At 71.7% G+C, this 44,494-nt stretch carries 23 protein-coding genes; 11 read left to right on the top strand and 12 right to left on the bottom strand.

Annotated elements, in window-relative coordinates:
* The 4 genes from JOL79_RS34730 to JOL79_RS32530 all read right to left on the bottom strand — a co-directional run.
* On the bottom strand, positions 1 to 14,053 hold a 14,053-nt coding region (locus tag JOL79_RS34730; protein ID WP_307848856.1), incomplete at its 3' end, for a type I polyketide synthase.
* 196 nt (positions 14,054 to 14,249) lie between these two features.
* Positions 14,250 to 15,704 (bottom strand): HNH endonuclease signature motif containing protein, encoded by a 1,455-nt coding sequence (locus JOL79_RS32540; RefSeq protein WP_210159781.1) that lies wholly within the window; start codon positions 15,702 to 15,704, stop codon positions 14,250 to 14,252.
* A 968-nt stretch (positions 15,705 to 16,672) separates the two neighbouring features.
* Entirely contained in the window at positions 16,673 to 18,250 is a 1,578-nt protein-coding gene (locus JOL79_RS32535; RefSeq protein ID WP_210159780.1) for a PH domain-containing protein, read from the bottom strand.
* Entirely contained in the window at positions 18,247 to 18,747 is a 501-nt protein-coding gene (locus JOL79_RS32530; RefSeq protein ID WP_210159779.1) for a PH domain-containing protein, read from the bottom strand. Before JOL79_RS32530 ends, JOL79_RS32535 begins: the two co-directional genes overlap by 4 nt.
* Before the next feature lie 154 nt (positions 18,748 to 18,901).
* Here JOL79_RS32530 and JOL79_RS32525 point away from each other — a divergent pair, with 154 nt between their 5' ends.
* From JOL79_RS32525 to JOL79_RS32505, 5 genes are all read left to right on the top strand, one after another.
* A complete protein-coding gene (locus JOL79_RS32525; RefSeq protein WP_210159778.1) occupies positions 18,902 to 19,729 on the top strand; it encodes a carbon-nitrogen hydrolase family protein in 828 nt (275 codons plus the stop codon).
* A complete protein-coding gene (locus JOL79_RS32520; RefSeq protein WP_210159777.1) occupies positions 19,726 to 21,390 on the top strand; it encodes a flavin monoamine oxidase family protein in 1,665 nt (554 codons plus the stop codon). Before JOL79_RS32525 ends, JOL79_RS32520 begins: the two co-directional genes overlap by 4 nt.
* Before the next feature lie 252 nt (positions 21,391 to 21,642).
* Complete coding sequence (locus JOL79_RS32515; RefSeq protein WP_210159776.1) at positions 21,643 to 21,969, top strand: SCP2 sterol-binding domain-containing protein; 327 nt, start codon at positions 21,643 to 21,645, stop codon at positions 21,967 to 21,969.
* Positions 21,970 to 22,058: 89 nt separating this feature from the next.
* Positions 22,059 to 23,786: an NAD(P)/FAD-dependent oxidoreductase gene (locus JOL79_RS32510; protein ID WP_210159775.1), complete on the top strand. Its 1,728-nt coding sequence runs from the start codon at positions 22,059 to 22,061 to the stop codon at positions 23,784 to 23,786.
* 9 nt (positions 23,787 to 23,795) lie between these two features.
* Positions 23,796 to 25,040 carry a cation:proton antiporter gene (locus JOL79_RS32505; RefSeq protein ID WP_210159774.1) on the top strand — a complete coding sequence of 415 codons (1,245 nt, stop codon included), beginning with the start codon at positions 23,796 to 23,798 and terminating at the stop codon, positions 25,038 to 25,040.
* A 44-nt stretch (positions 25,041 to 25,084) separates the two neighbouring features.
* Here the strand turns inward: JOL79_RS32505 and JOL79_RS32500 are convergent, their stop codons facing one another.
* Genes JOL79_RS32500 through JOL79_RS32485 form a run of 4 tightly spaced genes read right to left on the bottom strand, consistent with a single transcriptional unit; the run spans position 25,085 to position 28,576 of the window.
* Positions 25,085 to 25,708 carry a response regulator gene (locus tag JOL79_RS32500; RefSeq protein WP_307848855.1) on the bottom strand — a complete coding sequence of 208 codons (624 nt, stop codon included), beginning with the start codon at positions 25,706 to 25,708 and terminating at the stop codon, positions 25,085 to 25,087.
* Complete coding sequence (locus tag JOL79_RS32495; RefSeq protein WP_210159773.1) at positions 25,705 to 26,877, bottom strand: sensor histidine kinase; 1,173 nt, start codon at positions 26,875 to 26,877, stop codon at positions 25,705 to 25,707. Before JOL79_RS32495 ends, JOL79_RS32500 begins: the two co-directional genes overlap by 4 nt.
* On the bottom strand, positions 26,874 to 27,734 hold the full coding sequence (locus tag JOL79_RS32490) for an ABC transporter permease (protein WP_210159772.1): 861 nt from the start codon (positions 27,732 to 27,734) through the stop codon (positions 26,874 to 26,876). Before JOL79_RS32490 ends, JOL79_RS32495 begins: the two co-directional genes overlap by 4 nt.
* Positions 27,731 to 28,576, bottom strand: a complete 846-nt coding sequence (locus tag JOL79_RS32485; RefSeq protein ID WP_210159771.1) for an ABC transporter ATP-binding protein — start codon at positions 28,574 to 28,576, stop codon at positions 27,731 to 27,733. The genes JOL79_RS32490 and JOL79_RS32485 overlap by 4 nt, the downstream gene beginning before the upstream one ends.
* Before the next feature lie 172 nt (positions 28,577 to 28,748).
* On the opposite strand from JOL79_RS32485, the gene JOL79_RS32480 reads away from it, so the two are divergent.
* Positions 28,749 to 29,576: a metallophosphoesterase family protein gene (locus JOL79_RS32480; RefSeq protein ID WP_210159770.1), complete on the top strand. Its 828-nt coding sequence runs from the start codon at positions 28,749 to 28,751 to the stop codon at positions 29,574 to 29,576.
* A 30-nt stretch (positions 29,577 to 29,606) separates the two neighbouring features.
* Here JOL79_RS32480 and JOL79_RS32475 read toward each other — a convergent pair whose 3' ends face one another.
* Entirely contained in the window at positions 29,607 to 32,390 is a 2,784-nt protein-coding gene (locus tag JOL79_RS32475; RefSeq protein ID WP_210159769.1) for a helix-turn-helix transcriptional regulator, read from the bottom strand.
* Between the two features lie 552 nt (positions 32,391 to 32,942).
* Between JOL79_RS32475 and JOL79_RS32470 the strand changes: the two genes are divergently transcribed.
* The 4 genes from JOL79_RS32470 to xynA all read left to right on the top strand — a co-directional run bounded on the left by JOL79_RS32470 (position 32,943) and on the right by xynA (position 37,896).
* The gene (locus JOL79_RS32470; protein ID WP_307848854.1) at positions 32,943 to 34,061 is read left to right on the top strand and encodes an agmatinase family protein; all 1,119 of its coding nucleotides are present in this window, start codon (positions 32,943 to 32,945) and stop codon (positions 34,059 to 34,061) included.
* 41 nt (positions 34,062 to 34,102) lie between these two features.
* The gene (locus JOL79_RS32465; RefSeq protein ID WP_210159768.1) at positions 34,103 to 35,596 is read left to right on the top strand and encodes a class I adenylate-forming enzyme family protein; all 1,494 of its coding nucleotides are present in this window, start codon (positions 34,103 to 34,105) and stop codon (positions 35,594 to 35,596) included.
* Positions 35,593 to 36,519 (top strand): ACP S-malonyltransferase, encoded by a 927-nt coding sequence (locus JOL79_RS32460; RefSeq protein ID WP_210159767.1) that lies wholly within the window; start codon positions 35,593 to 35,595, stop codon positions 36,517 to 36,519. The genes JOL79_RS32465 and JOL79_RS32460 overlap by 4 nt, the downstream gene beginning before the upstream one ends.
* 294 nt (positions 36,520 to 36,813) lie before the next feature.
* Positions 36,814 to 37,896 carry an endo-1,4-beta-xylanase XynA gene (gene xynA, locus JOL79_RS32455; protein WP_210159766.1) on the top strand — a complete coding sequence of 361 codons (1,083 nt, stop codon included), beginning with the start codon at positions 36,814 to 36,816 and terminating at the stop codon, positions 37,894 to 37,896.
* A gap of 142 nt (positions 37,897 to 38,038) precedes the next feature.
* Here xynA and JOL79_RS34725 read toward each other — a convergent pair whose 3' ends face one another.
* The 3 genes from JOL79_RS34725 to JOL79_RS32440 all read right to left on the bottom strand — a co-directional run bounded on the left by JOL79_RS34725 (position 38,039) and on the right by JOL79_RS32440 (position 42,303).
* Positions 38,039 to 39,520 carry an arabinofuranosidase catalytic domain-containing protein gene (locus JOL79_RS34725; RefSeq protein ID WP_230985915.1) on the bottom strand — a complete coding sequence of 494 codons (1,482 nt, stop codon included), beginning with the start codon at positions 39,518 to 39,520 and terminating at the stop codon, positions 38,039 to 38,041.
* 442 nt (positions 39,521 to 39,962) lie between these two features.
* A complete protein-coding gene (locus JOL79_RS32445; RefSeq protein ID WP_210159765.1) occupies positions 39,963 to 41,279 on the bottom strand; it encodes an ammonium transporter in 1,317 nt (438 codons plus the stop codon).
* A 220-nt stretch (positions 41,280 to 41,499) separates the two neighbouring features.
* Complete coding sequence (locus tag JOL79_RS32440) at positions 41,500 to 42,303, bottom strand: SAM-dependent methyltransferase (protein WP_210159764.1); 804 nt, start codon at positions 42,301 to 42,303, stop codon at positions 41,500 to 41,502.
* A gap of 915 nt (positions 42,304 to 43,218) precedes the next feature.
* Between JOL79_RS32440 and JOL79_RS34720 the strand changes: the two genes are divergently transcribed.
* The coding region (locus JOL79_RS34720; protein WP_230985914.1) for an arabinofuranosidase catalytic domain-containing protein at positions 43,219 to 44,494 on the top strand (1,276 nt) is incomplete at its 3' end.

The raw sequence follows: 44,494 nt of genomic DNA, 5'->3' as shown, positions 1-44,494 counted from the left end.
CGAACACGCCGACCGGCTCACCCCGCAACCCCAGCGGGTTGACCCCCGCCCGCTCGAACGCCTCCCACGACGTCTCCAGCAGCAACCGCTGCTGCGGATCCATCGCCAACGCCTCACGCGGACTGATGCCGAACAACCCCGCGTCGAAATCACCCGCCCCATACAGGAACCCACCCTCACGGGCATAAAACGTCCCCGCATGATCCGGATCCGGGTGATAAAGCCCCTCCAGATCCCAGCCACGATCCGCCGGGAACGCCCCAATCCCATCCCCGCCGGCGGCGACCAGATCCCAGAACTGCTCAGGCGTCTCCACACCACCGGGCAGCCGCAGACCCATACCCACGATCACGATCGGATCGTCGCTGGCGGGCGCGATCACGTCGGCGACGGTCGAGTCGGACACCAGCGTGCTCGGCGTGAGGCGTCCGAGCGCGAAGGTGGTGAGTCGTTCGGCGGTCGGGTAGTCGAACACCAGCGTCGCGGGAAGGACGAGCCCGGTCGCCGCCTGCAACCGGTTCCGCAGTTCCACCGCGGTCAGCGAATCGAACCCCAGCCCCTTGAACGCCCGATCCGGCTCGATCGCCGCCGTGGAAGCATGTCCCAGGACAGCGGCGACCTCGGTCCGCACCAGGTCAAGCACCGCGCGGTGCCGTTCCGCCGAGGACAGCGACGCGAGCCGACCGGCGAGACCGGTCTCGGCCTGCGGAGCGTCGGTCGCGGCGGCGGCCAGCCGCGCGAACAGCGGCCGCTCGCGGGAAGCGGTGAACAGCGGCAGAAACTCCGCCCAGCGCACGTCGGCGACCGTCACGGCCGCCTCATCCGACCCGACGGCGAACGCCAGCGCGGTCAGCGCGCGGGCGGGGTCCATCGGAGTGAGTCCACGGCGGCGCAACTGGGCGGCCACGTCCTCGTCGGCGGCCATGCCGACCTGGGCCCAGGGACCCCAGGAAACCGCCGTCCCCGGCCGGCCGTTCGCACGACGTCGGGCGACCAGCGCGTCCAGGGCCGCGTTGGCGGCGCCGTACGCCGTCTGCTCCGCGCTGCCCCAGATCCCCGAGATCGAGGAGAAGACCACGAACGCGTCGACGTCACCGACCAGCGCGTCCAGATGCAACGCCCCGTCGACCTTGCCCCTGATCACCCGATCCAGATGCGCCTCATCCGCGTCGACCAGAGCGACATCCTCACCGACACCGGCCGCGTGCACCACCGCGTCGACCCGGCCGACCACGGCCAGCAACTCCTCCACCGCCGACCGATCCGCAAGATCACACGCATACGCCTGCGCGTTCGGCAGCCCGGCCAGCAACCCCGCCGCCCCCGGCGCGTCAGCGCCACGCCGCGACACCAGCACCAACCGCTCGGCGCCATTCGCCGCCGCCCACCGCGCCACCTGAGCGCCCAGACCACCCGTACCGCCGGTGATCAGCACCGTGCCGGTCGGCCGCCATTCCCCCGCGTCGGACGCGGGCGCCGACGCCAGCCGCCGCACCAGGACACCGCCGGCACGGACCGCGATCTGGTCTTCCGCGCCGAGCGCACCGGCCAGTACGGCCCCGATCCGCTTCGCCGCCCGTGAATCGATTGTCTGCGGCAGGTCCAGCAGGCCGCCCCACAACTCCGGGTGTTCCAGTGCGACCGCGCGGCCCATGCCCCACAGCGCCGCCTGATCGACCTCCACCGCGCCGTCGGCCCGGCCCGTGGCCACCGCGTTGCGGGTCACCCACCACAACGGGGCACGACACCCCGCCTCCACCAACGCCTGGACCAACCTAAGCGCATCCGCGAGGGACGCGGGGGTGGCGATGAGGCCGGCGAGGTCGAGGCCCGCGAATTGCTCGGCTCCGGTCACCCGCAGCACCGAGGCACCCAGCTGCGCCAGCACCTCACCGAGTCCGTAGACGTCCTCACCGGCGACCGCCCACACTCCGGAGAGCAGGGCCTGGGCCGGAACGGTCATCGGCTCCCAGTCGATCCGGTACCGCCAGCCGTCGACGAGCGACCGTTCCCGGCCCCGCGCCCGCCAGGACGCCAGCGCGGGGACCACGCCTTCGAGCGCAGTGGTCGCCACTCCGAGCTGCTGGGCCAGGGCCGGCAGGTCACCGCGTTCGACGGTGGTCCAGAAGCCGGCGTCATCCCGTCCCGGCTCCTCGGCCCGACCGGCGGGCGCCTCGTCGGGCCAGTACCGCTCCCGTTGGAAGGCGTACGTCGGGAGTTCCGCCGGCTGGACGCCCTCGTGCAGTGCGCTCCAGTCGACCGGAACACCGTTGACATGCAGCGTCGCAAGCGCGGTGAGCGCGGTGGTGAGCTCGTCACGGTCCCGGCGGAGCAACGGCACCGCCACGGTCTCCGGCTGCGAAGCCACCCGCTGGGCCAACGCGGTCAGCACCCCGTCCGGGCCCAGCTCCACCAACCTGCCCACCCCATCCAAGGCAGTGAGCGCCTCAGCGAACCGGACCGGCTTGCGAACCTGCTCCACCCAGTACTGAGGGTCCGACCACTGCCCCGGCTCCACCGGCCGGCCCGTCACCGTCGAAACCACCGCAACCGACGGCTCCCCGAACGCCAACCCCCGAACCACCCGCCCGAACTCCGCCAGCATCGGCTCCATCAACCGCGAATGGAACGCATGACTCGTCCGAAGCTTGTTTGTCTTCCACCCGCGTTCGGCGGCGAGGCCGGCGACCCGGTCGATATCGGCCGCCGCCCCGGACACCACCACCGCGTCCGGGCCGTTCACCGCCGCGACATCGACGTCGGGGAACGCCTCCAGCACGTCTGCTTCGGACGCGCCGACCGCGAGCATCGCCCCACCCGCAGGCAGCGCCTGCATCAACCGGCCCCGCGCGGTCACCAGCGTCGCCGCGTCGGACAGCGACAGCACTCCTGCAACGTGTGCTGCGGCGATCTCCCCGACCGAATGCCCCACCAGCACATCCGCCGCCACACCCCACGACGCCACCAGGGCGTGCAGCGCCACCTCCACCGCGAACAACGCCGGCTGCGCATACCCCGTCTGATCAATCAACGCCTCATCGGCCAGCACCTCCGCCAGCGGCCGATCCAGATACGCGTCCACATGCAACGCCACCTGATCAAAGGCATCCGCGAACACCGGGAACGCCCCATACAACCCCCGGCCCATCCCAACCCGCTGCGCACCCTGACCCGTGAACAAGAACCCAACCCGCCCCGGACCGGCCGTCCCCCGCACGGCACCGGCACCCGCCGCGACCGCACCAAGACCGGACGCCAACTCCTCTGCGTCGCCCGCGAGCACCACCGCCCGATGCGCCAGAGCGGCCCGCCGGATCGACGTGGCGCCCACCCCGGCCAGGTCCGTACTTTCGGTGCCGTCGGTCACGGCCCGCAGGACACGCTCGGCCTGCGCCCGCAGCGCCGCCTCCGTGTGCCCGGACACCAGCACCGGCACCAGAGGCAGATGTACGGTCGGCCCCGCGGCGGCGACAGGCTCCGCGGCCGGAGGCTCCTCCAGGATCACGTGGGCGTTCGTGCCACTCATCCCGAACGACGAGACGCCCGCCCGCCGCGGCCGATCCCCCGCCTGCCACGGCTGTGCCGAGGTGAGCAGTTCGATCGTGCCCGTGGTCCAGTCGACATGCGGCGACGGCTCGTCCACGTGCAAGGTCTCGGGCAGCAGGTCGTGCCGCATGGCCTGAACCATCTTGATGATCCCGGCGATACCGGCGGCGGCCTGGGTGTGACCGATGTTCGACTTGATCGATCCCAGCCACAACGGTCGCTCCCGATCCCGGCCGTAGGTGGCCAGCAGCGCCTGCGCCTCGATCGGGTCGCCCAGCGTGGTGCCGGTGCCGTGCGCCTCCACCGCGTCCACGTCCTGCGAAGACAGGCCCGCAGAGGCGAGAGCGGCCCGGATCACCCGCTGCTGCGACGGGCCGTTCGGCGCGGTCAGGCCGTTCGACGCGCCGTCCTGATTGACCGCCGTCCCCCGCACCACCGCCAGGATCGGGTGCCCCAGCCGCCGGGCGTCCGACAACCGCTCGACCAGCAGCATGCCCGCGCCCTCAGACCACCCGGTGCCGTCCGCCGCCGCCGCGAACGGCTTGCACCGCCCGTCGGCGGACAGCCCTCGCTGCCGGGAGAACTGTACGAAGGTCTCTGGCCCCGCCATCACGGCCACGCCGCCGACCAGCGCCATCGAGCACTCACCCGAGCGCAGCGCCTGCACCGCCAGATGCAACGCCACCAACGACGACGAACACGCCGTGTCAACCGTCATCGCCGGGCCTTCGAGCCCGAACGTGTAGGAGATCCGCCCGGAGACGACACTGGCGGCGGTTCCGGTCAGCAGATGCCCTTCCAGCCCCTCCGGCAGCACGTCGGCCCTGCTGGCGTAGTCGAGGCTGTTCGCGCCGGCGAACACGCCGACCTGTTCGCCCCGCAACGACAGGGGATCGATCCCGGCCCGTTCGAACGCCTCCCAGGAGGTCTCCAGCAGCAGCCGCTGCTGCGGGTCCATCGCCAGCGCCTCACGCGGGCTGATCCCGAACAACCCCGCGTCGAAATCCGCCGCCTCGTACAGGAACCCACCATGCCGCGTGTACGACGTCCCCGCATGATCCGGATCCGGATGATAAAGCCCCTCCAGATCCCACCCACGATCAGCCGGAAAACCACCGATCGCGTCAGAACCCGAGGCCACCAACTCCCACAACGCCTCAGGAGTATCCGCCCCACCCGGGAACCGGCACCCCATCCCCACGATCACAACCGGATCGTCGTCACCGGCGACGGCGGCCACCGGCGCGGTGACGGCCTCCACGGAACCGCTGAGTTCTCCGAGAAGATACGCGGTCAGCCTCTCGGCGCTGGGATAGTCGAACGCCAGCGTCGCGGCCAGCGTCAGCCCGGTCGCGGCCCGCAGCCGGTTGCGCAACTCCACCGCCGTGAGCGAGTCGAAGCCCAGCTCCTTGAACGCCCGGCCCGGCGCCACCGCCTCACCCGACGTGTGGCCCAGCACCGCGGCCACGTGCGTGCGTACCAGATCGGCGACCAGCCGCTCCCGTTCACCGGCGGGCAGGCCGGCCAGCCGCTGGCCGAACGTGGAGAAGACCGTCCCGGCGACCGTGGGCGTCCGCGCCTCGGGCAGCTCGTCGAAGAGCGGACGCGTCCGGGCGGCGGCGAACACCGGCACGAACTCGTCCCAGCGGACGTCTGCGATCGTCAGCGCACCCTCGTCGCCGCCCACCGCATCGGCCAGGGCGGCCAGTGCCCGCCCCGGGTCCAGCGGCAGCAGGCCACGTCGGCGCAGCTGGGTCGCGACCTGGTCGTCGGCGGCCATGCCGACCTCGGCCCACGGCCCCCAGGCGACCGCGGTCCCCGGCAGTCCGCGGGCACGCCGCCGGGCGACGAGCCCGTCGAGAGCCGCATTGGCCGCGCCGTAGGCGGCCTGTTCGGCGCTGCCCCAGATCCCGGAGATCGAGGAGAACACCACGAACGCGTCGATGTCGCCGACCAGCGCGTCCAGGTGCAGGGCGCCGTCCACCTTGCCGGACAGGACCGTACGGAAGTGGGCCTCGTCCGCGTCTCGCAACGGCACGTCGGCCGCGACGCCGGCGGCGTGCACCACGGCGTCGACCTGGCCGACCGCGGCCAGCAGTTCCTCGACCGCCGCCCGGTCGGCCAGATCGCACGCGTACACCTGCGCGTTGGGCAGCTCGGCCAGCAACTCCGCCGCACCGGGCGCCTCCACGCCGCGCCGGGACACCAGCACCAACCGCTCGGCGCCGTTCGCCGCCGCCCACCGCGCCACCTGCGCGCCCAGACCGCCGGTGCCGCCGGTGATCAGCACCGTGCCGCGCGGCTGCCAGGCCGGTGCCGCACTCGCCGGGGCGTGCTCAAGCCGCCGTACCAGGACGCCGCCGCCGCGCACCGCGACCTGGTCCTCCGCGCCGAGCGCCCCGGCCAGCACCGCCCCGATCCGCTTCGCCGCACGCGAATCGATCGTCTGCGGCAGGTCCAGCAGGCCACCGCACAACTCCGGGTGCTCCAGGCCGACGACCCGGCCGAACCCCCACAGCACGGCCTGGCCGACCTCGACCGCCTCATCGGCACGACCGGTCGCCACCCCACTCCGGGTCACCAGCCACAACGCGGTGGTGCTCTGCACGTCCGTCAAGGCCTGCACCAGGGCCAGCGCCTCACCCACCGAAGCGGGGCCGGCCACCACGCCGGACGCCTCCAGCCCGGCGAGCCGGGTCGCCAGCTCGGTCCGGGTGCCCGCGGCCACCCGCGTCACCGACGCGCCGAGCCCGGACAGCACCGCGCCGATCCCGTGCCGGTCCTCACCGACCAGGACCCACCGTCCGGTCAGTTCGGCGGACGGCAGGTCGGCGGGCTTCCAGGTGACCCGGTAGCGCCAGCCCTCGATCTGGGACCGCTCACGGCCACGCGCCCGCCAGGACGCCAGCGCGGGCAGCACGTTCTCCAGCGACGCGGCCGGTACTCCGAGCCGGGCGGCCAGACCGGGCACGTCGCCCTGCTCCACCGTCGCCCAGAATCCCGCCTCGATCGGGTCGGCGGCGGCTGGTCTCACCGGCCGGCTCTCCAGCCAGTACCGTTCCCGCTGGAATGCGTACGTCGGCAGGTCGACCGGCTGGGCACCGGTTCCGGCAAGCAGCGTCGTCCAGTCGACCGGGACGCCGTTGACGTGCAGCGTCGCAAGCGCGGTGAGCGCGGTGGTGACCTCGTCACGGTCCCGGCGCAGCAGCGGCACCGCCACGGTCTCCGGCTGCGGAGCCACCCGCTGGGCCAACGCGGTCAACACCCCGTCCGGGCCCAGCTCCACCAACCTGCCCACCCCATCCAAGGCAGTGAGCGCCTCAGCGAACCGGACCGGCTTGCGAACCTGCTCCACCCAGTACTGAGGGTCCGACCACTGCCCCGGCTCCACCGGCCGGCCCGTCACCGTCGAAACCACCGCAACCGACGGCTCCCCGAACGCCAACCCGTGAACCACCCGCCCGAACTCCGCCAGCATCGGCTCCATCAACCGCGAATGGAACGCATGACTCGTCCGAAGCTTGTTTGTCTTCCACCCGCGTTCGGCGGCGAGGCCGGCGACCCGGTCGATATCGGCCGCGGTCCCGGACACCACCACCGCGTCCGGGCCGTTCACCGCCGCGACATCGACGTCGGGGAACGCCCCCAACACCTCCGCCTCCGACGCGCCGACGGCGAGCATCGCCCCACCCGCAGGCAGCGCCTGCATCAACCGGCCCCGCGCGGTCACCAGCGTCGCCGCGTCGGACAGCGACAGCACTCCTGCAACGTGTGCTGCGGCGATCTCCCCGACCGAATGCCCCACCAGCACATCCGCCGCCACACCCCACGACGCCACCAGGGCGTGCAGCGCCACCTCCACCGCGAACAACGCCGGCTGCGCATACCCCGTCTGATCAATCAACCCCTCATCGGCCAGCACCTCCACCAACGGCCGATCCAGATACGCGTCCACATGCAACGCCACCTGATCAAACGCATCCGCGAACACCGGGAACGCCCCATACAACCCCCGGCCCATCCCAACCCGCTGCGCACCCTGACCCGTGAACAAGAACCCAACCCGGCCAGCCCGAACCACCCCGCTCAGAGCACCCGTACCGGACACAATCGCATCCAGACCAGAGGCCAACCCCTCGGCGTCACCCGCGAGCACCACCGCACGATGCGGAAGCGCGCCGCGGCGGACCGAGGCGAGACCGACTCCGGCCAGGTCGGCGTCCGCCATCGCACGCAGCCGCTGTGCCTGCGCCCGCAACGCGTTCTCGGTCTGACCGGAGACCAGCACCGGCACCACCGGCAGCTGCACGGCCGGCCCCGGGGCGGTCACAGGTTCCGCGGCCGGAGGCTCCTCCAGGATCACGTGCGCGTTCGTGCCGCTCACGCCGAACGCCGACACACCCGCCCGACGCGGCCGATCCCCCACGAGCCAGGGCCGGGCCTCCGTCAGCAGCTCGACACTCCCGGCCGACCAGTCCACATGGGCCGACGGCTCGTCCACGTGCAAGGTCGCGGGCAGCAGATCGTGCCGCATCGCTTGAACCATCTTGATGATCCCCGCGACCCCGGCGGCAGCCTGGGTGTGACCGATGTTCGACTTCACCGACCCCAGCCACAATGGCTGCTCCCGACCCTGACCATAGGTGGCAAGTAGAGCCTGCGCCTCGATCGGGTCACCCAACGTCGTGCCGGTGCCGTGCGCCTCCACCGCATCCACATCCGAGGCCGACAACCCCGCCGAAGCGAGGGCCGCGCGGATCACCCGCTGCTGCGACGGACCGTTCGGCGCCGTCAGCCCGTTCGACGCGCCGTCCTGGTTCACCGCGGTGCCCCGCACCACCGCCAGCACCCGGCGACCCGCCGCCCGCGCCGACGACAACCGCTCCACCAGCAGCATGCCCGCGCCCTCGGCCCACCCGGTGCCGTCCGCCGCCGCCGCGAACGGCTTGCACCGCCCGTCGACGGACAGCCCGCGCTGCCGGCTGAAGTCGAGGAACGCGTCGGGAGTGGCCATCACCGTGACGCCGCCGACCAGCGCCATCGAGCACTCGCCCGACCGCAGGGCCTGCACCGCCAGATGCAACGCCACCAACGACGACGAACACGCCGTATCGACCGTCATCGCCGGGCCTTCGAGCCCGAACGTGTAGGAGATCCGCCCCGAGACGACACTGCCCGCGGTTCCGGTGCCGAGATATCCCTCAAGATCGGTGGGGACATCGTGCCGCTGGGCGGCGTAGTCCTGACCGTTGGAGCCGGCGAAAACGCCGATCTGCGCGCCGCGGAGCGACAGCGGGTCGAGGCCGCCGCGCTCCAGCGCCTCCCAGGAGGTCTCCAGCAGCAGCCGCTGCTGCGGGTCCATCGCCAGCGCCTCACGCGGGCTGATCCCGAACAACCCCGCGTCGAAATCCGCCGCCTCGTACAGGAACCCACCATGCCGCGTATACGACGTCCCCGCATGATCCGGATCCGGATGATAAAGCCCCTCCAGATCCCACCCACGATCAGCCGGAAAACCCCCGATCGCGTCAGAACCCGAGGCCACCAACTCCCACAACGCCTCAGGCGTGTCCGCCCCACCCGGGAACCGGCACCCCATCCCCACGATCACAACCGGATCGTCGTCACCGGCGGCAACGGCACCCGTCCCCGGCGTGATCACCGCGTCGACGGAACCGCTGACCTCGTCGAGTACGTGGGCCGCCAGCCGTTCGGCACTCGGGTAGTCGAACGCCAGCGTCGCGGGCAGCACCAGGCCCGTCGCCGCCTGCAGCCGGTTGCGCAGCTCCACCGCGGTCAGCGAGTCGAAGCCCAGCTCCTTGAACGCCCGGCCCGGCGCCACCGCCTCACCCGACGAGTGACCCAGCACCGCGGCCACATGGGCGCGCACCAGATCGGCCACCACCCGCCCGCGATCAGCGGCGGGCAGACCCGCCAGTTTCTGTCCGAACGCGGAGAACACCGACCCGCCGCCCGCGAACGTCTCCGCCTCGGGCACCTCGTCGAACAGCGGACGCGCCCGAGCCGCCGTGAACAGCGGCAGGAACTCCGCCCATCGGACGTCGGCGACGGTGACCGTGGTGTCCCCGGCGCCGATCGCGCCGGCCAGGGCGGCGATCGCGTGGGCGGGCGCGAGCGGGACCAGGCCCTGCCGTCGCAGCAACTCGGTCTCGCCCTGATCTGCGGCCATGCCGATCTCGGCCCACGGCCCCCAGGCGACCGCCGTTCCGGGCCGACCGGCCGCGCGACGGCGCTCGACGAGGGCGTCCAGGGCCGCGTTGGCCGCGCCGTAGGCCGCCTGCCCCCTGCTCCCCCAGATCCCGGAGATGGAGGAGAACACCACGAACGCGTCGACGTCGCCGACCAGCGCGTCCAGATGCGACGCCCCGTCGACCTTGCCGCGGATCACCCGGTCGAGATGCGCCCGGTCGGCGTCGGCCAGGGTCGCGTCCTCGCCGACGCCGGCCGCGTGGACCACCGCGTCGACCGAGCCGACCGTGGCCAGCAACGCCTCCACCGCCGGCCGATCGGCCAGATCACACGCATGCGCCTCGGCGTTCGGCAGTTCAGCCAGCAACTCCGCCGCTCCCGGCGCGTCCCCACCTCGGCGCGACACCAGCACCAACCGCTCGGCACCATTGGCCGCCGCCCACCGCGCCACCCGCGCGCCGAGCCCACCCGTACCGCCGGTGATCAGAATCGTCCCGCGCGGACGCCACGCCCGCCCGGAAGCGGCCGGCGCCCGCTCCAGCCGCCGTACCAGCACGCCGCCGCCGCGCACCGCGACCTGGTCCTCGGGCCCCAGCGTCCCGGCCAGCACCGCCCCGATCCGTGCCGCCGACCGCGCGTCGATCACTTCGGGCAGGTCGAGCAGGCCGCCCCAGAGCTCGGGGTGTTCCAGCCCGATCACCCGGCCGAACCCCCACAGCGCGGCCTGGCCGACGTCCACCGCGCCGTCCGCCCGGCCGGTGGCCACCGCGCCCCGGGTCACCAGCCACAACGGAGCCCGGCACCCGGCGGTCGCCAGCGCTTGGACCAATGCCAGGGCCTCCGCCGGAGACGCCGAAGACGCCACCACACCGGCGAGGTCCCGCCCGGCCGCGGCGGCTCCGTCAGTGAGCGACACGCCACTCAACTGCATGTCAGTCATCAGCACGTCAGTCAACGGCACGACCATCGCGCCCAGCCCGGACAGCACCGCCCCGAGGCCGTGGACGTCCTCACCCGCCAGGGCCCACGTACCGGAGAGCCCGGCCTTCGCCGGATCACGCGCCGGATCACTCGCCGGCCGCCACGTGATCCGGTACCGCCAGCCGTCGACCAGCGAGCGCTCCCTGCCCCGGGCCCGCCAGGATGCGAGCGCGGGCAGCACACCGGCCACGGCCTCGGTGCCGACTCCCAGCTCCGCGGCGAGCGCGGGCAGGTCGGCACGGTCGACCGCAGCCCAGAAGGCCGCGTCGCCGGGGTCGGTGGCACCGTTCCGGGCCGGAGCGCTCCCCAGCCAGAAGCGCTGCCGCTGGAACGCGTAGGTCGGCAGGTCCACGACCCGGGGCTGGGTGAACGTCACGGCCGGGGAGAACACGGTCGGCCAGTTCACCGCCACGCCGTTGACGTGCAGGGCGGCCAGTGCCCCGGCCGCGGTGACGGCCTCGTCGCGGTCGCGGCGCAGCAGCGATACGCACACCGCGTCCGGGGCCGCCTGCTGGGCCAGCGCGGTCAGTACGGCGTCCGGCCCGAGCTCCAGGTAGCTTGTGACGCCGTCCAGTGCGGCGAGCGCGTCGGCGAAGCGGACCGGCCGGCGGACCTGCTCGACCCAGTATTCGGGGTCGCTCCACTGTCCCCGCTCGACCGGGCGGCCCGTGACCGTCGAGACGATCGGCAGCTTCGGCTCGCGGAAGGTCAGGAAGCGCAGCACCCGGCGGAAGTCCGCGAGCATCGGCTCCATCAGCCGCGAGTGGAAGGCGTGGCTGGTCCGCAGGCGAGTGGCCTTCCAGCCGCGCTCGCCGGCAGCGGCGGCGACCCGCTCGATGTCCGCCTCGATCCCGGACAGCACCACGGCACCCGGCCCGTTGACCGCCGCGATGTCGACATCGGGGAACGCCGCACGCACCTCGTCCTCGGACGCCTGCACCGCGAGCATCGCCCCACCGGCGGGAAGCGCCTGCATCAACCGGCCGCGCGCGCCGACCAGCGCCGCGGCGTCGGAGATCGACAGCACCCCGGCGGCATGCGCGGCCGCGATCTCGCCGATGGAGTGCCCGATCAGTACGTCCGGGGTGAATCCCCAGTGCCGGGCCAGCGCGAACAACGCCACTTCCACCGCGAAGATCGCCGGCTGTGCGTAGCCGGTCTGGCCGAGCAGTTCCTCGTCGGCGAGCGCGTCGGCCAGCGGCCGGTCGAGCTGCAGGTCGAGATACCAGGCGGCCTCGTCGAAGGCCGCGGCGAACACCGGCTGAGCGGCGTACAGTTCGCGGCCCATAGCGAGCCGCTGCGAGCCCTGGCCGGTGAACAGAAATGCGGTGCGGCCTCCCGTCGCGATCCCGGAGACGACCTGCGCGGACGGTTCCCCGCCGGCGAGCGCGGCGAGGCCCAGCGCCGCCTGCTCACGATCCGTGCCGAGCACGACGGCGCGGTGGGCGAAGTGGGTCCGCGTGGTGGCCAGCGAGAAGCCCAGGTCGGCCAGACCGGCGTCCGGCTCATCCAATCGGGCCAGCAGGTTCGCGGCCTGGGCGGCGAGCGCCTCCGGCGTGCGTCCAGAAACCGGCAGCGCGAACGGCCCGGTCACCGCCGAGCCCGACCCCGGATCCGCCGCACCGGGCGCCGCATCCCCAGCCATGTCCTCAGACGCAGGCGCTTCGAGGATGAGGTGGGCGTTGGTGCCGCTCATGCCGAACGAGGACACCGCCGCGCGTCGCGGCCGGTCGGTCTCGGGCCAGGGCTGGGTATCGGTGAGCAGCCGCACGGTGCCCGCTCGCCAGTCGACGTGCGGTGTCGGCTCGTCCACGTGCAGGGTCTTCGGCAGCACCCCGTGCTGGAGCGCCTCCACCATCTTGATGACACCGCCCACCCCGGCCGCGGCCTGGGTGTGACCGATGTTGGATTTGATCGATCCGAGCCACAGCGGCCGGACCCGGTCCTGACCGTAGGTGGCCAGCAGCGCCTGCGCCTCGATCGGGTCGCCGAGCGTGGTCCCGGTACCGTGCGCCTCGACCGCGTCGACGTCGGCCGCGTCCAGCCGCGCGTTGGCCAGGGCCTGCCGGATCACCCGCTGCTGCGACACACCGTTCGGTGCGGTCAGGCCGTTGGACGCGCCATCCTGGTTGACGGCCGAGCCGCGGATCACGGCGAGGATCCGGCGGCCGGCGGCCCGCGCCGAGGAGAGCCGCTCGACCAGCAGCATGCCGACGCCCTCAGCCCAGCCGGTGCCATCGGCGGCGGCGGAGAACGGCTTGCACCGGCCGTCGGCGGCCAGGCCACGCTGCCGGGAGAACGCCACGAACGACGCCGGGCTGGCCATCACGGCGACGCCGCCGGCCAGCGCCATCGAACACTCGCCCTGGCGCAGCGCCTGCGCGGCCAGGTGCAGCGCGACCAGCGACGACGAACACGCGGTGTCGATCGTGAGCGCCGGGCCCTGCAGGCCGAGGGCGTACGAGACCCGGCCGGACGCGACGCTGCCCGCGGTCCCCGTGACGAGATAACCCTCCAGGCCGTCTGCGGCGTCCTGCAGCCGCGGCCCGTACTCCTGGGCCTCCGCGCCGACGAAGACGCCTACGCGCTGCTCGCGCAGCGTCTCCGGCGGGATGCCGGCCCGCTCCAGTGCCTCCCAGGAGGTTTCGAGGACGAGGCGCTGCTGGGCGTCCATGGCCAGGGCCTCACGCGGGTTGATCCCGAAGAAGTCGGCGTCGAACTCCGCCGCGTCGTAGAGGAACCCACCCCGCCGGGTGTAGCTGGTGCCGGGCTGGTCGGGATCGGCGGAGTAGAGCGCGTCGAGGTCCCATCCCCGGTCCGTGGGGAAATCGCCGATCGCGTCGGTCTCGGACTCCACGAGACGCCAGAGCGCCTCGGGTGACCGGACGCCGCCGGGGAACCGGCACGCCATGCCCACGATCGCGATCGGCTCGTCGGCGTGCCCGGCGGCGGCGACGTCGACCCGTTCGGGGGCGAGGCCGAGCAGTTCGGCGTAGAGGTGGCGGGCGAGCGCGGCCGGCGTGGGGTAGTCGAACGCCAACGTCACCGGCAGGGCCAGGCCGGTCGCGGCGGTCAACCTGCCGTGCAGTTCCACCGCGGTCAGCGAGTCGAGCCCGGTCTCGAAGAACGTGCCGTCGGCCGCGACCGTCTCACCGGCCGGGCGGCGTAGCGCGGCCGCGGCGAGCTCGGTCACCAGACCGGTGAGCATCCGCTGCGCCTCCGGCTCCGGCAGGCCGGCCAGCCGCTGCCGCAGCTCCGTCCCCGCCCCGTCACCGGCCGACGCAGGTGCCCCGAACTCCCCGGACGAACTCATCATCTAGCGCCCACCATTCGGCGAAAAGAACAGCGAATAGCCCATACCGTTGGGCGACGCTAGCCACCGGCACCTATCCCCACAGCTCCTATCGCACCCCTAGCGGATTGATGCCAGGGGCTCAGTCGGGTGTCGCAGCCCGCCTGTCCCTGGAGTCCGTCCCAGGTGTCTGTCCCAGGTGTCTGTCCCCGGCGTCTGTCTATCCCGGGTTTCTGTTCCGGTGTCTGTCTGGGCGGCCTTTCCCGGTGTTCTGCTCGCGGCTGTCATCCCGGCGGCTGGGTGGCCCGGTTGGTCGGAGTCGGCTTCGTGGGTGGTAGAGGAGGGTCCAGGTGTCGTCGGGGTTGCGGTGGGTGGTGTAGCGGTGGGGGTGGGTGAATTTGTCGCGGTTGTGGAAGGTGCAGGCGGGGGCCAGCAGGTCGAGGTTGGTGACGCCGTCGTCGATCCAGCCCTGGACGTGGTCGACTTCGGCCATGTCGGCCGGGATCGGACAGCCCTGGCAGTAACAGGTCGCGTACTGCGCCAGAAGCGCCTTCCGCTGGGCGGGGGTGGCCAGTCGCACCGAACGCCCCATGTCCAGCACCTGACCCTTTGCGTCCATCACCAGCCGGGTCAACCGCGAGGTCCGCGCCAGCCGGTGCACGTCACTCACCGGCAGCAACTGCCCGGTCGCGACCAGCAGGCCCGGAGCCAACCTGTCGGGGGCATGTCCGCACGTCCGGCACGCGTCAGCGCGCGCTCCGGCGGCCTCATCCCCCACCTCCGCGCCCGCGTCTTCGGTGATGGCGGCGACGTCGGGTGGACGAGCATCGTCGTTTGGACCGTCTCGGCCCGTATCGGCCGTGGGACCCATGTCGCCGTCGTCGCGTGCTCGCGCCGCACTGTCTGAATCCGGGGCACTACGTGCACTGGTCAGGTCCGGGTCGGTGCCGGTCGGCTCGGCGATCGACCCGGCGTCCTGCGTTAGGGCTGGTGAGGCGTTCTGTGTGCCGGCAGGGGCGTGGATGTCGTCGGGGAGGGACTCGGCGCGGACGAAGACGACGAGTTCGGTGGAGACCTTCTCACTCAGCAGGGCGGCGAACGCGTCTGCCTGGCGGACGCGGAGCGGCCGGTCGTCGTCCTTGTCCTTGGGCCGGGCATAGGCGGTCATGAACTCCCGCAGCCGCGCGGCAGCTTCCCTGGGCAGGCGGAACTCACCCTCCACGCCGCCGGTGCTGGAGGGGCGGAGCAGCAGGAACCGGGAGGCGTAGTCGTCCTCACACTCCTCGACCAGGGTGCCGGGGTCGAGGATCTCCCGGATGTACCGGCCGGCCTTGGCCACCTCCGCACACGACGCGCTGTCGGACAAGCGCACCAGGATCGGCTCGGCCTCCGCCGCCTGCGTGTCGGTCAGCTTCGCCGTCACCGCCGTGATCACATCGACCGCTCCGCCGGACAGGGACCCGGCCCCGTAGCGTTCCTCGACCAGGGGAAGGCGGGCCACCTCCGTGGCGAGGCGCAACCACCGCGACGCCTGCGCCCCGGTCATTCCAGGACCACGCCGGACCACCCACGGCGCTCCCGGCACGCCCCGCGCCCCCAGAACGTCCGGCTCGCCCAGCACGTCCGGCGCGCCCGGTGGCCCTGCACCGGTATCCGCCTCGCTCGACACAGACATGCCCGACGCAGACGCGTCCCGTGCGGGAGAGTCCCGTGCGGGAGAGTCCGGCGCTGATGCGGCCGGTTGGGGCGTGCTCGGTCTGCCTGAGCGGAGCCACGAAGCGGTGGAGGCATGCCCCTGAGACTTCGCCTCACCCGTCACATCCACCCGACGCAACCGGCCCGCCACCAGCGCACCCATCACATCCATCGCCTGAATCAGCGTCTCCGCCTCGCGAAAACACACCGCCGCACTGCCCGGCACCCCCGCACGCGCCATCCCCGCGACCAAACCCAGCACCACATCCGCCACATCACCCCCCGCCTCGTTGGGGGCGTCGCCGGCCGCGACGTCACCGGCCGCGTCATCGCGCCCGTCACCGGGCGTGCCACCGGCCGCACTGCCAGTAGCGCCACCGTCCGGATCAGCCGCGCGCGGGTCGTCACCCGGCCGTCCCACCGGCTGGGAGCGGAAGCGAGGATCCAGGCACGTGCCCGCCAGCGGAGACGGCACCCCATCCGCCGGGACACGCCTATCCGAGCCGAAGGACCCGAGGGAGCCGACATCACGACCCGCTCCCACGTCCACAGACATGGCGACGCCGTCCACCTCAGTGGAGCCGGTGACGCCGGCAACACCACCGACGCCAGAGTCACGAACCGCCGACACCGGAACACCCTCTTCCCACCATCAGTCCGATCGCATGTTCGACACACTACCGACCGTCACCGACAGTTTTCGGAGAGCTCCGTGGGTTGTGGAAAACCCGCAATCCGCGACCGGGCGAACAGCGAAAGCACCTGCGGCAGACGAACAACACGAACCGCGCACCCCCTGAGCTCCGGGCTATCAGGCGAGGCCGCCGGTGGACGCAGGCCCGAGTCGGATGTGTCGGTGGCGGGTGGTCGCGCGCGGCTTCGGCCCGCCGTCGGATCGTGCCCCGCGAGGGCCCCGCCGAGAAACACCTGCGAGTCCCTGGCAGGGTGTCAGAGTGCGGGGCCGCCGGGCAGGCTGGATACGTCCCCGGCCGGACCGGAACGGTCGTCCGGTATCGGTTCGAGGAGCTGTGTCGATTCCAGGAGCTGTGTCGGTTCGAGCAACCACTCGAACGCCCCGGGCGTCGCTTCTCGCACGAGCGCGAGACCGTCGGCGAGAGACACGTCGCGGATCTTGTATCCGCCCCGGCCGGCGCCGACCATGGCGACCAGCGTGGCCAGACCGGCCCGGCGCTGGAACGCCGACTGGTCGACGCTCCAGGCGAGGATCCCCGACCGGTCGAGCAGCACGGTACGCCGGCCGTAGGTGCCGCAACGGGTGACCAGATAACGGCCGAGCAGGGCGGAGCCGAGGTTGCGGTACGCGTCGACCGCCGCGGCCAGGGCCACCGGCACCAGCACCACGCTCGAAATCCAGGCGATGTGGAGCAGCACCTCGGTCAGGAGCACGCCGAGTATCACCAGAGGCGCCTCGACCAGCGCGACCGCGGCCAGACCCCAGGTGACCCGGCGGCGGAGGGCCGCCCGGGGCGCCGGGGCCAGCCGCAGCCCGGTCAGGAATCCCGGTTCCTCGCGGAGGACGGCCGCGGCCACCCGGTCCGTCTCCCGCCGTGACGCCGGCGGCAGCAGCGCGCTCTTCGCCGAGGTCGACCGGTCGTCGGCGGCGCCCAGCCCGACGGCGATCGCATTGAGCCGGGCGCCCCGGGCCAGCCGCAGCGGCAACGGCTCGGTGATCTGGACGCCGCGGAGCCGGCGGCGCTCCAGCCAGAGCGACCGCGTGCTGAACAGGCCGCGGCGCAGCCGGAGCGCGTCGCCGCCGGCCGCCTCCAGCCGGTAGTCCCACCACGTCTCGGCGAACGTCACCAGCGAGGTGAGCGCGCCCAGCAGTACGACGGCCAGGACCGGCACGGTGATCGCGGCCCAGAGCGGCAGGCCCGTCAGGCCCGACCAGGCGGAGCGGAGAAACCCCACCTCGGCCGGGTTGATCCGCAGGGAGTCGAGCAGCCGGGCGAACCCGCCCGCGACGAAGCCGACTCCGGCCACGCCCCAGAGGGTCAGCGGCGCGTACCGCAGCCAGCGCAGGCGCAGGACGGCCAGCGCGGTGTCCGCCGACGCCCCGTCCGGCGCAAGAAGCCGGCGCAGCCGCTCGGCGCCGTCCCTGGACACGCCGTCGAGGGTCAGGTGCCGGCTCTCGGCCGCCACGTGGGTGCCCGCGCTGATCCGGACCACACGCAGCCCGAGCGCCCGGTGGAAGGGGCTCGCCGTGACGTCGACGCTGCGGATCCGCTCGCGGGGCACCGCGCGGTGCCGCCGGACGAACGCGCCGCTGCGCAACTCCACGCGGTCGCCGGTGATCCGGAACCGGGTGGTCAGCAGCCGGGCGCCGAACACCACCGCGACGATCAGGAAGGTCAGGCCGATGGAGCCGAGCGTGATCACCGCGGCCAGGTCGAGACTGCCGCCGGTGATCAGCAGGGTCAGCAGGGTGGAGCAGACCGGCGGGACCAGCCAGGTGAGGCTGATCGCCAGCATCCGCGGGTCAAGCCGCTGCCACTCCGGCCCGGTCACTGCCCGTCCCCGGGCACGGCCTGGGCTTGGGCGGCCAGCGACTCCGCCAGTTCGGCCGCGACCCGGCGGTCCAGGCCCTGGATCCGGACGGGACCGGCCGCGGACGCGGTGGTCACCACGAGTCCGGCCAGGCCGAACATCCGCTGGATGGGGCCGCTGGTGGTGTCGACGGTCTGGATCCTGGCGACCGGCGCGATCCTGGCCCGCTGCCAGAACCAGCCGGACATCGCGTAGACCGCGTCGTCGGTCGTCTCCCACCGGTGAACGCGGTATCGCCAGGCCGGCATCGCCAGCAGGTACGCCAGCCCGGCCACGGCGACGACCGCGAGGCTGAGCCCCAGCCACGTGCGGGCAGGCGGGATCAGCGCGGTCAGCGCCGCCAGCACCACGACCGGAGGCAGCACGACGACGGCCGCCTGGACGGTCCACCAGCCGAGGGCACGGCGTTCGAGTCGATGACGGGGGCGCCGAAGTCGCAGGGATTCGCGGCCGGACACGGGGCCAGTATAAACACCGGCGCATTAGTGGAAAGCATGCGTCCGAAAGTCTCGGGTATTCGAGTCGGCTAGGGGTTGTGGGCCGTGACAAGCGCCTATAGCGATTTCTCCGTCACGTCACAACGCCTGCTCGAATTGCGGGGACGAACGACCGATGAATATCTCGGAAACAGCGGAGACGACCCGCGTCGCGTGCTGGCAACCCGAATGGGTCGCCGGCCGTTCGCACCGCGACGAATTCCTCGACCGGCTCGACCGGACGGCGTCCAGGGCGGCGGACGGCGGCGCGACCCTGCTGATCACGCCGGAGATGTCGGCGACCGGTTATCACCTGGGGCCGGCCCGCACCGTCGAGCTGGCGGAGGCCGCCGATGGGCCGCTGGCCGCCGGGGTGGCCGAGATCGCCGCGCGCGCCGGGGTGGCGATCGTGTACGGCTGGCCGGAACTGACCGGCGGCCGCGTCCACAACAGCGTCCAGTTCGTCGACGCGGACGGCGCGGTCGCGGCCCGCTACCGCAAGATCCATCTCTACGGCGAAGCCGACCGGTCGGTCTTCGCCTCCGGTGACCGGCTCGTGGTCCAGGCGAAGGCCGGCGCGCTCACGATCGGCCTCCTGATCTGCTACGACGTCGAGTTCCCCGAGGCCGTTCGGGCGCACGCGCTGGCCGGCACCGATCTGCTGATCGTGCCCACCGCGCTCGTCCGGCCCTGGGAGTTCGTCCCCCGGACACTGGTGCCGGCGCGCGCCTTCGAGAGCCAGCTGTTCGTCGCGTACGTCAACTGGTCCGGCTCCGGCCCCGGCGGCTACTGCGGGCTCAGCCGGGTGATCGGCCCGGACGGCCTGGCCCGCGCCGAGTGCGCCGCGGCCGAGGCGGAGACGCTGTTGTTCGCCGACGTGGACCACGGGGCGCTCGACGCCGCCCGCCGGGCCACGCCCTACCTGCTCGACCGGCGCCCCGACCTGTACGGCACCGCGCGATGACGGCGTTCGCGGCGGACCTGTCCGAGCCGCCCATCACCATGTTCGGCCCGGATTTCCCCTTCGACTACGACCGGTGGGCCGGTCACCCGGACGGCCTCGGGTCCGTCCCCACCGATCGGCTCGGCACGCCGGTCGCGGTGGTCGGCGGCGGCATATCCGGCGTGGTCGCCGCGTACGAGCTCATGCGCCTGGGCCTGCGTCCGGTGGTGTTCGAAGCCGACCAGCTGGGTGGCCGGATGCGGACCGCGAGCTTCCCCGGGCATCCCGGCACGGTCGCCGAGCTGGGCGCGATGCGCTTCCCGCCCTCGGCCACCACGCTGTTCCACTACGTCGGCCTGGTGGGCATGGAGACCCGGCCGTTCCCCAACCCGCTGGCCCCGGCGACGCCGCACACCGTCGTCGACGTCAACGGCGCGCGCCATTTCGCCCGGGTGACCGAGGACCTGCCGACGGTCTATCAGGAGGTCTACGACGCCTGGACCAAGGTGCTCGAGGAGGGCGCCGACTTCGCCGCGATGGACGCGGCGATCCGCCGCAGGAACACGGCCACGATCAAGGCGCTGTGGAACCGCCTGGTGCCGCTCCTGGACGACCGTTCCTTCTACGGCTTCCTGGCGTCCTCGTCCGCCTTCGCCTCGTTCCGGCACCGGGAGATCTTCGGCCAGGTCGGCTTCGGCTCCGGCGGCTGGGACACCGACTTCCCCAACTCGATGCTGGAGATCCTCCGGGTCGTCTACACCGGGGCCGACGACCGGCACCGGGCGCTGGTGGGCGGGGCCCAGCAGCTTCCGCTGCGGCTCTGGCGGCACGCGCCGGGCCGTACGGCGCACTGGCCGGCCGGCACGTCGCTGGCGTCCCTGCACCCCGGCGGCCCGCGACCGGCGGTGACCCGGATCTCCCGGACCGGCGGAGGCATCCGGGTGGAGACCGCCGGCGGAGCGGCCGAGTTCGCCGCCGCGGTGCTCACCCCGCAGGTACGGCTGCTGCTGTCCCGGATCGACACGGCCGAGGATCTCTTCCCCGCCGACGTCTGGACCGCGATCGAGCGCACCCACTACATGGGCGGATCGAAGCTGTTCGCGCTGGTCGACCGCCCCTTCTGGCGGGACGTCGACGAACGGACCGGGCGTCCGGTGATGGGCATGACGCTCACCGACCGGGCGCCGCGGGGGGTGTACCTGTTCGACGACGGCGCCGGCGCGCCGGGCGTGATGTGCCTGTCGTACACCTGGAACGACGACTCGCTGAAGGTCGCCGCGCTGCCGGCCGAGGAGCGGCTGGACGTCATGCTCCGCCATCTGCGCCGGATCTATCCCGGCGTGGACATCCGCAGCCGGATCATCGCACCGCCGCTCTCCGTGACGTGGGAGACCGAGCCGCACTTCATGGGCGCGTTCAAGGGCAACCTGCCGGGCCACTACCGCTACCAGCGGCGCCTCTTCACGCACTTCATGCAGGACGGACTCGCCGGGCACCAGCGCGGGGTCTTCCTCGCCGGCGACGACGTGTCGTGGACCGGCGGGTTCGCCGAGGGAGCGGTGACCACCGCGCTCAACGCCGTCTGGGGCGTCATGCGTCATCTGGGCGGCCGGACACCCACCGCCAACCCCGGCCCCGGCGACGCCTTCCCCGCCATCGCGCCGATCGAGCTGCCCTACTGAGACGCCCGCGCGGGCACGGAGGCTGCGGGCACGCCAGGGGCGCTAGGGGCACGTTAGGGGCTTCGACCGCTGCGCCCGGCGACTAACTTCCGGCAGCAGCGGTGACGGTTGGTCGGCGCGTTTCCCCAGGTGACGGCGTCGCGGCCCTCGGCCACGCTCGCCGGCCCGTTTCGCGAATGCCAGGGTGACCGCCCGGGTGGCGGCCCGCCGGCCCGAGCCGGCGAGGCGAATCAGCAGAAGGGACGTCGGGCCATGAACGTGAACCAATTCTTCGAAGCCCTTCCGGCTCGCTACAACGCGTCCGCCGCGGCGGGGCTGACCAAGACCATCCAGTGGAACATCACGGACGCGGACCCCGGTGTCTGGGCCTTCGAGATCGTCGACGGCGAGGGGCGGCTGATCCCCGGCGGGGTCGAGGAGCCGGACACCACGTTCACCACCGACGCCGCGACCTGGATCGCGATCGCGCAGGGCACGCAGGACGCGATGCGCGCGTTCATGACGGGCCGCCTCAAGGTCACCGGCGACACGATGCTCGCCACGAGGTCCGCCGAGCTCTTCGGCCCGCAGGCGGGCTAGCCGGGCCGCGGTCCCGCGCCTGCGCCCGCGTCCCCGCCCGCGTCCACAGCACGTACACCAACGAGATCGACACGACGAAGGGAACGACCATGTCGCAGGACGCCGTCGAGGCCGGCGGTCACCCGCAGCCGAACCCGCCGCAGGCCGACCGGTACGACGTGGCCATCTTGGGTGGCGGCGCGGCCGGTCTGACGCTGGCCCTACAGATCAAGCAGGCGCGTCCGGACACCGGCATCCTGGTCGTCGAGCGTCAGCGGCATCCCGTTCCCGAAGCCGCGCACAAGGTGGGCGAGTCGACGGTCGAGATCGGCGGCCGCTACCTGCGGGACGTCCTGGGCCTGACCGAGCACCTGCGGGAGCAGCAGCTCGACAAGTACGGCATCCGGATGTTCTTCAGCGCCGAGGGCAACGAGGACATCACCCGCCGGGCGGAGGTGGGCCACGCGGACCTGCCGCCGTACGAGGTCAGCAGCTTCCAGCTCGACCGCGGCCGGCTGGAGAACCACCTCGCCGCCGACCTGGCCGCGCGCGGCGTCACGTTCGTCTACGGCAAGGTGGACGACGTCGACCTCCGGCCTGGGGAACCGCACCGTGTCACGATCACCGGCGCGGACGGCGAGACGCGGCAGGTGGAGGCGCGCTGGGCGCTCGACGCCACCGGCCGCTCCTCGCTGCTCAAGCGCAAGCTCAAGCTGACCAAGGAGTCCGAGCACCGGGCCGGCGCGGTCTGGTTCCGGCTCAGTCACCCGATCGACATCAACGACTGGTCGGACGACCCGGAGTGGCGGGGCCGCATCCGTTCGGGCCGCCGCGAGCTGTCCACCAACCACCTGCTGGGCCGCGGCTACTGGGTCTGGCTGATCCGGCTGGCCTCCGACTCGATCAGCATCGGCATCGTCACCGACCCCGAGGTGCATCCGTTCGAGACGATGAACCGCTTCGAGCGGGCTCTGGAGTGGCTGCGCGAGCACGAGCCGCAGTGTGCCCGCGTCGTCGAGGAGCACCAGGACAAGCTGCAGGACTTCAAGGTGCTGCGCAACTATCCGTACAGTGTCGAACAGGTGTACTCTGCGGACCGGTGGGCTCTGACCGGTGAGGCGGGGCTTTTCCTCGACCCGTTCTATTCCCCTGGGTTCGACATGATCTCGATCAGCAACGGGCTCATCACCGACCTGGTCACCCGTGACCTGGACGGCGAGGACATCGCCGAACTGGCCGCGATCCACAACCAGATGTACCTCACGATCGGCGAGGGCTGGTTCAAGATCTACACCCACCAGTATCCGCTGATGGGCAACGCCCGCGTCATGCAGTCCAAGGTCATCTGGGACACGGCCGTCTACTGGGCCGTCCCGGCGCTGCTGTACTTCCACGACAAGTTCCGCCGCCTGATCGACTACCCGCAGCTGGTCTGGGGCCTGGCCCGCTTCCAGGCCGCGATGGACAACGTGCAGCGGTTCTTCCGTGAGTGGGACGCCGTCGACCGGTCGCGGCTCACGGACTCGTTCGCCAGCTTCTACGACTTCGGGTTCATGCGGCAGGCCCACATCGGCCTGGTGGCCGAGATGAACGACGAGGAGTTCGACGCCAGGTTCGCCGACAACGTGCGCCTGGTCGAGCGGATCTCCGGCCAGCTGATCAAGACGATCGTGGACGAGGGCGCCGCCGAGGAGGACGACGAGCCGATGCGCGCCCAGGTCGAGCGGTGGCGCGGCGACGGTGAGCTGATGCGCCTCGTCGAGATCTACGAGGAGGACCGTGCCGCGGGCATCGTCGACGACGACTGGGTCCCGGGCGCCCAGCTGGCACGGAAGTAAGCCCAGGCCGTGAACACCCTCGACCCCAAGGTCTGGACGCTGCTCGCGCTCGGCGTCATCATGCTGGTCATCTGGGCCGTGGGACGGCTGGTCGGCAGGATCGGCCAGCCGCGGGTCATCGGTGAGATCATCGCCGGCATCCTGCTGGGGCCGAGCCTGCTGGGCGTGGTCGCGCCGTCGGCCGGCCGCTACCTGTTCCCCGCGTCCGTGGTCTCCGCCCTCGGGGTGCTGGCCCAGGTGGGCCTGGTGCTGTTCATGTTCATGATCGGGCTGGAGCTCGACTTCGGGCGGCTGCGCGGGCACGGCGCCCGGCTCGCGTCCGTCGCCGGAGCGTCGATCGTCGTACCGCTCGTGCTGGCCGTCGGGCTCGCCCTGGTCCTCTACCCCGGCTACGGGGGCGGCGTGGACGAGCTCGTCTTCTGCCTCTTCGTCGGCGCGGCGATGGCGATCACCGCGTTCCCCGTCCTGGCCCGGCTGCTGAAGGAGTCCGGGCTGGCCGGCACCAGGATCGGCACGCTGAGCCTGGTGTCGGCCGCCGTCAACGACGTCGTGGCCTGGTGCCTGCTGGCGTTCGTCATCGCGCTCAGCCGGGCCGCGGGGGCGGGCGACGGGGTGTGGACACCGGTCCTCGCGGTCGCGTACGTCGCGGTCATGCTCGGCGTGGTCCGGCCGGCGCTCGCCCGGCTGGACACCGTCCCGATCTGGCTGGCGCTGGTGGTGGCGCTGCTCGCCGCCTGGGCCGCCGACCGGGCGGGCATCCACGTCGTCTTCGGCGGGTTCATGGCCGGCGCCGTGATGCCGCGGCGTGCGGAGTGGCAGCGCTCGGTGCACGATCGGCTCGACGTGGTCGTGACCCATCTCCTGCTGCCGGTGTTCTTCGTCATGACCGGCCTGTCGACCCACATCGAGGGGCTGCGTACGGCAGGTGTCTGGGGCGTCGTCGTCCTGGTGGTCGCGGTCGCCACGGCGGGAAAGCTGGGCGGGACCGCGCTGGCCGCCCGCGCCGTCGGCGAACGCTGGACGGACGCCTTCACCCTCGGGGTCCTGATGAACACCCGCGGCCTGACCGAGCTGGTGGTCCTGTCCGTCGGTCTCCAGCTCGGCATCATCAGCTCCACCATGTTCACCGTCATGGTCTTGATGGCCCTGGTAACGACGCTGATGGCGCCTCCGCTGCTCCGTCTGGTCCAGCGCCGGCCGGCCGAGACGGCGGTCCCCGGTCACGAGGAACCGCTGGAGGCGGTGGCCGGCTGACGGGCCGGCTGACGGGCCGGCCGACCCGGCTCCGTCGTCCGACGTCAGCCGAGGATGCCGGCCCGCACCGCCGCCATGACGGCCGCGGTGCGGTCGGACACCTCCAGCTTCGCGAAGATCCGCGTGACGTACGTCTTCACCGTGGCCTCGGTGATGAACAGGGCACGCCCGATGTCGGCGTTGGTCAGTCCCCGGGCGACCAGGCGCAGGACCTCCACCTCGCGGCGGGACAGCGTCTCGGGGCGGGGCTGCCGCACCCGGTCGAGCAGCTTGGCCGCGACCGAGGGGGAAAGGACGGTCTCGCCCCGCGCGGCGGCCCGGACCGCCTGGGCCAGGTCGGCGGGCGAGGTGTCCTTCAGCAGGTAGCCGGCCGCGCCGGCCTCGACCGCCCGCAGGATGTCGCCGTCGGTCTCGTAGGTCGTGAGGATCACCACACGGGTGCCCGGCAGCTCGGCGCGGATCGCCGCCGTGGCGCCGACCCCGTCGCCGTCGGGCAGCCGGAGATCCATCAGGACGACGTCCGGGGTCAGCTCGCGGGCGGCGGCCAGCGCGGCCGACCCGGACGCGGCCTCGCCGACGATGGTCAGCTCGGGCTCGTCGTGGAGCATCGCGCGGATCCCGGCCCGGATCACCGGGTGGTCGTCCACCAGCAGCACAGTGATCGTCACGCGGGCACCTGGATCCGCACGGAGGTGCCCTCCCCGGGCGCCGAGTCGATCCGCAGCGCGCCGCCGGCCTGCCGGAGGCGCCGCCGCATGAGCGGCAGGCCGTGCCCCGCCGGCGTGGCGTCGGCTGCGAAGCCGCGGCCGTCGTCGCGGACCTCCAGTCTCACGCGGCCCGCCTCCGCGGACAGGACGACCTCGACCCGGCCGGCCTCCGCGTGCTTGCGGACGTTGCTCAACGCCTCCTGCGCGAGCCGGAGCAGGTCGACGTTGAGCGCGGTGTCGGCGGGGTCGGGGGCGCCGTCCACCCGGAGCGTGGCGTCGATGCCGTGCATGTCCCGCAGCCGGTCGACCTCCCGGCGGAGCGCGTCCACCAGGGAGGCGGAGGTGGCTTCGGGCAGGGGGCGCGCGGTGATCAGCGCGCGGGCGTCGGCCAGGTTGTCGCGGGTGGTGGTCTCGGCCAGTTCGAGGTAGCGGCGGGCCCGCTCGGCGTCGGTGGCCAGCGCCGATCCGGTGGCCTGCAGCAGCATGATCGTGCTGGACAGGCCCTGGGCGAGCGTGTCGTGGATGGCGTCGGCGAACTGCTCGCGCTCGGCGGCCCGCCCCGCCTCGTAGGACAGCCGGCCAAGCTCGGCCCGGGTGTCCTCCAGTTCGCGGATCAGCGTGGCCCGCTCGGTGCTCTGCCGGATGATCTGGCACGCCCAGACGCCCACCACGATCGAGAGCGCCGTGGCCGTCACGCCCGCGACGGCCAGTAGCGAGCCGGGGCCGGGGAACGTCTCACCGGCCGCCGCCATCCCGATCCACACCAGGTTGAGGGCCAGCACGACGAGCGCGCCGGCGATCGGGCCTACGGTCATGAACGCCGGGGCGCACAGGGCGAACAGCATGAACGCGCTGCCGGCCGCCAGCGCGACGGCGGCGGCGAACACCAGCACCACGCCGAGCTGGTACGCCAGCGCGCGCCGGGTGCCCCGGCCGGAGTGGATCAGCCGCCGGCCGATCAGCAGGTGGGCGGCGACCAGCAGGACCAGCAGCCCGGCCGCGCCGGCCCGCCGCGCGGGACCGGCGCCTCCGGTGAACAGCACGCCGGCCAGGCCGGCCGCGCTGACCAGGACGAAGTACACATCCCAGATGGGCTGCCAGCGCAGCCACTCGTCCGGCCCGCGGCTCAACCGTCCTTCCGTCCCTGCCAACGGAACGTCGTCAGGCACAGGATCAGACCTCCGAGGCACCAGGCCGCCAGGACCAGCGCGATGCGGCCGTGTTCCCAGGCGCCGGCCGGTTCCGTGACCGCCGCCGAGGCGGGCAGGAACACCGAGCGGAATCCCTGCGCCATCCACTTCAGCGGGAACACGGCGCCGATCTGCTGCAACACCTGCGGCAGCGTGGTGATCGGCACGATGAAGATACCCGAGACGAACTGCAGGACGAGGAACGGCAGGTTGACGATGGGTGCCGCGCCGCGCACCGATCGCGGAACACTGCTCATCGCCGTGCCCAGCAGCGCGCACCCGGTCACGCCCAGCAGGAAGATCCAGGAGAAGGTCACCCAGTGTCCCGCGTCGGTGGGCAGCGGCAGGTCATAGAAGATCGCGCCGACGGCCAGGACGATCGCCACCTCGGCGAACGCGGTCACCAGGACCAGGATGACCTTTCCGGCGAAGTAGGCGATCGGCGGCATCGGCTGGCCGCGCAGCCGCTTGAGCGTGCCGTCCTCGCGGTCGCTGGTGATGCTGGTCGCCAGATTGACGAAGCAGGTCGAGCCGATCCCTCCGGCGATCATGCCGGCGGCCAGCAGCTGGCTGGACGGGATGCCGCCGGCAGCGAACTGCTTGTCGAAGATCGAGCCGAGCAGGATCAGCAGCACGACCGGAAGCGCGAAGGTGAAGATCACGGCGGTGCGCTCGCGGAAGAACTGGCGCAGCTCGACCCCGGCGCGGGACAGGCACAGGCGCCAGACCGACGGCTCCCGCACGACACGCGGGGCCGTGGCCGGGCTTTCGTCGGTCAGGCTGGTCAGGGTGGTCATCGCGGGCTTCCGATCAGGTCGAGGTAGACGTCTTCCAGGGACGGGCGGGTGACGGTCAGGCCGGGGATCGGGCCGTCGAACCGGGCGGCCAGTTGGAGCGTGGCCGCCGTGGGGTCGCCGGTGCGCAGCCGCCGGGTCTCGCCGTGCTCGATCCAGCCCACCGTGGCCTCGGACGACGAGCGGCCGCCCAGGTCGGCCGGGGTGTCGACGGCGAGGATCCGTCCGGCGGAGATCACCCCGACCCGGTGCGCCAGCGCCTCGGCCTCGTCCAGGTAGTGGGTGGTCAGCAGGATCGTGGTGCCGTCCTCCTCGGAGAGCCGGCGGATCAGCGCCCAGAACTGGCGGCGCGCCTCCGGGTCGAACCCGGTCGTCGGCTCGTCCAGGAACAGCAGCCGGGGCCGCCCGACCACGCCGATCGCGACGTCGACCCGCCGTCGCTGGCCGCCCGAGAGCGTCCGCACCTTCTTGCCTGCCTTGTCGGTCAGGCCGACCAGCTCGATCACCTCGTCGACCGGGCGAGGATCGGGGTAATACCCGGCGAAGTGCCGGACGGTCTCCACGACGGTCATGTCGGCCATGTCCGAGGCGTTCTGCAGGACCAGGCCGATGCCGTACCGCCAGCGCCTGGGCGCCCGCTGCGGGTCCTCCCCGAGCACCCGGACGTCGCCGGCGTCGCGCCTGCGGAACCCCTCGAGGATCTCGACGGTCGTCGTCTTGCCGGCTCCGTTGGGCCCGAGCAGGGCGAAGATCTCGCCGTCCGCGATGTCCAGGTCGAGACCGTCCACGGCGTAAGCCCCGTGATAGCTCTTGCGTAGGCCGCGTACTCGTACCGCATCTGTCACGGTTACCAGGTTCCGCCGGGGGGCCAATGGACCGCGACGACCGGCGGACCGACAGCTGTCCGTCGATCGGTGGACACCGCGCCGCCCGTGTCCCCGCGGGTGTGGGCGCGGGTGGCGCCGCCGGGGTCCGGTAGGGGTTGGGCCCGGCCGGCGCCGTGCCTAGCCTCCGACCGTGGAAGGCCCGACCCTGTACGCGATCAGCGACCTGCACATCGCCTATGCGGAGAACCGCGAGATCCTCGAAGGAATCCGTCCCGAGCACGACGGCGACTGGCTGATCGTCGCCGGTGACGTCGGGGAGCTCTTCGCGGACGTGGAATGGGCCCTGGGCCTGCTCGCCGGCCGCTTCGCCAAGGTGATCTGGGCGCCGGGCAACCACGAGCTGTGGACTCCCCGGGAGGATCCGGTCCAGCTCCGGGGCGAGGCCAGGTACCGCCGCCTGGTGGAGGTCTGCCGGGGGCTCGGCGTCGTCACCCCGGAGGACGACTATCCGGTGTGGACCGGCAGGGGTGGCCCCGTCGTGGTCGCGCCGCTGTTCCTGCTCTACGACTACTCGTTCCGGATGCCGGGACTGACCACGAAGGAGGCGTCCCTGGCGCACGCCTACGAGGTAGGCGTGGTGTGCACCGACGAGATCCTGCTCCACCCCGACCCGTACCCGAGTAGAGACGCCTGGTGCCGGGCCCGCGTGGCGGAGACGGAGCGGCGGCTGGCGGAGGTCGACCCCGGCCTGCGGACCGTGCTGGTCAACCACTTCCCGCTGGTTCGCGAGCCCACCCGGGTGCTGCGCTATCCGGAGTTCGCCCAGTGGTGCGGCACCGACCTGACCGCGGACTGGCACCTGCGCCACCGGGCCGCGGTCGCCGTCTACGGCCATCTGCACATCCCCCGCACCACGTGGCACGACGGCGTCCGCTTCGAGGAGGTGTCGGTCGGCTATCCGCGCGAATGGCGCTGGCGGAGCGCCCCGCCCGGGAGGCTCCGCCGGGTGTTGGGGTGAGCGCCCTCCACGCGCTCACCCGCGAGACGCTCAGGCGATGTTGCTGATCCGCGGCCCGAGCTTGACCAGCAGGTCGGCCCGCCGGGTCACGTTGAGCTTGCGGTAGACCTTGGTCAGGTGCTGCTCGACGGTGCTCACCGTGACGAACAGCTTGTTGGCGATCTGCCGGTTGGTGCTGCCCTGGGCGGCCAGCGCGGCGACCCGCCGCTCGGCGTCGCTGAGCGAGTTGAGCGCCTCGGCGTCGGTCTCGTCGGCCGCCTCCAGCGCCGCGTGGTCGACGTCGGGGAGCAGCCGCTGGCGCAGCGCGTCCGCCTGGCAGTCGCCGGCCAGGTCGCAGGCCCGGCGTACGGTCATCCGGGCGCGGTGGAAGTCGCCGAGCGAGCGCTGCGCCTGGCTCAGGTCGGCCAGCGTGTGGGCCAGCTCCAGGCGGTCACCGCAGGCGCGGAGCATCTCGGCCGCCTCGCGCAGCAGCGTCGGGCGCTGCGCGACGGGCGCGGCCGCGGCCAGCACGCGCAGCGCGGCCGCCTTCGTCCGGCTGGGTTCCTGCCCCAGCTGGGTGAGCTGGCTCTCGGCCAGCGCGCGGGCCTGCTCCGGCTGGTTGAGCGCCAGGTGGGCGTGGGCGGCGTGGACGCGCCAGGGCACGATGGCGGGCAGGTCGAGGTTCCACCGGGCCATCAGGTCGCCGCAGGTGGTGAAGTCGTCGAGGGCGGCCTCCGCCCGGCCGGTCGCGAGATAGTACCCGCCGCGCGCCCGCAGGTAGTGCAGGCCCCAGATGGTCTGGAACATCGCGTCCGGCACCGGCCGGTCGAGGTGCCGGCCCGCCTCCTCCAGCCGGCCGCGCGCGGTCTGCGCGAGCAGCGCGGTGCCCACCGGAACGCCGATCCCGGCCGCCCAGCTCTCGGTGGACATCATGCCGAGCGCGGTCTCGGCGTAACACTGTGCCTCGCCGAGCCGGCCGGAGCGGAGCGCGATGTCGGCTCGGATCGCCGTCAGCATGGCCAGCCATGACGGGGCGCCGCTCTCACGGGCCTGCGCCAGCAGGCGGTCGGCCCAGAGGGTCGCGGTCTCCAGGTGATCGGCGTAGACGAGGATGACCAGCGCCGCGGCGAGAGAGGGCATCGCACCGCCGCGGAGCGGAGAGCGCGGCAGGGTCTGCTCGGCCGCGACCACCGCGGCGGCGTTGGGCCCCTTGGCCATCAGGGTCTCCACGGCGTTCGCGAGCGCCTCCGTGGGGTTGACCGCGCCCTCGACACCGCGCCGCGACGCGCGGGTCTCCACCCACTCGTCGCTGAGGAGGCCAGGGTGGGTGAACCTGGTCCATACGGTGAGGAACCGGATTTCGGCGCTCTCTTCGGGGTCGGCGTCGAGCTCCGCGAGGCCGTCGAGCACTTCGGCCGCCTCGGCGATGCGCCCCAGCCAGAGCAGGCCGTGCACGGTGGCCACCCGCGCGGCCACACTCAGCCGGTCGGCCCGGGCGGCGGCCGCGAGCTGGCCCAGCCGGTGCCCGGCGGCGTCCGGGTCGGTGCGCCACTCCGCCTGATACAGCGCGGCCTTGAGCGCGGCGCGCTCCACGTCATCGGACGCGCCGTCGTGCGCCAGCCGCAGCAGCGCGACGGCGTGCTCGGTGTCGCCGGTGCCGAGCAGCCCATCCGCCGCGGCGACGAGCACCGGGCCGGCCCACTCCGGCGTCTTTCCGGCAGCGAGCAGGTGCCGGGCCACCGGAAGCGGCGCCGAGCCCTCCTCATGGAGAAGGCGGGCCGCCCTCAGGTGCAGATCGGTCAGGTCCGAGGGCGGCAGCTGGTCGAGCACCGCCTGGCGGGCCCGGGAGTGCGGGAGACGGCCGTCGACGACCAGGCCGGCGCTCTCCAGGCTGGACAGCGCTCGGCGGGCGGCCGCGGTGTCGACCTCGGCCAGGCGCGCGAGCGTGAGCGGGCCGGCGGGCGGGCGCCCGTCGAACATCGCGGCGGCGGCCAGAACCCGCCGGATCAGCGGGTCGCACCGCTCCACGTACCGGCGGAAGGCGGACGTGTACGAGCGGCCGGGCAGCACCTGCCCGTCCCGGTCGAGGCCGGTCCCGCCCGAGTTCCGCAGATCCGCGATCAGCGTCCGGGTGAGCAGCGGATTGCCTCCGGACGCCCGCACACAGGCGTCCACCAGAGACTCGGCCGGCTGCTCGCCGAGGGCTTCGGCGAGCAGCTCTCCGACCCCGTGCCGGGACAGCGGGGGGAGTGCGAGGTGGTTGTCGGACGCCAGCTCCATCAGTTCCGCGTAGAGCTGCGGCTCGGTGGGCTCCACCAGGTCGCCCCCGGTGGCCACCACGAGGATCCGCGCCCTGCGCATGCGCCGCACCAGGTAGAGCAGGCAGTGCAGGGAGAGCGGGTCCACGTGGTGCAGGTCGTCGACCGCCACGAGCATCGGCTTCTGCTCGCTGGCGGCCAGCAGAGCCGCGGACGCGTTGAGCAGCATGCTCGCCAGCCGAGGCCCGGGAGCCATCGGTCCCCGGCCATGGCGGACGGCGGTGCTGTGCACCTCGCGGAGCAGCTCCGCGCGGCTCGCCCCGTGGACGCCGAACGGAAAGTCGTGGCAGAACTGGTTGACCAGGCTCAGCGGCAGCTCCCGCTCGGTCCGGGTGCCGGCGGCCCGCAGCACGTGGAAGCCGAGATCGGCGGCGCGCTCGGTGAACGCCCGCAGCAACGCCGTCTTGCCGCTGGCCAGCGGGCCCACGACCGCCATCAGCCGGCCGTCACCGGCCTCGCACTCGGTGAGCGCGGTCGTGAAACCCGCGAGTTGCTCCTGCCGTTCGACAAACACCATCCGTGACTCCTCCCCGAGGTCACGCCCGTTGTCCGCCACTCAATGACGCCGCGGCAGCACTCAACGCGCGAGCAGCACGAATTGAGGACTTCCAGCAGGTCACGGGGCCGGACCAGGGCGACGGCCTCAATTTAGGACGCGCGAATCGGGGCGATCCAGTACCGCCCGGAAAGATCGTTTTAAGTTCACCTACGGTTCACTTTTGTTGCAAAACCTACCCAAATGGTTTGAGTGCCCGCAACATGCGATCCGGCCGCCGCGGAAGGCGAGCGATTCGCTGGTTGACCGCGGGAACGGCGTTTCTTCGGCGATACGACTTCCGCGCCGCCGAGCGTTTCCTTCACGTTAACTTTCTCGACATTAACCCCGGCATTCGCCGAATGGATCGGCTACGACAGAGGCGTGAACAGGAATTCCTCGAAGACGACCGCGCCTTACTCTACGGGTTCCGCCCGCTAGGGGATCCGCTGGGGTTGGCCCCGGAAACGCTGCTCAGTAGCGTGCCGCCGACGTTGGGTAGTTGCCGGCTGTGCCTTTACAAAAGGAAGTAGCGTGACGGAAAACGGGCCCGAAGAGGTTTGGCGAATTCCGATCGACCGCTCGCAGTCCCCATCGCGCGAGCCCGGCCCGATCGACCTGCGGCGCAACTTCCTCCAGGCGGCCTACAGCGGCATCCCCACGTTCATGGGGGTGCCGGTCTGCCTCGACCAGGAGGACCTGCGCGCCGGCGGCGTCGACGTGGCGGTGTTCGGCGTACCGCTCGACTCCTCCTCCGGCCACCGGGGCGCCGCCTACGGCCCGCGCGCGCTCCGCTCCGACGAGCGGTACCTGTTCAACACCCCCGAGCTGCTGGTCAACGCGAGCACCCGGGTGAGCCCGTTCAACCTGCTCAAGGTGGTCGACTACGGCGACGCAGCGGTCGACATCTTCAGCGTCGAGAAGTCGCTGCCGTCGATCGCCGCGACCGTCCGCGAGGTCGCGGACGTCGGGGCGGTGCCGGTGATCCTCGGCGGCGACCACTCCCTCATGATCGCCAGCGTCGGCGCCCTGGCCGACCTGTACGGACCGGACAAGGTGGGCGTCGTCCACTTCGACGCCCACCCCGACTGCCACGAGCACATCTTCGGCCACCGGGTCACCCACGGCACCCCAATCTGGCGGCTGATCGAGGAGAAGCGGATCCCGGGCAAGAACTTCGTGCAGGTGGGGCTGCGCACGCCGACCGGCCCGGACGACGCGCTGTTCAACTGGATGCGCCGCAACGGCCTGCGGACCCACTTCATGGTCGAGATCGAGAGGCGGGGCTTCGCCGCCGTGCTCGACAAGGTCATCGAGGAGGTCCTCGACGGACCCGAGTTCGTCTACCTGTCACTCGACATCGACGTCCTCGACCCCGCGTTCGCGCCCGGAACCGGCACTCCGGAGCCGGGCGGGCTGACACCGCGCGAGCTGTTCCCGGCGTTCCGCCGCCTGTGCGCGGAGACCAACGTCATCGGGATGGACGTCGTGGAGGTCGCGCCGCATCTCGACCCGGGCTACTCGACCACGATGAACGCCCGCCGGGCCATCTTCGAGGGCCTGACCGGCCTGGCGATGAAGAAGGCCGGGATGGTCAGCGCCGACTACGTCAATCCGATCGCCTCCGGCCAGCTGAAGTTCCCGCTCACCTGACTCCGCCCGTACCTCCATCCGCGGAAGGACGGCATCCGCCGATGACCGCCACTCACACCGGCACTGATACCGCCGCTGATACCGGCACCGACACCGCCACTGTCTTCGCACCCGGCTCCGCACAGCCCCTGGCCGAGCTTGAGCGGTCGGCCGCCGGCGTCGCCCGGGTCCTCGCCGGCCTCGGGGTCCGGCCGGGCTCCCGCGTCCTGTTCAAGGCGGACAACTCCGCCGACTGGGTCACGGTGCTGCTCGGCCTGGCCCACGCCGGCGCGTCGATCGTGCTCGTCGACCATCAGGACACGGCCGAGGAGACCACTCGCATCCACCGCCTCACCCGGGCCGTGCTGTCGATCGTGGACGACGACGCGCCGCCGCCGGGCGAGGGCGAGACGGTGCGCGTCCGCCACCTGCTGGCCGCGGCCGCGTCACGGCCCTCCCCCGTCCTTTCCGGCCCGCTCGACCTGGACGTCTGGCGCGGGCTCCCGGACGGGCTAATCATGTGGTCCTCCGGGTCGACCGGCGTCCCGAAGGGGGTGGTGAAGACCGGCGCCCGGTTCCTGCGGAACCTGGAGCGCAACGCCGCCCAGATCGGCCACCGCGCCGACGACGTCCTGCTGCCGCTGCTGCCGTTCTCCCACCAGTACGGGCTGTCCATGGTGTTCATCGCCTGGTTGACGCGGTGCTCCCTGGTGGTCGCGCCGTACCGCCGGATCGACCGGGCGCTGCGCCTGGCCGGCGAGACCGGCGCCACGGTGCTCGACGCCACCCCGGCCACCTACCGCAGCATCTGGAACATCGTCACCCGGCGGCCCGATCCGATGGCCGACCTGGGCCGCGTGCGGCTGTTCTGCAGCGGCGCCGCACCGCTTGACCCCACCCTGGTCGACCGGTACGTCGAGCTGTGCGGCAAGCCCCTGCTCGACAGCTACGGCAGCACGGAGCTGGGCAACGTCTCCTTCGCGACCGAGGACAACCCGGTGGCCACCGGCCGCCCGGTCGAGGGAATGGGCGTGCGGATCGTCGACGACGCGGGCACGGCGCTCCGCCCGGACGAGATCGGCGAGATCGAGGTCGACTCGCCGGACCTCATGGAGGGCTATCTCGATCAGCAGGGCGAGCTCGCCCCCGTCGCCCGGGGCTGGCGGCGCACCGGCGACTTCGGCCGGCTCGACGAGAACGGCAACCTGGTCGTCATCGGCCGCAAACTGGCCGTGCACCGGATGGGTTACACGCTCTATCCCGAGCAGATCGAGGCGCGGATCGCGCGGGCGGGGTGCTCGGCGAAAGTGATCGCTATCCCGGACGACCGCCGGGGCAGCTCGCTGGTGTTCTTCGTCGAGGACGAGACCGGCGCGGACGCCGCGCACTGGCGGGAGCGCATCTGCGCGGTGCTGCCGGCCTACGAACAGCCCAACCGGGTCGTCGTCCTGGACCGGCTGCCGCTCAACCGCAACGGCAAGCCCGACCGGCGGGAGCTGGAGATGCTGGCCGCAGAGAGGGCGTACGCCGGAGCTCCGGCCGAGGTGCCCGCGTGACCGCCGCCATCGTCTTCCCCGCGCTCTCCCCGGTCCGCCGCAACGACCTCGGCACGTTCCTCATGATCCACCCGATCGCGCGGCGGCTCCTCGCCGAGGCCGACGACGCCCTCGGCTATCACCTCGCCGACGCCCTGGCCGACGCGCCCGAAGACGACGACTACGCCGAACCCGTCCAGGTCGCGGTGCTCGTCGCGTGCCTGGCCCTGGCGGAGTGGGCCGAGGAGCGGCTGGGCGCCGCCCCCGAGTTCTGCGTCGGACCCAGCTTCGGGGAACGGGCCGCGCTCGCCTACACCGGCGCGCTCCCCTTCGCCGACACGGTCCGGCTGGTGGACGAGATCGCCCGCGTCGAGCGGCGCTACTTCGCCGCCGAGCATCGCGACGTCGTCACCCACTCGTTCGTCCGGGTGCCCGATGAACGGCTCGGCCCACTGCTGGCCGGCCTGGAGTGGCACGACATCTCCGGCCGCCTGGACGCCGACTTCCACATGGTGTCGCTGCGCGAGGCGGAGCTCGCCGGTTTCAAGGCGGCCATCAGCGAGGCCGGCGGGTACTCGCTCTACACGATGCGCCCGCCCGCGCACGCGTCCGCGTTCACCGGGATCCGCGCCCGGATGGAGGAGGTGTACGCGCGGCACACGTTGTCGGCGCCGCGGATGCCCGTCGTCTCGTATCAGGACGGCGCGGTGCTGACCGGCCCCGGGGAGCTGCGGGCCTGTCTGCTCGACGGGTTCGTCCGGCCGATCCGCTGGATCGACACCGTCCGGTCGCTGCGCGAGCTGGGGGTCGACCGGCTCTGGGTCACCGGCCCGGACGCGATGTTCTCCCGGCTGCGCACCACGGCCGCGAACTTCGACGTCGAGCTCTGCGACCTCCGGCGGGTCATGGTCCGGCCCCGCCGGCTCAGCCCGGCGTCCGGATGACCTGACGAGGGCCCGCCGCACGCGGCCGAAATTTTCATCCGCCGCTCCCGGGCGTGACCGGCCGGAGAGGGGCGGCGAACAGGCGCGACACCTCCTCCCGACGCCTCGGCCGGGAACGGGTCCTTCCCCGTCGTCCGCCGATCGTTGACACCCGGCAGGGCCGGTCCGACACTTTCGGCGACATACCGATAGTTTCGATGTCAGATGGCCCTCGACCACCGTCGAGCCGGGGTGACCCCGGCGCGGCCCGCTCCTCCGGTCGAGCCGGCCGGCCTTCACGAGGAGGAAGCGCGGATGAACCACTCCCCTGTCCACTGGAAAGGCCGCAGGCGCGGCCGTGCCCGGTCGTTCGTCGTCCGGGTCCTCGCCGTGGTGTTCGCCGCGGCCGTGGCGATGCTGCCCGGCGTCGCCCACGCGGCCGTCACCACCAACCAGACCGGTACCAACAACGGCTACTTCTTCTCGTTCTGGACCGACAGCCAGGGCACGGTCTCCATGGATCTGGGGTCCGGCGGCAACTACAGCACCTCATGGCGCAACACCGGCAACTTCGTCGCCGGCAAGGGCTGGAAGCCCGGCGGGCGCAGGACCGTGAACTACTCCGGGAGCTTCAACCCCTCCGGCAACGCCTACCTGTCCCTGTACGGGTGGACGAGAAACCCCCTCGTGGAGTACTACATCGTCGACAACTGGGGCACCTACCGCCCCACCGGCACCTACAAGGGCACCGTCACCAGCGACGGCGGCACCTACGACATCTACGAGACCACCCGCTACAACGCCCCCTCCATCGACGGCAACCAGACCTTCAACCAGTACTGGAGCGTCCGCCAGCAGAAGAGAACCGGCGGAAGCATCACCGTCGGCAACCACTTCGACGCCTGGGCCCGTTACGGCATGAACCTGGGCAGCCACGACTACCAGATCCTCGCCACCGAGGGATACCAGAGCAGCGGAAACTCCAACATCACGATCGACGGCGGTACGAGTTCCCCGCCCCCCACCTCTCCGTCGCCCTCGTCGACGCCGTCGGCATCGGCCTCGCCCGGCGGGGGGAACGGCGCCTGCCGGGTGTCCTACTCGAAGAACGAGTGGAACAACGGCTTCACGGCCAACATCACCATCACGAACACCGGCAGCGGCGCGATCAACGGCTGGACGCTGACCTGGTCCTTCTCCGGCGGACAGCAGATCACCAGCGGCTGGAACGCCGACATCAGCCAGAGCGGCTCCTCGGTCACCGCCCGCAACGTGTCCTACAACGGCTCGCTGGCTCCGGGCGCCAACACCTCGTTCGGCTTCCAGGCCACCTACTCCGGCAGCAACCCCAATCCGTCGGCCTTCCGCCTCAACGGCTCGGCCTGCACCAACGGCTGATCGGCACCTGATCGGCACCTGATCGGCACGGCTCGGACACGCGTGTCCGGTTGGAGACCACCGAGATGTGGCCCCCAACCGGACCGCTGCCCGGCGCTCGCGTCGCCTACCGGATCAACTGCGCGAGATCAGCTCTGCCGGATCAGCTGCGCAGGCTCCACTGCTGGTTGGTGCCGCCGTTGCAGGACCAGAGGATGATCTTGGTGCCGTTGGCGGTGCCGGCGGCGTTGGCGTCCAGGCAGAGCCCGGACTGGACGCCGGTGACGGTGCCGTTGGAGTTGATGTTCCACTGCTGGTTGGCCTGGCCGTTGCAGTCCCAGATGATCACCTGGGTGCCGTTGCTCGTGCCCTGGCCGTTGGCGTCCAGGCACTTGTTGCCGTAGACCTGCAACTGCTTGCCGGAGGTGTAGGTCCAGCGCTGGTTGGTGCCACTCCCGCAGTCCCACAACTGCACCTGGGTGCCGTTGGTCGTGCTGCCGTTCGGCACGTCGACACACCGGCCGGACTGTCCGCCCACGATCTGCACGCCCTGCTGCGGGTTGCCGCCGGTCGAGGTGGTGTAGCCGGCGGCGACGATGTTGGCCTGAACGGCGTCCTCGGTGGTGGCCGTCGGGTAGCCGGAGGTCATCACGCCCTCATAGAAGGTGCCCCTGGCGCCGATGCTGTTGTCACCGCCGATGCCGAGGATGATGGCGCCTTCCTTCTTCATCGGGTTGTAGCCCGACACGTTGGGCCGCACGCCGTCGTAGAAGGTCCCCAGGCCGCCCGACTGGGCGTTGCCGCCGCGGATGGCCCAGTGGTTCGGCTCACCCTTGACGATGGCGGTCAGGAACCGGTGGCTGATGCTCGGGTCACCCGCGTTGTAGTGCTGGTTCACGCCGGAGAACAGGCCGTTCTCCAGGTCGGCCATGATCCACGGGCCGTTGCCCGCGCCGTAGCCCCAGACCTTGATGTTGCCGAAGTAGATGGCCTCCATCGTGCCGTTGCCGTTGTCACGGCTGTTGGTCTCGGCGTTGCCGTAGTCGAAGCAGCAGCCGCCGTTGTAGTGCGTGCCGTCGAAGATGGCGTACATCCCCTCGGGCTGGTCGCCCTTGGCCACGCCGTTGGTGGAGTTGTTGCGGTAGCCGGTGCCCGGCGCCACGTAGACGCCGTACGCCTTGTGACCGCCGACCGTGATCGGCGCTGCCTTGGCGTCGGCCAGGTTGTCGTAACCGCCCGCTGCCGGACCGGAGAACCCGCCGGGAGGCGCCTGCGTCAGCCTGTTGTTCCGCCCCGACTGGTCGTAAATGATCGTGATGACGCAGTTGGTGTTCGCGCAGAAGGAGTCCTGCTGCGAGGCGTCCACCACACCGCCCGCGCTCAGCAACCCGATGTCCCGGGTGGTGTTGTCGGACGAGCGCCGCACCTGGTACAGAGCGCCGTTGTAGTTCCCGTACAGCGCGCGGGTCGTGCTGTGCGCGGCCACGCAGGGCGTGCCGCCCGCGGCGTAGATGTCGCACGGCTGCGACGTGGCCGCCTGCGACGGAGCCGACACACCGGTCAGCACACCGGCGGCCAGCCCGATCGCCGCGCCCGCCGACAACAGCGCCTTTTTGAGATGCCGGAACCGAGACCCGACCATCATGATGAGACCTCTGCCTTTCCAATGGGGGGTGCGCCGCGAATACCGCCGAAATGCAGGCACGCGCCATCGACCAAAAAGGGCGTGAACGACCATCCGTGCGACCACGCGTTCAACGCACACACGGGGCCATGCCTGCTGACCTGCGATATCGCGGCAGGACAGGAAAGATGAATGAGAGAAACGTATGATGTTAGCGTTAACATTTTCAGACGTTATACGGCCTCCGGGGATGTGATGTCAGTGGGAGCGACGTGCTCACTATGGAACGGGAGCGTATGTTGCGTCAAGGTTTCAGCAGAGTTGTCAAAACACGACCCGGGCCCCATCGGGTGCCCGGGTCGCCGAGATCCTGGGGCGGCCTGCGCCCTGACGGCTCATGGACGAATCGGGAGATCCGCCCACCGCACGTCAGCCGTGGCTCCGCCGCTCCCGGCGCCGGAGCTCACGCACGCGGCACGTCGTGGTCCCGGACCCGCTCGCGCAGCACGGCGCGCGCGCCCGGCCGGACGGCGTGGTCGAGCACACCGTGGTCGTATGCGGTCTCCGCGTGCAGTGCCAGGTCGATGCCCGAAACCTCGTCCTCCTCGCTCACGCGGAACCCCATCAGCCGGTGGATCAGCTTGCCGATCCCGTACGTGACCGCGAAGGCGTACAGCCCCACCACCGGGACCGCCACGGCCTGCCTGCCCAGCTGGGTCAGCCCGCCTCCGTACAGCAGACCCTCGGGGCCGTCGGCGCCCGTGAGCGCGCGCGTGGCCAGCAGGCCGATCATCAGCGTGCCGACGACGCCGCCGGCCAGGTGGACCCCGACCACGTCCAGCGAGTCGTCGTAGCCGTGCCGGAACTTCCAGCCGACCGCGTATGAGCAGGTCACCCCGGCGGCCAGGCCGATCACCAGGGCGCCGAGCACGTCGACGGAACCACACGACGGCGTGATCGCGACCAGGCCGGCCACGACGCCCGAGGCGACCCCGAACGTGGTGGGATGGCCGTCGCGGCGCTGCTCCACCACGAGCCATCCCAGCAGGCCGGTGCACCCCGCGGCCAGGGTGTTGAGGAAGACGGCGGCGGCGGTCCCGTCCGCCGACAGCGCCGAACCGGCGTTGAACCCGAACCAGCCGAACCACAGCAGCCCGGCTCCAAGCAGCACCAGGGGCAGGTTGTGCGGTCGCATGGCCTCTGCCTTGAACCCGACCCGGGGGCCGAGCACCAGCGCCATGGCCAGTCCGGACGCCCCCGAGGCGATCTCCACGACCAGGCCGCCCGCGTAGTCGAGCGTGCCCAGGGAATGGATCCAGCCTCCAGGCCCCCACACCCAGTGGGCGATGGGCGCGTAGACCAGGAGCGCCCAGATTGGGACGAAGACCATCCAGGCGGAGAACCGCGCCCGGTCGGCGATGGCGCCGCTGATCAGCGCCGCGGTGATGATGGCGAAGGTGAGCTGGAAGGTGGCGAACAGCAGCGTGGGCACCTGTCCGGTGACCGACTGCGTGGTGATGTCGCGCAGCCCCACATGGTCCAGGGCGCCGATCAATCCCCGTCCGCCGAGGTCGGGGCCGAACGCCAGGCTGTACCCGGCAGCCAGCCAGGCGAGGGTGACCAGGGCGATCGAGACGAAGCTCATCATGATCATGTTGAGCACGCTCTTGGCCCGGACCATCCCGCCGTAGAAGAAGGCCAGTCCCGGCGTCATCAGCAGGACGAGCGCGGTACAGGCGAGAAGCCAGGCGGTGGCACCACCATCGACCTTCACCGGCATGTCGGTCTCACACTCCTCACGGTGGTCGCGCCGCAGGCGCGCACCATGAGACTCACCAATGACCGTTTCGGCGTGTATTCGGGGGTGTTACCGGTATGTTTCGTGTTGCTGGGGTGTTACCGATTTCTCACCGCCCGCTGGGCGACAGCACGGGTCATCGAGCTCACGCGAGACCGCCCTGAGCACGACCCGCGTTACGCGCGACCGCCTCAGGTGAGCCTCAGGGGAGAAGGCCGACCCCGACGAAACCGTCGACGCCCGGCAGTGCGGGAAGACGGGGGTCGCCCTCCTCGGGCCGCCAGTCGTCGGTGGGGACCAGGCCCGGCTCGACGAGCGTGAACCCGTCGAAGAAGCGGCGGATCTGCGCGCTGCTCCGGGGAGTCGCCGAGCCGGCGGAGGTCTTGGTGTAGAGCTCGCGGCCTTCGCGGAGCCTCTCCTCGTCGAGGTCGCCGAAGGAAAGGTGGCTGATCGCCAGCGCGCTCCCGGGCGCGAGCCGGTCGCGGAGCGTCGCGACGACCCTCTGGGCCACGTCGTCGTCCGGAATGAAGTGCAGCACGGCGAGCAGCAGCAGGCCGACCGGCTGGCCGAGGTCGAGGTGCTTGGTCACTTCCGGGTCGGCCAGGATGGCCTCGGGCTCGCGCAGGTCGCCGCTCAGCACGATGGTCTGGTCGTTGTCCGCCAGGAGAGCGCGCCCGTGGGTCAGCACGATGGGATCGTTGTCGACGTAGACGACGTGGGATTCCGGCGCCACCCGCAGGGCCACCTGGTGCACGTTCTCCTGAGTGGGCAGGCCCGCGCCGATGTCGAGGAACTGGCGGATCCCGGTCGCCGCCATGAAGCGCACGGCCCGGCTCAGGAAGCGCCGGTTGGACCGGACCCCTTCCCTGACGTTCGGGGTGAGCTGGATGACCTTCTCGGCCGCCGCCCGGTCCGACGCGAAGTTGTCCTTGCCGCCGAGAAGGTAGTCGTAGATCCGGGCGACGCTCGGTACGGCGGGATCGATCCCCGGGAAAGCCTTCTCCATGCCCACTCACTTCCGTCGGCTTGATCTTAGCTCAGTCTCCTATGCCCGAAATGCCGCCGCGACGCCGCCCCCGGGGATTCGAGGATCTTCGCCGCCGTCGCTCCACCGGCTCCTCACGGCACGAGAGTATGAACCTTTCACTCTGCCGGCCCGGGGCCGCGACCGCCGGTCCGCGTGATGATCACGGCCGTCCCCACCGCGTGATCGCGCCCCGGGGTTCGGCCCCTTCCCGGCGACCCGGCCACTCTGAGCAGGGAATCCATGCCATCGGTTCTCTGACTCGGCCTCCTCGGGAAGACACCGGGAAGCGCCTGCGGCGAGGCCACAGGAGCGCCTCAAAGGTCAGATTTCTCCGGCATACAGCGGCTCGTGTGATGAGTCTGAAACTCGAGCCTTGACTAGCTAAGTGGTTCGCTGAGTAATTAGTACCAAGTCGCAGAGGCGAGCCCACTCCGAGGGTGCGCGGCCGGCGCGGCAGGGACGGCGCGGGAGGTCCTCGCAGCCCCTCCGCGCCGGCCGGGTCGTCCGCTTCAGCGGCCCGCAGCAGCACACCACCCTTGTGGCACCACTCGTGGGTACCGCGCGTCTTGGAGAGGTATGTGATGGCTACCTGACCGTCGGCCTGCCTCCGGCCGTCGTATCACTCTCCCAAACTCCCGTCCGCCTGTCCCGGCGGTTGCGCGGCGATGCCGTCCCGCCGATTCGGCTTCGCCGCCGGTGCCGATCGCCAGGAAGGCGGACGGGTCCCCCCGCTTCCCAATGTTAGCGCTACCACCGTGCTGTGACCGCAGACGGGCGCGTCCTCCTCCTTCTGCTCCGCCCTGGGTTCGCCGGCCCAGGGTGACACGCGTCGCAGCACCGGACGTTCGCCCACGCCGCACCAGGCGTGGCAACCGATCGGAGGAATCGTTGGATATGAGCAGAACACTCGGCCGCCTCCTGACAGCGGCGCTGGTCCCACTGGCCGTGATCCTCGCCATGACGGGGCTCTCCATCGCCTCGCAGCCGGCGCGGGCCGCGACCTCGTTGCCGTGCGACATCTACGCGTCGGGCGGCACGCCCTGCGCGGCGGCGCACAGTACGACACGTGCGCTGTTCGGGTCGTACAACGGGCCGCTCTACCAGGTGCAGCGCAGCTCGGACAAGGCCTACCACGATGTAGGGCTGTTGTCGGCCGGCGGCTACGCCGACGCGGCCGCCCAGGACTCGTTCTGCGCGAACACGAGCTGCACGATCACCAAGATCTACGATCAGACGGCCAACCACAACGACATGCCGATCTCGTGGGGCGGTTTCTGGAAGGGGCCCGGCCCCAACGGGGCGGACATCGGCGCGGACGCCAAGGCCCTGCCGCTCACCGTCGGCGGTCACCCCGCCTACGGCATCAAGGTCACCCAGGGAACCGGTTACCGGGTGGATAACGCCAGGAACGTCCCCACGGGCAGCCGGCCCGAGGGCGTCTACATGGTGACCTCGTCCAACTACGTCGACCAGTGGTGCTGCTTCGACTACGGCAGCGGCGAGAACTCCCACACCGACACGGGCAACGCCACCATGAATGCGATCTACTGGGGCACCGCGTGCTGGTTCGGCGGGTGCACGGGCAGCGGACCGTGGGTGGAGGCGGACCTGGAGAACGGGATGTATCACACCAACACCGGCTCCAACAAGGATCCGAACAACTCCGGTGTGCACTTCCCGTTCGTCAGCGCCTGGCTGAAGAACAACGGCACCAGCAACTTCACCCTGAAGTACGGCAACGGCAACAGCGGCGGGCTCACCACCACCTACTCGGGCGGGCTGCCGAACGGCTACTCCCCCATGCGCCTGGACAGCTCGATCCTGCTCGGCACCGGCGGCGACAACAGCCCGACCGGCCAGGGATACTTCTTCGAGGGCGCCGTGACGTCCGGCTTCCCGTCCGACGCCACGGAGAACGCGGTGCAGGCGAGCATCACCTCCGCCGGCTACTCGTTCTCCGGCGGCACCACCACTCCGCAGGGCGCCCAGGTCGTGGGCGGACAGTCCGGCCGCTGTCTCGACGTCACGGGCGCCTCCCAGACGAACGGCACCCAGGTGCAGTTGTGGGACTGCGGGAGTGGCACCAACCAGCGCTGGACCTACACCTCCGGCAAGCAGTTGCAGGTCTACGGCAACAAGTGCCTGGACGCCAACGGCCAGGGCACGAGCA

Source organism: Microbispora oryzae (genome assembly GCF_017896165.1).
In the GTDB taxonomy this organism is placed as follows: Bacteria; Actinomycetota; Actinomycetes; order Streptosporangiales; family Streptosporangiaceae; genus Microbispora; species Microbispora oryzae.
Note: the sequence above shows the minus strand (reverse complement) of the source record. Positions and strands in the feature narration are given on the sequence as shown.

Excerpts from the sequence above, each read along its gene's own strand:
- JOL79_RS34725 (WP_230985915.1), bottom strand. The coding sequence starts at position 39,520 with ATGATGGTCGGGTCTCGGTTCCGGCATCTCAAAAAGGCGCTGTTGTCG.
- JOL79_RS32525 (WP_210159778.1), top strand. The coding sequence starts at position 18,902 with ATGAATATCTCGGAAACAGCGGAGACGACCCGCGTCGCGTGCTGGCAA.
- JOL79_RS32445 (WP_210159765.1), bottom strand. The coding sequence starts at position 41,279 with ATGCCGGTGAAGGTCGATGGTGGTGCCACCGCCTGGCTTCTCGCCTGT.
- JOL79_RS32475 (WP_210159769.1), bottom strand. The coding sequence starts at position 32,390 with ATGGTGTTTGTCGAACGGCAGGAGCAACTCGCGGGTTTCACGACCGCG.
- JOL79_RS32440 (WP_210159764.1), bottom strand. The coding sequence starts at position 42,303 with ATGGAGAAGGCTTTCCCGGGGATCGATCCCGCCGTACCGAGCGTCGCC.
- JOL79_RS32520 (WP_210159777.1), top strand. The coding sequence starts at position 19,726 with ATGACGGCGTTCGCGGCGGACCTGTCCGAGCCGCCCATCACCATGTTC.
- JOL79_RS32540 (WP_210159781.1), bottom strand. The coding sequence starts at position 15,704 with ATGTCTGTGTCGAGCGAGGCGGATACCGGTGCAGGGCCACCGGGCGCG.
- JOL79_RS32490 (WP_210159772.1), bottom strand. The coding sequence starts at position 27,734 with ATGACCACCCTGACCAGCCTGACCGACGAAAGCCCGGCCACGGCCCCG.
- JOL79_RS32465 (WP_210159768.1), top strand. The coding sequence starts at position 34,103 with ATGACCGCCACTCACACCGGCACTGATACCGCCGCTGATACCGGCACC.
- xynA (WP_210159766.1), top strand. The coding sequence starts at position 36,814 with ATGAACCACTCCCCTGTCCACTGGAAAGGCCGCAGGCGCGGCCGTGCC.
- JOL79_RS32515 (WP_210159776.1), top strand. The coding sequence starts at position 21,643 with ATGAACGTGAACCAATTCTTCGAAGCCCTTCCGGCTCGCTACAACGCG.
- JOL79_RS32510 (WP_210159775.1), top strand. The coding sequence starts at position 22,059 with ATGTCGCAGGACGCCGTCGAGGCCGGCGGTCACCCGCAGCCGAACCCG.